Annotated in this window: 45 protein-coding genes (1 of these 45 only partly in view); 23 read left to right on the top strand and 22 right to left on the bottom strand. The window is 72.7% G+C overall.

Annotated elements, in window-relative coordinates; all coding sequences use genetic code 11:
• Both speA and QFW80_RS10265 read right to left on the bottom strand, forming a co-directional pair.
• Window positions 1-470, bottom strand: partial view of an arginine decarboxylase gene (gene speA / locus QFW80_RS10270; protein WP_280601787.1) — the beginning only. 1420 nt of this gene lie to the left of the window's left edge; the window shows 470 of its 1890 coding nt (coding positions 1-470); it begins with the start codon at window positions 468-470; its stop codon lies off the left edge, out of view.
• A gap of 126 nt (window positions 471-596) precedes the next feature.
• Window positions 597-2444, bottom strand: coding sequence for a M48 family metallopeptidase (locus QFW80_RS10265; protein ID WP_280601785.1), 1848 nt, complete (start codon window positions 2442-2444; stop codon window positions 597-599).
• Window positions 2445-2611: 167 nt separating this feature from the next.
• Here QFW80_RS10265 and speE point away from each other — a divergent pair, with 167 nt between their 5' ends.
• Entirely contained in the window at window positions 2612-3460 is an 849-nt protein-coding gene (speE, locus tag QFW80_RS10260) for a polyamine aminopropyltransferase (RefSeq protein ID WP_280601784.1), read from the top strand.
• Between the two features lie 190 nt (window positions 3461-3650).
• Here the strand turns inward: speE and QFW80_RS10255 are convergent, their stop codons facing one another.
• Window positions 3651-3989 (bottom strand): P-II family nitrogen regulator, encoded by a 339-nt coding sequence (locus QFW80_RS10255; RefSeq protein ID WP_280601782.1) that lies wholly within the window; start codon window positions 3987-3989, stop codon window positions 3651-3653.
• Between the two features lie 162 nt (window positions 3990-4151).
• On the opposite strand from QFW80_RS10255, the gene ubiK reads away from it, so the two are divergent.
• The 3 genes from ubiK to QFW80_RS10240 all read left to right on the top strand — a co-directional run bounded on the left by ubiK (window position 4152) and on the right by QFW80_RS10240 (window position 8154).
• Window positions 4152-4448, top strand: a complete 297-nt coding sequence (gene ubiK, locus QFW80_RS10250; protein ID WP_280601781.1) for a ubiquinone biosynthesis accessory factor UbiK — start codon at window positions 4152-4154, stop codon at window positions 4446-4448.
• A 10-nt stretch (window positions 4449-4458) separates the two neighbouring features.
• Window positions 4459-5973, top strand: a complete 1515-nt coding sequence (locus QFW80_RS10245) for a YifB family Mg chelatase-like AAA ATPase (protein ID WP_280601779.1) — start codon at window positions 4459-4461, stop codon at window positions 5971-5973.
• A 90-nt stretch (window positions 5974-6063) separates the two neighbouring features.
• Window positions 6064-8154 (top strand): S9 family peptidase, encoded by a 2091-nt coding sequence (locus tag QFW80_RS10240; RefSeq protein WP_280601778.1) that lies wholly within the window; start codon window positions 6064-6066, stop codon window positions 8152-8154.
• A 229-nt stretch (window positions 8155-8383) separates the two neighbouring features.
• On the opposite strand, the gene QFW80_RS10235 is transcribed toward QFW80_RS10240, so the two are convergent.
• Window positions 8384-10228: a putative bifunctional diguanylate cyclase/phosphodiesterase gene (locus tag QFW80_RS10235; protein ID WP_280601777.1), complete on the bottom strand. Its 1845-nt coding sequence runs from the start codon at window positions 10226-10228 to the stop codon at window positions 8384-8386.
• Window positions 10229-10431: 203 nt separating this feature from the next.
• On the opposite strand from QFW80_RS10235, the gene QFW80_RS10230 reads away from it, so the two are divergent.
• Both QFW80_RS10230 and QFW80_RS10225 read left to right on the top strand, forming a co-directional pair.
• Window positions 10432-14139 carry an indolepyruvate ferredoxin oxidoreductase family protein gene (locus tag QFW80_RS10230; RefSeq protein ID WP_280601776.1) on the top strand — a complete coding sequence of 1236 codons (3708 nt, stop codon included), beginning with the start codon at window positions 10432-10434 and terminating at the stop codon, window positions 14137-14139.
• 60 nt (window positions 14140-14199) lie between these two features.
• On the top strand, window positions 14200-14772 hold the full coding sequence (locus QFW80_RS10225; RefSeq protein WP_280601775.1) for a hypothetical protein: 573 nt from the start codon (window positions 14200-14202) through the stop codon (window positions 14770-14772).
• Window positions 14773-14779: 7 nt separating this feature from the next.
• Here QFW80_RS10225 and QFW80_RS10220 read toward each other — a convergent pair whose 3' ends face one another.
• Both QFW80_RS10220 and QFW80_RS10215 read right to left on the bottom strand, forming a co-directional pair.
• Window positions 14780-16450: a serine hydrolase gene (locus QFW80_RS10220; RefSeq protein ID WP_280601773.1), complete on the bottom strand. Its 1671-nt coding sequence runs from the start codon at window positions 16448-16450 to the stop codon at window positions 14780-14782.
• Window positions 16451-16667: 217 nt separating this feature from the next.
• Entirely contained in the window at window positions 16668-20570 is a 3903-nt protein-coding gene (locus tag QFW80_RS10215) for a hypothetical protein (RefSeq protein WP_280601772.1), read from the bottom strand.
• Window positions 20571-20760: 190 nt separating this feature from the next.
• Between QFW80_RS10215 and QFW80_RS10210 the strand changes: the two genes are divergently transcribed.
• Complete coding sequence (locus QFW80_RS10210; protein ID WP_280601770.1) at window positions 20761-21645, top strand: hypothetical protein; 885 nt, start codon at window positions 20761-20763, stop codon at window positions 21643-21645.
• A 99-nt stretch (window positions 21646-21744) separates the two neighbouring features.
• Window positions 21745-22185, top strand: a complete 441-nt coding sequence (locus tag QFW80_RS10205) for an I78 family peptidase inhibitor (RefSeq protein ID WP_280601769.1) — start codon at window positions 21745-21747, stop codon at window positions 22183-22185.
• Between the two features lie 318 nt (window positions 22186-22503).
• Here the strand turns inward: QFW80_RS10205 and QFW80_RS10200 are convergent, their stop codons facing one another.
• From QFW80_RS10200 to QFW80_RS10145, 12 genes are all read right to left on the bottom strand, one after another.
• Window positions 22504-22728 carry a hypothetical protein gene (locus QFW80_RS10200; protein ID WP_280601767.1) on the bottom strand — a complete coding sequence of 75 codons (225 nt, stop codon included), beginning with the start codon at window positions 22726-22728 and terminating at the stop codon, window positions 22504-22506.
• Window positions 22729-22847: 119 nt separating this feature from the next.
• Window positions 22848-24098 carry a TCR/Tet family MFS transporter gene (locus tag QFW80_RS10195; RefSeq protein ID WP_280601766.1) on the bottom strand — a complete coding sequence of 417 codons (1251 nt, stop codon included), beginning with the start codon at window positions 24096-24098 and terminating at the stop codon, window positions 22848-22850.
• Between the two features lie 306 nt (window positions 24099-24404).
• Window positions 24405-25178, bottom strand: a complete 774-nt coding sequence (locus QFW80_RS10190; RefSeq protein ID WP_280601764.1) for a hypothetical protein — start codon at window positions 25176-25178, stop codon at window positions 24405-24407.
• A 285-nt stretch (window positions 25179-25463) separates the two neighbouring features.
• The gene (locus tag QFW80_RS10185) at window positions 25464-26651 is read right to left on the bottom strand and encodes a lytic murein transglycosylase (RefSeq protein WP_280602209.1); all 1188 of its coding nucleotides are present in this window, start codon (window positions 26649-26651) and stop codon (window positions 25464-25466) included.
• A gap of 732 nt (window positions 26652-27383) precedes the next feature.
• The gene (locus QFW80_RS10180; protein WP_280601763.1) at window positions 27384-27767 is read right to left on the bottom strand and encodes a YchJ family protein; all 384 of its coding nucleotides are present in this window, start codon (window positions 27765-27767) and stop codon (window positions 27384-27386) included.
• Window positions 27768-27780: 13 nt separating this feature from the next.
• Window positions 27781-28386, bottom strand: a complete 606-nt coding sequence (gene folE, locus QFW80_RS10175; protein ID WP_280601762.1) for a GTP cyclohydrolase I FolE — start codon at window positions 28384-28386, stop codon at window positions 27781-27783.
• A gap of 228 nt (window positions 28387-28614) precedes the next feature.
• The gene (locus QFW80_RS10170) at window positions 28615-30093 is read right to left on the bottom strand and encodes an efflux transporter outer membrane subunit (RefSeq protein ID WP_280601761.1); all 1479 of its coding nucleotides are present in this window, start codon (window positions 30091-30093) and stop codon (window positions 28615-28617) included.
• Entirely contained in the window at window positions 30087-30833 is a 747-nt protein-coding gene (locus tag QFW80_RS10165) for an SDR family oxidoreductase (protein WP_280601759.1), read from the bottom strand. Before QFW80_RS10165 ends, QFW80_RS10170 begins: the two co-directional genes overlap by 7 nt.
• A 109-nt stretch (window positions 30834-30942) precedes the next feature.
• Window positions 30943-34119, bottom strand: coding sequence for an efflux RND transporter permease subunit (locus QFW80_RS10160; RefSeq protein WP_280601758.1), 3177 nt, complete (start codon window positions 34117-34119; stop codon window positions 30943-30945).
• A 211-nt stretch (window positions 34120-34330) separates the two neighbouring features.
• A complete protein-coding gene (locus QFW80_RS10155; RefSeq protein WP_280601756.1) occupies window positions 34331-35563 on the bottom strand; it encodes an efflux RND transporter periplasmic adaptor subunit in 1233 nt (410 codons plus the stop codon).
• Window positions 35547-36413 carry an SDR family oxidoreductase gene (locus tag QFW80_RS10150; RefSeq protein ID WP_280601755.1) on the bottom strand — a complete coding sequence of 289 codons (867 nt, stop codon included), beginning with the start codon at window positions 36411-36413 and terminating at the stop codon, window positions 35547-35549. Before QFW80_RS10150 ends, QFW80_RS10155 begins: the two co-directional genes overlap by 17 nt.
• A 23-nt stretch (window positions 36414-36436) precedes the next feature.
• The gene (locus tag QFW80_RS10145) at window positions 36437-36682 is read right to left on the bottom strand and encodes a hypothetical protein (RefSeq protein WP_280601754.1); all 246 of its coding nucleotides are present in this window, start codon (window positions 36680-36682) and stop codon (window positions 36437-36439) included.
• 133 nt (window positions 36683-36815) lie between these two features.
• Here QFW80_RS10145 and QFW80_RS10140 point away from each other — a divergent pair, with 133 nt between their 5' ends.
• Both QFW80_RS10140 and dbpA read left to right on the top strand, forming a co-directional pair.
• Window positions 36816-37862 carry a LysR family transcriptional regulator gene (locus tag QFW80_RS10140; protein WP_280601752.1) on the top strand — a complete coding sequence of 349 codons (1047 nt, stop codon included), beginning with the start codon at window positions 36816-36818 and terminating at the stop codon, window positions 37860-37862.
• A 71-nt stretch (window positions 37863-37933) separates the two neighbouring features.
• Window positions 37934-39316 (top strand): ATP-dependent RNA helicase DbpA, encoded by a 1383-nt coding sequence (gene dbpA, locus QFW80_RS10135; RefSeq protein WP_280601751.1) that lies wholly within the window; start codon window positions 37934-37936, stop codon window positions 39314-39316.
• Between the two features lie 171 nt (window positions 39317-39487).
• On the opposite strand, the gene QFW80_RS10130 is transcribed toward dbpA, so the two are convergent.
• Complete coding sequence (locus tag QFW80_RS10130) at window positions 39488-40465, bottom strand: zinc-binding dehydrogenase (RefSeq protein WP_280601750.1); 978 nt, start codon at window positions 40463-40465, stop codon at window positions 39488-39490.
• Window positions 40466-40649: 184 nt separating this feature from the next.
• Between QFW80_RS10130 and QFW80_RS10125 the strand changes: the two genes are divergently transcribed.
• The 4 genes from QFW80_RS10125 (at window position 40650) to QFW80_RS10110 (ending at window position 45838) form a co-directional block, all read left to right on the top strand.
• Complete coding sequence (locus tag QFW80_RS10125) at window positions 40650-41819, top strand: mechanosensitive ion channel family protein (RefSeq protein ID WP_280601748.1); 1170 nt, start codon at window positions 40650-40652, stop codon at window positions 41817-41819.
• 55 nt (window positions 41820-41874) lie between these two features.
• Window positions 41875-43989 (top strand): SLC13 family permease, encoded by a 2115-nt coding sequence (locus tag QFW80_RS10120; RefSeq protein WP_280601747.1) that lies wholly within the window; start codon window positions 41875-41877, stop codon window positions 43987-43989.
• 18 nt (window positions 43990-44007) lie between these two features.
• Complete coding sequence (locus QFW80_RS10115; RefSeq protein ID WP_280601746.1) at window positions 44008-45207, top strand: glycosyltransferase; 1200 nt, start codon at window positions 44008-44010, stop codon at window positions 45205-45207.
• Window positions 45208-45352: 145 nt separating this feature from the next.
• Complete coding sequence (locus QFW80_RS10110; RefSeq protein ID WP_280601744.1) at window positions 45353-45838, top strand: lipocalin family protein; 486 nt, start codon at window positions 45353-45355, stop codon at window positions 45836-45838.
• 87 nt (window positions 45839-45925) lie between these two features.
• Here QFW80_RS10110 and QFW80_RS10105 read toward each other — a convergent pair whose 3' ends face one another.
• Window positions 45926-46480, bottom strand: coding sequence for a YdeI/OmpD-associated family protein (locus QFW80_RS10105; protein ID WP_280601742.1), 555 nt, complete (start codon window positions 46478-46480; stop codon window positions 45926-45928).
• Window positions 46481-46596: 116 nt separating this feature from the next.
• On the opposite strand from QFW80_RS10105, the gene htpG reads away from it, so the two are divergent.
• From htpG to QFW80_RS10090, 3 genes are all read left to right on the top strand, one after another.
• Window positions 46597-48495 (top strand): molecular chaperone HtpG, encoded by a 1899-nt coding sequence (gene htpG / locus QFW80_RS10100; RefSeq protein ID WP_280601740.1) that lies wholly within the window; start codon window positions 46597-46599, stop codon window positions 48493-48495.
• 637 nt (window positions 48496-49132) lie between these two features.
• Window positions 49133-49552: a hypothetical protein gene (locus tag QFW80_RS10095; RefSeq protein WP_280601739.1), complete on the top strand. Its 420-nt coding sequence runs from the start codon at window positions 49133-49135 to the stop codon at window positions 49550-49552.
• Window positions 49553-49637: 85 nt separating this feature from the next.
• Window positions 49638-50693 carry a LysM peptidoglycan-binding domain-containing protein gene (locus QFW80_RS10090; protein ID WP_280601738.1) on the top strand — a complete coding sequence of 352 codons (1056 nt, stop codon included), beginning with the start codon at window positions 49638-49640 and terminating at the stop codon, window positions 50691-50693.
• A gap of 108 nt (window positions 50694-50801) precedes the next feature.
• Here the strand turns inward: QFW80_RS10090 and QFW80_RS10085 are convergent, their stop codons facing one another.
• On the bottom strand, window positions 50802-51257 hold the full coding sequence (locus QFW80_RS10085) for a PA2169 family four-helix-bundle protein (protein WP_280601736.1): 456 nt from the start codon (window positions 51255-51257) through the stop codon (window positions 50802-50804).
• 253 nt (window positions 51258-51510) lie between these two features.
• Window positions 51511-52428: a MerR family transcriptional regulator gene (locus QFW80_RS10080; protein ID WP_280601735.1), complete on the bottom strand. Its 918-nt coding sequence runs from the start codon at window positions 52426-52428 to the stop codon at window positions 51511-51513.
• Between the two features lie 98 nt (window positions 52429-52526).
• On the opposite strand from QFW80_RS10080, the gene QFW80_RS10075 reads away from it, so the two are divergent.
• From QFW80_RS10075 to QFW80_RS10055, 6 genes are all read left to right on the top strand, one after another.
• The gene (locus QFW80_RS10075; protein ID WP_280601734.1) at window positions 52527-53066 is read left to right on the top strand and encodes a fasciclin domain-containing protein; all 540 of its coding nucleotides are present in this window, start codon (window positions 52527-52529) and stop codon (window positions 53064-53066) included.
• 63 nt (window positions 53067-53129) lie between these two features.
• Window positions 53130-53357, top strand: a complete 228-nt coding sequence (locus tag QFW80_RS10070) for a DUF378 domain-containing protein (protein ID WP_280601732.1) — start codon at window positions 53130-53132, stop codon at window positions 53355-53357.
• Between the two features lie 343 nt (window positions 53358-53700).
• The gene (locus QFW80_RS10065) at window positions 53701-54306 is read left to right on the top strand and encodes a fasciclin domain-containing protein (protein ID WP_425603565.1); all 606 of its coding nucleotides are present in this window, start codon (window positions 53701-53703) and stop codon (window positions 54304-54306) included.
• Window positions 54307-54825: 519 nt separating this feature from the next.
• Window positions 54826-54942, top strand: a complete 117-nt coding sequence (locus tag QFW80_RS17640; protein WP_486624499.1) for a small membrane protein YohP — start codon at window positions 54826-54828, stop codon at window positions 54940-54942.
• Between the two features lie 211 nt (window positions 54943-55153).
• Complete coding sequence (locus tag QFW80_RS10060; RefSeq protein ID WP_280601729.1) at window positions 55154-56359, top strand: vWA domain-containing protein; 1206 nt, start codon at window positions 55154-55156, stop codon at window positions 56357-56359.
• 192 nt (window positions 56360-56551) lie between these two features.
• On the top strand, window positions 56552-57406 hold the full coding sequence (locus QFW80_RS10055) for a type II toxin-antitoxin system RelE/ParE family toxin (protein WP_280601728.1): 855 nt from the start codon (window positions 56552-56554) through the stop codon (window positions 57404-57406).
• Window positions 57407-57671: the final 265 nt, after the last annotated feature.

Here is a 57671-nt window from a genome sequence, read left to right as displayed (position 1 = left end):
AGCGCCAGGCGGATGTATTCGCGGTCCTTGTAGCCGTTGCACACGATCAGCCCGCCCGGGCGCGAGAGCGCCAGCACCGCCATCAGCTCCGGCTTGCTGCCCGCCTCCAGGCCGAAGCCATCGCCGTGGTGCGAGGCCAGGGTGCCCGCAACGCCCGCGTGCTGGTTGACCTTGATCGGATACACCGCGGTGTAGCCGCCGGTGTAGTCCGAGTCGGCCTGGGCCTGCGCGAACGCCGCCTGCAGCCGACGCAGGCGATCGCCGAGGATGTCGGGAAAGCGCAGCAGCAGCGGCAGCTTCGCGCCCCGCTCCATCGCCTTGTCGACGATCTCCGGCAGCGGCACCGCGAGCCCGTCCGCGCCGAGCGGACGCACCACCACGCGGCCGCCGTCGTCGACGTCGTAATAGCCTTCCGACCAGTGCGGGATCGAATAGGTCTTGCGCGCGTGCTCGGTCGACCAGGCGGTCATCGGCGGGCATCCGGGGCGGGGGAACGCACATTCTAGGGCTTGCGGCGGCACGCCCACGGCGCCGCGCGTGCCCGCCGGCCGCCCGTCCGGCCGCTGGCGTCGGCGCGCGCCGGGCGTGGCGCGGTGTCAGCGCGCCTTGCGGTAGACCGGATCGCCGCCCGCGGCGCGCACCTGGCGGGCCAGGCGCCGCTGCCCGGCGCCGGTGAAGATGTCGACGGTACTCCCGGGCGGCGCCAGCGCCTGCTGCAGCGGTGCCAGCCCGGTCGCCTCGCCGGCCACCGGGCCGCGCCAGTCGAGCAGCACCAGGTAGTGCACGGGCGCCTCGCGCAGGGCCGTGCGCCGGCGCGCGATCCACGCGCGCGCGACGCGCGGTTCGCAGGCCAGGCGGCGGGCGATCCGCTGCAGCGCCTCCGGATCGAGGCCGTGCGGCAGCAGTGCCGGCGCTTGCGCTTCGCCGTGGTCGACGTGCGTGCCGGCCAGCGGGGCGAAGGCGGCGCGCAGGCAGTCGATCTCGGCTGCGGTATCCGGGTCGAGGTCGGGATCGAGTTCGATCCCGCGCAGTTCCTCCAGCACCGGGCCTGCGGCGCCGGGATCGAGCTCCACCGCCCGCCGCAGGCGCGCGCTGCCGGCGTCGGCCGCGCCGCGGCGCAACTGCAGCAGGCCGGCGCGGAAGAGCGCCAGCACGCGCGCGGGATCCGCGGCCAGCGCCCGTTCGTAGAGCGGCAGCGGGTCGAGGTCGATGCGCACCTGCTCGACCAGCAGCGCATGTTCGGCGAGCTGCTCCGCCGTCGGCGCGGCGACGGCGTCGAGTTCGGCCAGGCGCACGCGATCGCGGGCCGCGGCCGCATGCAGCGCATTCCAGTGCGCGCGGATGTCCTCGCGCCAGGCGGTGTCCAGGCGCGGGTCGAGCGCGTCCTGCAATCCACCGAGCAGGGTCGCGGACGATTCGGCCGGCGGCAGCAGGCGCGCCGGGACGCGCAGCGCGTCCAGCCGCTGCGCCAGCGTGGGGTGGGTGTCGCGCGGATCCTGCGCGCGCCTGGCCGCGGCGAGCAGGCGGTCGAGCGCCACCGCGCCGCCTTCGATGGCCTGCCGCAGCGGCGCCTGCAGTTGGACCGGCGGGTGCGGCTGGCTGCGCGCCCGGGCCCACAGTCCTGGCCAGAAGCGTGCGTCGAGCCGGCGCGAGGCGATCTCGACCCGCAGCAGCGCGCTCGCGGCCACGGCCTCGCCTGCCACACGGGCCGCCACAGCGTCGGCGGCGTACTCGTGTCGCCGGGCCAGGGCGCGGCTGGCGAGGTCGAAGCGCGGCGCGAGCCAGCCGTAGAACCGGGCCAGCAGCCAGGCAAAGGCGAATCCGTGCCGCGCCATGCCGTCGCGCAGCCGGTACCAGGTGCCGCGCGAGAGGTAGATCCACGCCGCGAAGCGGCCGTCGCGCGCACCGAAGTGGCCGAACTCGTGCGCGATCACCGCGGACAGTTCCTCGCGACCGAGCGCGCGCATCAGCGGCAGCCCGAGCACCAGCACGTGGCGATGGCCGAGCAGCCCCAGCACGCGCGGGATGCTCGCCGCCTTGGCGTTGAAGTCTCCGTCGATGACGATGGCGTCGAGCGGCGGCGCATCGGTGTCCTGTCGCAGGCGCTCGACTTCCGCCTCCAGCAGCGGCGCCTCGCCGGGCGACAGCCGATAGCCCGGCGGCGGCTCGAAGCGCACCCACAGCGCGCGCAGCACCACCGCGGCCACCACCGCCGGCAACAGCAGCACGTAGGCATGCTGCGGTGCCAGCGACGCGCCACGCACGGCCAGGTGCACCGCCACCAGTGCGAACGGCGCCAGCGCCAGCAGCAGCAGGCCGGCCACCACCCCGTGGCCCAGCAGCGCGAGGGCCAGCAGCTGCCAGCGTTCGCGCCGCGCAAGATCGGCGCCGGCCTCGCCCGTCGGGCCTCCCGGCAGGCGCGCGTCTTCGTGGTCTCCGGCCATGCCTGCGCCCCTGCGTGATCGCGTCGCCATCGTAGAGGATCGGTCGCGGAACCGTCGCAGGCGGTCCGCTACAATGCGCGCCACGCCGCCGCACGCACGGCGGCGGCGCCGGTTCGCCGCGTGCGTCGCGGGCCGCGCCGACCCCACGCCACCCCCCAGGACCGCCCATGACCGCCAGCGACTGGCTGCACGAACGCTTCGAACCCGCCGGCTCGGCGATCGGCTTCCGCATCACGCGCAAGCTCGACGAGGTGCAGTCGCCGTTCCAGAAGATCGAGATCTACGAATCGACCGACTGGGGCAACGTGATGCTCATCGATGGCGCGATGATGGTCACCACGCGCGACAATTTCCTCTACCACGAGATGATGTCGCACCCGGCGCTGTTCACCCATCCCGACCCGAAGCAGGTCGTGATCATCGGCGGCGGCGACTGCGGCACCCTGCGCGAGGTGCTCCGGCATCCGGGCGTCGAGCGCGCCGTGCAGTGCGACATCGACGAACAGGTCACGCGCATGGCGGAGAAGTACTTCCCCGAGCTGTGCGAATCCAACGACGATCCGCGCGCCGAGATCCTGTTCGACGACGGCATCGCCTATATGGCCAACTGCGCGCCGGGCAGCCTGGACGTGGTGATCGTGGATTCCACCGACCCGGTCGGCCCGGCCGAGGGCCTGTTCAACAAGGCCTTCTTCGAAAGCTGCTTCCGCGCGCTGAAGGACGACGGCATCCTGGTGCAGCAGTCCGAATCGCCGCTGGTGCTGCTCGACCTGATCAAGGCGATGCGCGCGGAGATGGGCAAAGCCGGTTTCACTTCGTTCCAGACGCTGCCGTTCCCGCAGCCGTGCTATCCCACCGGCTGGTGGAGCTGCACCCTGGCGCGCAAGGGACAGGGCTTCGAATTCCGCGAGGCCGACGCGCGCGCCAGGCCGTTCGAAACGCTTTACTACACCGCCGAGATCCACAAGGGTGCGCAGTCGCTGCCCCCGTTCGTCGCGAAGGCGCTGGGCGACTGAGGGACCCCGCCCACCGCGTACGGCCGGCGTACGCGCGCAGCGGCAGGTGCGTGTACCGCACGGAACCCGGCCCGTACGCGCCACGCAGGTTGGGTATCCGCATCATCCCGTCAGTGGTAGGGCCGTCGTCCCGCGTGGACCGCAATCGGTCCGCCGGGCCGGCGTGCGACCGCTGGCGGCAACCTGTGCGCTACAGCGCGTCGCCGTCCAGTTCACCGGTGCGAATGCGCACCGCGCGCGTGAGGTCGTAGACGAACACCTTGCCGTCGCCGATCTTGCCGGTGCCGGCGGCCTTGACTATGGCCTCGGTCACCGCGTCGACCTGGTCGTCGACCACCACCACCTCCAACTTCACCTTGGGCAGGAAGTCGACCACGTACTCCGCGCCACGGTAGAGCTCGGTGTGGCCCTTCTGCCGGCCGAAGCCCTTCACCTCGCTGACGGTGATGCCGGTCACCCCGACTTCGCCCAGCGCCTCGCGCACGTCGTCGAGTTTGAACGGCTTGATGATCGCCATCACCATCTTCATCGCGCGGCTCCTGTCTGCGGGCGGTCGTGCCGCCCGGCGGCACCGCGCTAGCATACCCGCTGCCGGAGTCGGGCTTTTCCTACCTCCGGCCGCGCCCAGCGCCGACTGCGCCGTCACCCGGCCTGCGCGACGCTGGCGGCCGACCCGGATGGAGCACGCGCCATGATCGACCTCAACCACATCGACGAACTCGCCCGCCGCCTCAGCGGCCTGGTGCCGCCCGGCCTGCGCGAGAGCCGCGAGGAGCTGCAGGAGAACTTCAAATCCGTGCTGCAGTCCGGCCTGGCGCGGCTGGACCTGGTGACGCGCGAGGAGTTCGAGGTGCAGCGCGCGGTGCTGCTGCGCACGCGCGAGAAGCTCGAGCAGCTGCAGGCCGTGGTCGCCGAGCTCGAAGCGCGCCACAGCGCCGTCGGCGCGACCGGCGACGCGCCGGCCGCTTCCTCGCCGCCGACCCACTGAACCCGCCGCCATGGGACTTGCGCTCGTGCATGGACGCGCGAGGGCCGGGGTGCGCGCGCCTGCGGTCAAGGTGGAGGTGCACCTGGGCGGCGGCCTGCCCTCGATGTCGATCGTCGGCCTGCCCGAAGCCGCCGTCCGCGAAGCCAAGGACCGGGTGCGCGCGGCGATCCAGTGCGCGCAGTTCGAATTCCCCGCGCGCCGGATCACCGTCAACCTCGCGCCCGCCGACCTGCCCAAGGGCGGGGGGCGCTTCGACCTGCCGATCGCGCTCGGCATCCTCGCCGCCAGCGGCCAGCTGCCGCAGGACGCGCTGCGCGAATACGAATTCATCGGCGAGCTGGGGCTGACCGGGGAGCTGCGTCCGGTCGACGGCGTGTTGCCGGCCGCGCTGGCCGCGGCGCAGGCCGGCCGCCGGCTGGTGGTGGCCGAAGGCAACGGTGCCGAGGCGGCGCTCGCCGCGGGGCTGGAGGCGTACACCGCGCGCACCCTGCTGGAGGTGTGCGCGCTGCTCACCGGGCGCAAGCCGCTGCCGGCCGCGGTCGCGCCGCCGCACCAGCCGGCGGATGGCCCGGACCTGCGCGACGTGCGCGGCCAGGCCCAGGCGCGGCGCGCGCTGGAAATCGCCGCCGCCGGCGGCCACCACCTGCTGCTGGTCGGGCCACCCGGCTGCGGCAAGACCCTGCTGGCCTCGCGCCTGCCCGGGCTGCTGCCCGAGGCCGACGAAGCCGCGGCGCTGGAGACCGCGGCGATCGCCTCGGTGAGCGGCCGTGGGCTGGACCCGACCCGCTGGCGCACGCGTCCGTTCCGCGCCCCGCACCACACCGCCAGCGCGGTGGCGCTGGCCGGCGGCGGCTCCGAGCCGCGCCCGGGCGAGATCTCGCTGGCGCACAACGGCGTGCTGTTCCTCGACGAACTGCCCGAATGGGACCGGCGCGCGCTGGAAGTGCTGCGCGAACCGCTGGAATCGGGCGTGGTCACGATCTCGCGCGCGGCGCGGCAGAGCGAATTCCCGGCGCGGTTCCAGCTGGTGGCGGCGATGAATCCCTGCCCCTGCGGCTGGGCCGGCGATGCGTCGGGCCGCTGCCGCTGCCACGGCGAGGCCATCGCCCGCTATCGCGCGCGCATCTCCGGTCCGCTGCTCGACCGCATCGACCTGCACGTCGAGGTGCCGCGGCTGCCGCCGGCCGAACTTCGACCCGACGCGCCCGAAGGCGAGTCGAGCGCGGTGGTGCGCACGCGCGTGACCGCGGCGCATGCGCGCCAGCAGGCGCGCGGCGGGCGGCTCAATGCGCACCTGTCGCAGGCGCAGACCATGGCCGACTGCCGGCTTGCGGCGCGCGACCAGGCGCTGCTGGAACGCGCGGTCGAGGCGCTGCGGCTGTCGGCGCGCGCGATGCACCGCATCCTGCGCGTGGCCCGCACCGTCGCCGACCTCGACAGCAGCGACGCCATCGCCACTGCGCACCTGACCGAAGCGCTGGGCTACCGCCAGGCCGATCACGGCGCGGGCCAGCAGGCCGCCTGAGCGACGCGGCCCCGGTTCCCGCCCGCCGCCGGCGCAACCGCGCCGCGTCTGGCCGTATCCTCGGCGGCACATCACCCGGGGAACCCGTCCATGTCGCGTCTCGTACTCGCTTCCGCCATCTCCCTCGCCCTGGCCGCCTGCAGCGGCGGCAAGGCCGCCGATGCCACGCCCGCCGCAGACACCGCGCCGGCCGCCGCCACGTCGCTCGATGCGGTGGAGCTGATCCCGCGCGAGGCCCTGTTCGGCAATCCCGAGCGCGCCAACGTGCAGCTCAGCCCCGACGGCCGCACCCTGAGCTGGGTCGCGCCGCTCGACGGCACGCTCAACGTCTGGGTCGCACCGGCCGACGACCTGTCCGCGGCGAAGGCGGTCACCCGCGACACCGCGCGTGGCATCCGCAGCTACTTCTGGTCCTACCAGCCCGACACCCTGCTGTACCTGCGCGACAGCGGCGGCGACGAGGACTTCCACCTCTACGCCGTCGACCTCAAGACCGGGCAGAGCCGGGACCTGACGCCGTTCGAGAAGACCACCGCGCAGGTGGTCGGCGTGAGCGACCGCCATCCCGGCACGATCCTGGTCGGCATGAACGACCGCGACCCGAAGTGGCACGACCTGTACCGGGTCGACCTCGCCAGCGGCGAGCGCACCCTGGTGGAGAAGAACGACCAGGAGATCTCCGGCTATCTCGCCGATGCCGACTATCGCCTGCGTTTCGCCTCGCGCGCGCGTCCGGACGGTGGCGAGGACCTGCTGCGCCGTAGCGGCGACACCTGGGAGACCTACGACCAGATCCCGTTCGAGGACGGCATGACCACCGGCTTCGCCGGCCTGAGCAAGGACGGCTCGACGCTGTACATGCGCGATTCGCGCGAGCGCAACACCGCCGCGCTGTTCGCGGTGGACGCCGCCGGCGGCGGCAAGCGCCTGCTGCACGAGGATGCGCGCGCCGACATCGGCGGCAATCTGGCCGATCCACGCACCGGCGAGGTGCAGGCGGTGTCGGTGAACTACCTGCGCGAGCAGTGGACGGTGCTGGACGATGCGATCCGCGCCGACCTCGCGCGGCTCGATGCGATCGGCCCGGGCGAGGCCTCGATCAATACCCGCACGCTCGACGATCGCACCTGGATCGTGGCGTATTCGGCCGCCGAGTCGCCGGTGGAGTACTACCGCTACGACCGCGACGGCCAGGGCGGCGGCACGCTGACCCGCCTGTTCTCCGGCCGTCCGGCGCTGGAGGGCAAGCCGCTGGTGCCGATGTGGCCACTGGAGCTGCAGTCGCGCGATGGCAAGACCCTGGTCAGCTATCTCACCCTGCCCCCGCACGCCGACGCGAACCAGGACGGCAAGGCCGACGCCCCGGTGCCGATGGTGCTGCTGGTCCACGGCGGCCCCTGGGCGCGCGACGCCTACGGCTACAGCAGCTACGACCAGTGGCTGGCCAACCGCGGCTACGCGGTGCTGAGCGTGAACTTCCGCGGCTCCACTGGTTTCGGCAAGGCGTTCACCAACGCCGGCGACGGCGAATGGGCCGGCAAGATGCACGACGACCTGATCGACGCGGTGGACTGGGCGGTCGATTCGGGCGTCACCACCGCCGACAAGGTCGCGATCATGGGCGGCAGCTACGGCGGCTATGCGACCCTGGTGGGGCTGACCTTCACCCCCGACACCTTCGCCTGCGGCGTGGACATCGTCGGCCCGGCCAACCTCAACACCCTGCTCTCGACCGTGCCGCCGTACTGGGCCAGCTTCTACAAGCAGCTGGTGCGGCGCATGGGCGATCCGGAAACCGATGAAGGCAAGGCCTGGCTGACCGAACGTTCGCCGCTCTCGCGCGTGGACGCGATCAGCAAGCCGCTGCTGATCGGGCAGGGCGCAAACGACCCGCGGGTGAAGCAGGACGAGAGCGACCAGATCGTCGATGCAATGACGGCCAAGAACATCCCCGTCACCTACGTCCTGTTCCCGGACGAGGGCCACGGCTTCGCGCGGCCCGAGAACAACAAGGCCTTCAACGCGGTGGCCGAAGGGTTCCTGTCGCAGTGCCTGGGCGGTCGCGCGCAGCCGATCGGCGCGGAGTTCGCCGGCTCCAGCATCACCGTGCCCACCGGTGCCGAGGGTGTGCCCGGGCTGGCCGAAGCGGTGGAATCGCACCAGGCCGACGTGCGCAGGTAGCCACACGCCCCACAACGGGTGGACGGGAGGGGCGCCCGCTGCGCCTCCCGTTCGCGCGTTGCGCAGCCTGGCTGCGCGTGCGGAGGTGGGAGGCCGCCAACCTGCCGTGACACGCCCGCTGCGACGCACGGTTGCGGCGTCCCCCGCCCGCAGGCCGGGTCGCGGATGGACGCGACGTGTCGCCACCCGGCGCACGCTCACGGCGTGCGGGCCGCGCAGGTCCGGTCGCTCAGGCGGCGCGCTCGAACCCCTGCACCAGCCCGGCCTGGTCCATCGGCCGCGCGAACAGGTAGCCCTGCGCGCGCTCCACGCCGCATTCGCGCAGCGTGTGCGCCTGGGCCTGCGTCTCCACGCCTTCGGCCACCACCGCCACGCCGGTCCGGCGCGCCAGGCCGGCGATCGCCTGCACGATCGCCAGATCGAACGCATCCTCCGGCAGGCCGGCGATGAAGGCGCGGTCGAGCTTGAGCACGTCGATCGGCAGCCGCTTGAGATAGGCCAGCGACGAATACCCGGTGCCGAAGTCGTCGAGCGCGACCGAAACGCCGACATCGCGCAGCCGCGCCAGCGTCTGCGCCGCGACCTCCACGTCCGGCAGCAGCGCGCTCTCGGTCAGCTCCAGGCACAGCCGCCCGGGCTGCAGGCCGCTGGCGGTGATCGCGGCGGTGACGTCGTCGACCAGGCTGGCCTGGGCGAACTGGCGCGCCGACAGGTTCACCCGCAGCTTCGGCCCCAGGCCGTCACGCAGGGGCCATTGCCGCGCCAGGCGGCAGGCCTCGTGCAGCACCCAGCGCCCGATCGGCAGGATCAGTCCGCAGCCTTCGACGATGTCGATGAACTCGCAGGCCGGCCGGCAGCGGCCGTCCTCGTCGCGCCAGCGCAGCAGCGCCTCGGCCGCGATCCACCGGCCGCTGGCGAGGTCGACCTCGGGCTGGAAGTACACGTGCATGCGCCCGGCGTCGAACGCGTCGCGCAGGGTGCGCTCCAGCCGCAGCCGCGTCACCAGGCCGCGGTGGTGTTCGGCATTGAACACCTCGCAGCGGCCGAGCCGCGCGTTGCGCGCGTTCTGGCTGGCGGTCTCGGCGTTGCGCAGCAGGTTGTCGGCCGAGGGCGCGGCCAGATCGCGCGAGAACGCGATGCCGGCGGTGACGATGGTGGCGGTGCCGCTGGCGTCCAGGTGCGCCTGCACCACGTCGATGCAGCGTTCGGCGAGGTTGAGCGCCTCGGTCTCGTGCAGGTGGCGGTGGGGCAGCACCGCGAACGCGTTGCCGCGCACGCGCGCCAGGGTGGCGCCACCGTCGAGCTCGCGCCGCAGGCGGTCGGCGGCCTCGACCAGCAGTTCGTGGCCGGCGTCGCCTTCGTGCGGCGAGGCGTCGAGGTTGAGGTGGATCGCGACCAGCCCGTCGTCGCCGCCGTGCAGCGGGCGCAGCGCCGAATGCACCACTTCCAGCAGGTGGTCGCGGTTGGGCAGGTTGGTGTGCGGGTCGTGCAGCTCGAGGTAGCGCACCCGGCCTTCGAGCCGGCGCCGGCGGTCGATCTCGTAGGCCATGGCCACGTAGTCGCCGATGCTGCCGGCGAAGGCCTGGTCTTCCGGCGTCCAGTCCCGCGCGGGCCCGACGTGCTCGTGGCAGATCACGCCCAGCAGCTCGCCGGCCGACCGCACCGGCGCGTCCAGCAGCGACCCGATGCGGTGCCGGCGCAGGTAGGCGCCCAGGCCGTTGTCGTCGCCATCCCGCTCGACCGCGTCCAGGTCGATGACCCGCACCTCGCGCAGTGCATCGCTGTAGCCGGCATCCACCCGCAGCGACTCGTCGCAGGTGGACGAATGCAGGTGGCGGCCGCGCTCATACTGGTGCAGGCAGTGCAGCTCCCGCGCCTGCGGGTCGTGCCGCCAGATGTTGACCCGTTCCACCTCCAGGGTCTCGGCCGCCGTCTCGCAGATCAGCGCGAACGCGTTGGCGAGCGTGCAGTCGTCCTGCCACACGCGCCGCGCCAGCGAGACCAGCGCCTGATGGTGGCGCCTGGCCCAGGCTCCGCGATCGCGTTGCGCACCCGCCTGCACGTCGGCTGACATCCGGCCCCCTTGGCCTCGTTGGCATGACGGCCGGCACCGGTTTCGCCCCCGCTGCGCGTGTTGTATACCCAGCGCGGGGGCCGCGCAAACCGGCCGGCGCCGCCGGGGCCACTGTTACACTTGACACGATTTTTCCCCCGGGATCTGCGGCGCCATGCGGCGTCCAGCCAGCGGCGCCCGCGCCGCCCGCCAAGCGAACCGCCATGACCAGCACCGCCGAACTGTCCTCCCCCGCCTCCGCCAACACCGGCCTGACCCACGGCGTCACCGACCCCGACTACACGCTGGACCACAAGTACATCCGCACCGAGGGGCGGATCTACCTGTCGGGCGTGCAGGCGCTGGTGCGGCTGCCGCTGATGCAGCGGCTGCGCGACCAGGCCGCGGGGCTGAACACCGGCGGCTTCATCTCCGGTTACCGCGGCTCGCCGCTGGGCGGCTTCGACCTGGAGCTGTGGCGGGCGAAGAAGTACCTGGCGCAGTCCAATGTGAAGTTCCAGCCGGGCCTCAACGAGGACCTCGGCGCGACCATGGTCTGGGGCACGCAGCAGACCAACCTGTTCCCCGGCGCGACCGTCGATGGCGTGTACGCGATGTGGTACGGCAAGGGCCCGGGCGTGGACCGCTGCGGCGACGTGTTCAAGCACGGCAATGCCGCCGGCACCTCGCGCCACGGCGGCGTGCTGGCGCTGGCCGCCGACGACCACGCCTGCCGCTCCTCTACCCTGCCGCACGGCAGCGAGGGCGAGTTCACCAGCGCGATGATGCCGATCCTCAACCCGGCCGGGGTCCAGGACATCCTCGACATGGGCTTGGTGGGCTGGGCGATGAGCCGCTTCACCGGGCGCTGGGTCGGCTTCAAGACCATCGCCGAGACGGTGGAATCCTCCGCTTCGGTGGACGTCAACCCGCTGGCGCTGCAGATCGTCACCCCGGAGGATTTCGAGCTGCCGCCGGGCGGGCTCAACATCCGCTGGCCCGATCCGCCGCTGGACCAGGAGATGCGCCTGCACCGCTATGCGGTCAAGGCCGCGCAGGCGTTCGCGCGCGCCAACCGCATCGACCGCATGGTGCTCGACGCGCCCGACGCGCGCTTCGGCATCGTCACCACCGGCAAGAGCTACCTCGACGTGCTGCAGGCGCTGGAGTACCTGGGCCTCGACGCCGAGCGCTGCCGCGAACTGGGCATCCGCGTCTACAAGGTCGGCATGACCTGGCCGCTGGAGCCTCTGGGCATTCGCGCCTTCGCGCGCGGCCTCCGCGACATCCTGGTGGTGGAGGAAAAGCACGCCTTCATCGAAAGCCAGATGAAGGAGCTGTTCTACAACTTCGAGGGCGACCGGCCGTCGATCGTCGGCAAATACGACGAGTCCGGCCAGTGGATCCTGCCCAGCACCGGCGAGCTCACCCCCGCCACCATCGCCGGCGTGATCGCGCGCCGGCTGGAGCAGTTCATCCCCGAGGGCAGCCGCGACACTGCGCACATCCGCGACGTGCTGCGCTGGATGGCGCAGAAGGAAGGCGAACTGGCGCTGCCGCGCGCGCAGTTCCCGCGCGTGCCGCACTACTGCTCGGGCTGCCCACACAACACCAGCACCAAGGTGCCCGACGGCTCGCGCGCGCTGGCCGGCATCGGCTGCCACTACATGGTGACGTGGATGGACCGCGACACCGACACCTTCACCCAGATGGGCGGCGAAGGCGTGACCTGGTGCGGGCAGGCGGCGTTCACCGACACGCCGCACGTGTTCCAGAACCTCGGCGACGGCACCTACTTCCATTCCGGCTCGCTGGCGATCCGCCAGTCGGTCGCGGCCGGCGTCAACATCACCTACAAGATCCTCTACAACGACGCGGTGGCGATGACCGGCGGCCAGCCGGTCGACGGCACCCTGAGCGTGCCGCAGATCGCGCACCAGGTGCGCAGCGAGGGCGTGTACACGATCGTCCTGGTCAGCGACGACATCGGCAAATGGCGCGACCGCTCCATCTTCCCGTCCGGCACCGAGTTCGAGGACCGGCGCGAGCTCGACGCGGTGCAACAGCGCCTGCGCGAGGTCAAGGGCGTGAGCGTGCTGATCTTCGATCAGACCTGCGCCACCGAGAAGCGCCGCCGCCGCAAGCGCGGCAAGATCGTCGACCCGGCCAAGCGCGTGTTCGTCAACACGCTGGTGTGCGAGGGCTGCGGCGACTGCGGCAAGAAGTCGTTCTGCGTCTCCGTGCTGCCCAAGGACACCGAATTCGGGCGCAAGCGCGAGATCGACCAGAGCAACTGCAACAAGGACTACTCCTGCGTCGAGGGCTTCTGCCCCAGCTTCGTCACCGTGCACGGCGGCAAGCCGCGCAAGGGCGACAAGGCCGCGACCGCCGGCCGCCTGGCCAGCCTGCCGCCGCCGAGCTTCGCCACCGACCTGGCGCAGCCTTGGAACATCCTGATCACCGGCGTCGGCGGCACGGGCGTCGTGACCATCGGCGCGCTGCTGGGCATGGCCGGTCACCTGGAGGGCCGCGGCTCGACCGTGCTCGACCAGACCGGCCTGGCGCAGAAGGGCGGCGCGGTGACCACCCACATCCGCATCGCCCGCAGCCCAGAGGACATCCACGCCGTGCGCATCGCCGCCGGCGAGGCCGACCTGGTGCTCGGCTGCGACATGGTGGTGGTCAACGACTACTGGGCGCTGTCGAAGCTGCGTGCAGGCCGCTCGCAGGTGGTGCTCAACACCTACGAGGCGATGCCGGGCACGTTCACCACCCAGCCGGACATGCAGTTCCCGGCGGCCGATATCTTCCAGGCCGTGACCCAGGCGCTCGGCGGCCAGGCGCCGCTGCGGATCGACGCCACCGAACTGGCGACCGCGCTGATGGGCGATGCGATCGCGTCGAACCTGTTCATGCTCGGCTACGCCTGGCAGCGCGGCCTGGTGCCGCTGTCGTTCGACTCGCTGATGCGCGCGGTGGAACTCAACGGCGCCGCCGTGGAGATGAACAAGACCGCGTTCGCCTGGGGCCGGCTGGCCGCGATCGACCCGGAGGCGGTCTACGAGGCCGCCGGCGTGGTGCGCAACGCGCCCACCGTGGCCGAGAACACGCCCGCCGCGCTGCAGTCGCTGCCGCCGGGCGAGTGGGAGAGCACCGAATGGGGCGCGACCTCCGCGCCGCGGCCGCTGCGGGCCGAGGACGAACTGCGGCACGTGCCCGCGCACGCCGGCACCGATGCGGTCGCCTTCCTGCCGCTGGACGACCTGCGCCTGTCGCGCTCGCTGGACGAGCTGATCGCGCGCCGGGTCGAGTTCCTCACCGACTACCAGGACGCGGCCTACGCGAAGCGCTACGCGGATTTCGTGGCGCGCGTGCGCGAGGCCGAGCGTGCGAAGGCGCCGGGCTCGACCGACCTGTCCGAGGCGGTGTCGCGCTACTTCTTCAAGCTGATGGCCTACAAGGACGAGTACGAGGTCGCCCGGCTGTACACCAGCGGCGATTTCCTGCGCCGGGTGGAGCAGCAGTTCGACGGCGACTACCGGCTGCACTTCCACCTCGCGCCGCCGCTGCTGGCGAAGAAGAACGCCAAGGGCGAACTGGTCAAGCGCGAGTACGGCCCCTGGGTGTTCAAGGCCTTCGGCCTGCTGGCGAAGCTGAAGTTCCTGCGCGGCGGCGCGCTGGATCCGTTCGGCCGCACCGCCGAGCGGCGCATGGAGCGCCAGCTGATCGACGACTACGAGCGCACCGTGGGCGGCCTGCTGGATGGACTCGACGGCGGCAACGTCGGCCTGGCCGCGGAGATCGCCGGCATCCCGGAGCAGATCCGCGGCTACGGCCACGTCAAGGAGGCGCACCTGCACGCGGCCAAGGCGCGCGAGGCCGAACTGCTGCGCGAGTGGGCCAACCCGCTGCGCATCGTGCAGGCGGCCTGAGGCACGGCAGGGAAGGCCGGGGTGACGACCGCAGCGCCGCCGCCCCCGCGCCGCGCCCCCGTGCGCAGGCGCACCTTCGAATTCGTCGTCGGCGCCTGCGCGATCGTGGTCTCGATCGTCTCGCTGTTCGTGGCGATCAGCGCCAACCGCACCCAGGAGCGGATGCTGGCGGCCAGCGTGTGGCCGTCGATGATCTTCGGCAGCAGCAACGTCTCGCGCGACGACGGCAGCCCGGAGATCGCGCTCGACCTGCTCAACCGCGGCACCGGTCCGGCACGCGTGCGGTGGGCGGAACTGACGTACCGCGGCAAGCCGATGGCCACCTCGGGCCAGTTGCTGGACGCGTGTTGCGGCGGCATGCCGGCCATGCGCGAGGACAGCTATCCGATCATCGGCAGCGGCATCCAGAACCGCGTGTTCGGTGCCGAGGAGTGGGTGTCGTTCCTGCGCATGCCGGCCTCGCGCGTGCCGGCCGATACCTTCGACGCGTTCGACCGCGAGCGGCACCACGTGCGCCTGCGCGCCTGCTACTGCTCGGTGCTCGACGACTGCTGGCTGCTCGACAGCGACCTGGAGGAACCGCGCCCGGTGCGCGTGTGTCCGGCGACGCCACCGTTGCGCTGGCGCGGCTGAGCCGGCGTCAGTCGCCCTGCCGCACGTACTCGATCACCGCGCCACCCTGCCGCAGCGTGACGCTCCGCGCGGGCGCGTTCGCCGGCGCGAATTCCAGCGTCGCTTCGACCACCTTGTAGAAGAACGTCGACGGCGATTCGGCGAAGATCTCGAACGCCGGCTGGCCGGTGAGCTGCGCCTTGGGCACGTCTGCGTCCAGGAACACGCGCAACACCACGCCCGCGTGCACGTACTCGCCCGCGATGCGCTCGAGCGCCTCGCGCGGCAGCTGCACCTCTGGCCGGCCGGCGGGCACGGGTTCTTCGCTGCGCGGCGCCACTTCGCCCGCGCCTTCGCCTTCCGGGAAGAAGCGCATCGCCGCGATGCGCCCTGCCTCATCGCGTTCGAACACGATCCGCGAATGACCCTCCTCGAACGCGAACGTGTCGGCCGCGACCGGGATCAGCGGATAGGGCTGGCCGCCGGTCCGCTGCGAGGTCAGCCGGCCATCCGACATGCGCACAATGCGGGTGTTGCCGGCGTCGATCCGGTACACGCCGGCGTATTCGCGCAGCGTCGCGTCCTCCACCTCGATCGGCGTCTTGTCCGGATACGGGCGGCCGATCGCCTGCGCCGCCAGCAGCTGGGCGATGCGTCCGGTACCGAGCATGCCGTCGCGGCCGGCGTCGGCGTTGTACAGCACCGCCACGGTCAGCTCATCCTCCGGCAGGTACAGCAGGTAGCTGCTGAAGCCGAAGATGCCGCCACCGTGGTCCAGCTTCGGGCGGCCGCGCAGGGTGCCGGTGGAGATGCCGAAACCGTAGTCGTGGTCGGCGGCCTTGCCGGCCGGCGTCACCATCGCGCGATAGCCGGCCTCGCGCAGCAGCCCGCCCGCGTGCAGGGCGCGGTTCCAGCGGTGCAGGTCGTCGAGCGTGGACACCAGTCCGCCGGCGGCATGGGGCTGGGTCATGCTCAGGTACGCCGCGCGCGCCCAGCCCGCGCCCTTGCGGGTGTAGCCGGTGACGTGGCCCGGGATCACGGCCTCGGCCTCGTTGCCATAGCCGGTGTGGTCCATCCCGAGCGGCGCGAAGAACGCCGTGCGCAGGTAGTCGTGCCAGGACTGTCCGCTCACGGCCTCGATCACCGCGCCCACCAGCACGTAGCCGGAATTGTTGTAGCGCCAGTCGGTGCCGGGTGCGAAGTCCGGCGCCTGGTCCCTGAAGCTGTCGATCAGGCGCGCGGTGGACAGGTCCTGCATGATGCCGCCGCTGCTCATGACCGCGGCGATGTCGGTGTAGCTGCGGATGCCGGAGGTGTGGTCGAGCAGCATGCGCACGGTGACCGCCTCGCCACCTGGATAGCCGGGCACGAACTTCGACAGCGGATCGTCGAGCGAGAGCCTGCCGTCCTCGGCCAGCTTCAGCACCGCCGCGGCGGCGAGCTGCTTGGTCACCGAGCCGATCCGGAACACGTGCCCGGGCGACAGCGGCACGCCGAGCTCGAGGCTGGCGCGGCCGCAGGCGCCGCGGTAGAGCACCTCGTCGCCGCGCGCCACCAGCACCGCCATGCCCGGCGCCCCGGAATCGCAGTTCGCCTCCAGGCTGCGTGCGGCGAACGCCGACACCTCGGCGTCCGATGGCAGGGACTGCGCATGCGTGGCGAGCGGGACGAGCAGGCAGAGCAGCAGGATCAGGCGCATCGTGGACTCCTTGTGGATCGGGGGGCGCCCCACCGCGGCCGGCGCGGTTCGGCTGCGGGAGCGGGGCTGGCCACGCCACGACGCACGAGCAGGCGCCGGCGTGACGCGACCCGCGCGATCGCGCCACGCCGGGCGCGGCACGCAGGCCAGGGCCGCCGCGGGACGCAGCTCAACGGCATTGGCGGCGCGATGGCGCTCACGGCGCCTGCCTGCCCCCTCACGCCGGATCCGCCGGCAGCGGCCCCCTGCGCCGCGCCCGTCGTGCTTCGCGGCGAGCGCGCGCGGCATCGTTGCGCGCGCGCTGGCGCTTTCGCGCCACGGCCAGCGCCTGCTCGAGCCAGGCCTGCACCTGCGCGGCGCGCCGGTTGCGGCACACGCCGCCCAGCCCGTAATACCCGGGGCGGATGTCGACTGCTTCCAGCACCTCGCGGTTGATCAGCAGGCGCAGGAACTCGGTCGCCAGGCCCAGGCGGCGCACGTGGTCCTGCACCCGCATCAGCCGCAGCGTGCCCTCCGCCATCGCCGCCACGCCGAGCGTGGTGTCGGGCATCGCGGTGGCGGTGCGCGCCAGCACCGCCGACCATTTCAGGCGCAGCACGTACAGGTGCGTGGGGCGCACCGCGTGCTTGGTCAGCGGGTCGGACAGCAGGATCGCGTGCTCGACGTGGTTGATCGTGCCCTGCGCCATCAGCGCGTCGCACAGCCCCTGCCAGTCGCCGCCCGGCGGCACCGGATGGCGCTCCAGCCGCAGCACGCGGCGCCGGTCCTCGCCGTCGTTGTCCAGCCGCGGCAGGTCGAGCCGCTGCTGGCAGAACGCGACGAAGCGCGCACCGAAGGTCGGCGCGCCGACGATCCAGGCGATGCGGAACATCGGCGCCCAGCTCCAGTGGCGGAACGCGTTGACCCAGCCGCGGTTGTCGGGGTGGTCCCACGCGTGCTCGAGGCCGAGGTCGTGGTAGACCGCCTCCATCAGCCGGATCAGCTCCTGGCAGAAGTAGAAGCAGGCGCGGAAATCCTCCGGCGCGGGCAACCGCGTGCGCCGCTCCAGCGGCGAGGGCGGGGCAGCGCCCGGCGCGTCGGGCGCGCCCTCCACCAGGTCGGTCCAGGCCGGATGGAACTGCGCGTCGAGCACCGCCAGCGCGGGCGTGTCGCGCAGCTTGCCCAGCAGGCGCGTGAGCGCCTTGCCGTGCAGCGCGAAGCGGTCGTCCAGACGCGGCAGCGGCGCCACCCAGCGCTGGCGCAGGGCGATCAGCAGCTTGTCCTTGAGCGCCGAGTCGTACAGCCCCAGTTCGTCGTGCGCGGGCGAGCCGGGCGCGGCGTCGATGCGTTCGAGCGCCGGCTCCAGCGCGCGCCGCGCGATGTCCTCGCCCAGCCGGCGGTAGCTCTCGAACTGCGCTTCGTCGAAGAACTGGTCGGAGGTGGGCTCGTGCGGGAAGCAGGCGTGGCTGCGCGCGTAGTGCGCGATGTCGGCCGGCTCCTCGCCGGTCAGCGTCGGCTTGAGGTACAGCAGGGTGCCGACGCTGCCGTCGGCGTAGGCAATGTGCCCCACTGCGCAGCTGCGCTCGGCCAGGCCGCCGTCGCCCGCGGCCAGCGCGGCGACGTCGATGTCGATGTTGGCGCCGAAATCGACCCGGCACTTGTGCACCGCGTTGCCCAGGTCGGCGAAGGCGCGCGCGCCGTCGGCCGCGGCATCCACGCACAGGATGAAGCGGCAGCGCCGGCGCACCAGCTCGTACAGCGCCAGGTTCTCGAAGTGGCCGCCGTCGGACAGGTGCACGAACTTGCCGCCGGCATGGGTGCGGCCCAGCAGTTCGGCCAGCAGCCAGCGGCCGAAGAACGGCGCGTCGTCGGCGCGCGGGCGTTCGGGATGGCGCGGGTTGGGCAGCCACCAGCCCAGGCGCGCGTCGAACAGCGTGAGCAGGAAGGTGACCGCCGGCGAGCTGTGGTAGCCCATGTTCGGGTTGACCGCGGCACCGGAGATCGCGATCGCGCTGCCGAGGGTGAGCGAGCCTGCCAGCGAATCGCCGTGGTCCACGTCGCCACGCGCGGGCGGAGGCACGGTGCGGCAGGCGGTGCCCGCGGTCGCCGCCATGCGGTCGCCGATCGGCGCATCGCCGGCACGCGAATCCGGCGGCAGCGATCCGCACCAGCCCGGCGTCAGACAGAACGAGGCCGCCTTGCGGTCCTGCCAGTCGAGCTGCTTGGCCGCGACCAGGTTCAGCGCGGTGCCGATCAGCGGATACAGCGGGCGCGCCCCGTCGTGGCGTTGCACCTCGACCAGGTCGGCCAGCACCAGGTCGTCCTGGACGTCGAAGTTGGTGGTCGGCTCGGGATTGCGGTGCAGGTTGCTGGCGCCGAGATAGCAGCGCACCAGCCGGTTGCGGTAGAAGGCATTGAGGCTGAATTCGTTGACGTCCACCGCCCAGCCGAACAGCAGCCACAGCGCGAGCGCGCCGACGAGCAGCAGCAGCAGCGCGCGCGGATGGCCGCTGACCGCCGCGTGCAGTTGCACCAGATAGTCGCCCAGCGACTCGCTGGCGAACGGCGGCAGCGCAGCCGGGGCGCCGCCGGCCACGCGCTCCAGCCACGGCCCGGCCGCCTGCAGCAGCACGTGCCCGGCCAGGCTGAGTGCGATCAGCAGCCCGAGCAGGAACACCCAGGGCGCCACGCGCGCGACGAGGTCGAGCAGGCGCGAGCGCTTCGAACCGCCGCTGCCGTCGCGCTTGCCGTGCGCCACCAGCAGGCCGACGCCGGTGGTCGACAGCCACGCCAGCGCACCCGCCCAGCCCAGGCCCGACAGCGCGCGCACGCCCTGCCCGGCGCCGTAGCGCATCGCCCACGGGCCGTAGATCGTCAGCGCCAGGGTCAGGGTCATGCCGAAGGCCACCAGCGCGCTGGTCTTGCCGCCCACGCGCGCCCAGATTTCCCGCTGCAGGTCGCTCATCGCCGGGCCGGCCAGGCCCAGGTGCACGATCGCGGTCAGCACCACCGCGGCCACCACCAGCGGCGGCCCGAATGCGAGCACGTGCCACAGGCTGCCCACCGCCTGCCATGCCGACAGCCAGTCGCGCAGCGCCACGATCGCCACGCCGGCGAACGCGCCCGCGCCCACCGTGGCCAGCACGAACCGCCAAGGGTGGCGCTGCAGCGCCGGCGGCGGGGCATCGCCGCGCGCCACCATGCGCGAGTACCACGGGTCGAGCAGCAGCCACGCATGCCAGACCAGCAGGTACAGCGCCGCGGTGACGAGGCCGAGGTCGAACCCGCTGGCCGCCCACGGCTCGGGCAGCCAGCCCACCGCCGCGGCGAACAACCCCGGCAGGCGCTCGTAGCGCCCCAGCCCGAGCGCACCGAGCATCGACGCCAGCGCCAGCGCGAGGATGGTCGCCAGCGCCGCCAGCACCACGCGGCGCGGCGGCGGCGCGACCTCGCCCTCCTGGTGCGGACGCCGGTTGGCGTAGGTGCTCACGTAGGCCAGCAGCACGATCGCCAGCATTCCGGTCAGCCCGGCCAGCGACAGCAGCAGGGTCGGGTTGCGCACGGTGACTTCCACCGCGCCGGCGTACAGCAGCAGCGGCAGCAGGCACAGCGCGAGGATCAGCGCGCACAGCTGCACCTGCACCAGCAGCACGTTGCGCACGTAGGTGCCGACCATGCCCAGGGTGTCGCCGGAAAACGGCGATTTCCGCGGCGCCAGGTAGTTGCTGTATTCGCGCAGGTGGCGGATCGGACGCTGGCCCGGGCCGTCGTCGTCGGCCGGACGGTCGCCGCGCGGGGCCAGGGTGGCGAAGGCGCGGGCGAAGCCGTGGCGCCGGATCAGCCCCTGCAGGAATGCGCCGGCGTAGCCGCCGCCCGACACGGTCGACTGGTAGTGGAAGCAGCCCAGCAACCCGAGCCGCGCCAGCGCCTGCAGCACGCCCAGGCCGAACGTCGCGCTGCGGATGCCGCCGCCCGACAGCGCCAGCCCCCAGGCTTCGACCGCGGCCGGATCGCCACGCGCGCCGGCCTCGCCGAGGATGGTGCGCAGCTCGGCCGCCTTGACCGCATCGATGTCGGGCGTGTCGCGGGTGGTCCTGCCCCAGCGCGCCCTGAGCGCGGGCAGCATGTCCTGCAGGCGCACGGCATCCTCCGTGTGCGTTGGCAGATCCCCCGGCCGCCACTGTAGTGCAAGCCGGGCACGCGCGGCGCGCGCATGCTGGCCGCCCGCATCGCCGCAACGCGTTGGCCTCCGGGAACCAGGCGCCGACACCGGCGGGGGGACTGGCGGGGCCGCATGCGCGGCCGCAGACTCGTGGCCGGGAGGCCTGGCGATGGCGATCAAGCGCATCTACGACAACTGGAGCCAGCTGCGCGCCGCCAGCGGCACGCCGCGCTCGCGCCAGCGGCGGGACTGGCAGGCCTACCTCGAGCGGCGCCCGCTGATCGCGTACTGGGGCGATTCCTGGTTCAGTACTCCGCTGTACAAGAACCTGTGCTGGAACAGCTTCGCCCGCATCGACGGCATGTCGATCCGGCTCGGCGGCCCCGGCCTGACCGCGGCCCAGATGCTCACACCGGCCGCCTGCCGCAACAACGCCGAACGCTTCGCCGCGCGCGGCTTCGACCTGCTGTGCCTGAGCATCGGCGGCAACGACTGTCTCGGCGAACGCCTGGCGCAGGTGTTCGCCGGGCGCGGGCGGATGTCGGCCGATGCCGCCTTCGACGCGGTGGTCGCGCACGGCATGTTCGACCGGCTGCGCGGGCGCTACGACACCCTCCTCTCGGCCATGGCCGGGATGGGCGGTGGCATCCGGGTGGTCGGCCATGGCTACGCGCCGATCTCGCGCCACGCCATCGGCAAGCAGGGCGCGCTGACCGTGCAGAACCTCGGCCTGGCGGCACTGGTGATGGGCACGGTCGGCCCGTGGCTGTGGCCGGTGATGCAGCCGGTGCTGGGCAGCAAGGCGGAGGCCGAACGCTTCGCCTGGCGGCTGCTGGTGGACGGCTTCCGCGACCAGGTGCTGGCGCCCACGCGCGCGGCCTGGCCGGGCCTGTTCTCCTACGCCGATTTCTCCGGCATCGGCTCGGTCGACGACCGCGCGTTCTGGTACGACGAGATCCATCCCACCGAGGCCGGCTTCGGACTGCTCGCGACCGGCTTCAACGCGGTCCTGCGGCAGGCCCTGCCTGCCGCCAAGCGCGCCGCGGTGGGCTGAACGCCGGCCGATCATGGCCGGTCCCGCCCCACGCGCCCTTCAGGAACCGGACGCTATGTTCACCCCCACCCGCGATCCCACCGACTCCGGAGGTCCGCCATGATCCACCTGCCACGCCGCACCCGATTTCCCGCCGCCAGCGCACTCGCGATTTCGCTGGCGCTGCTGCTGGGCGCCTGCGCACCGCGCGAGGATGCGCCTGCACCCGATGCCGACACCACGCCGCCCGCGGCCACCGCCCCGGCACCCGCGGCCGCGCCCCCCGATGCCCGCGTTCCACCCGATACCGTGGACGCGATCGATGCCGGCAGCGAGCCCGACGCGAGCACCGCGCAGCGCGTGTGCAACGCCGATGCGGTGCAGGCGCTGGTCGGCCAGGAAGCGACCGAGGCCGTGGTCACCAAGGCCACCGCCGACAGCCAGTCGGCCAGCGTGCGCGTGCTGCGTCCGGGCGACGCGGCGACCATGGACTTCCGCCAGGATCGCCTGAACATCAACGTCGACGACGCCGGCGTGATCGAGAAGGTCGGCTGCGGCTGATGCAGCCCTCGCCGGATCGCGGTCCAGGTCGCGATCCGGCGGCAATGCGCCGTGTTCCTGCGAGCGCCCGGCCGTGGCCAGGTGGTCGCATGCATTCGGCACGCCTCAGTCGCGGCAACCGTCTGCCCGGGTCGCGGCACAGACTGTCCGGTTCGCCATCGGCGGAACCGCTCCCCATGCGTGCGCAGCGTCCTGCAGTGCGGGCGCAATGGCAGCAGCGGCCGGCGATATGCTCGTGGAAGCATCTGCGGACCCCGGCGCGGTTGAAACGCGCCACTGTCCGCGATGCGCCCCGCGCGCAGTGCGAGGCTGGCGCGCTCAGTCGTCCTTCGGCTTTCCGCTGAAATCCACCGGCGCGCGCTCGCCGCGCTCGCTGCTCCAGGTCGTCTCGGTCTTGCGCTCGCAGGCCGGCGACACCGGTTCCCCCGGCCGGTCCGGGCGACTGGTGCAGGCCGGGTCGCGGTCGACCGTGGCGTGGGTATCGCGTACGTCGTAGCTGCCGCAGCCCGCCAGCAGCACGGCTGCCGCCAGCCAGAGTCCCATCTTCCGCATCGTGCGCGTGCTCCATCTCCTCAACGAACCGCATCCTGGCATCCCGGCGTGCATCGCGTCATCTCCCGTCCGTGGCTGCCGGGCCGCCTGCGTCCGTGGCGAACGCGCCGTCATCCGGCATCGGCGATCGGATCGCGCACCGGCGCGCGCGGCGCGTAGCGCCAGGCGATGCCCGCCGCGGCCGCGAGCAGTGCGGCCGCGAGCATCCACGGCGCGCCCGGGAACTCGACCGGCGCGCGTTCCCCGATGAACAGACCGAACACGCTGGCGAACGCGATCGGCGCGATGATTCCCGCCACCGACACCAGGCTCATCAGCGCGCCCTGGATGCGGCCCTGCATGTCCTTGTCCACCTGGCGCGTGATCAGCGCCTGGCTCGCGGGCGCGGCGATCGCCCACAGCGCGCTCACCGGCAGCCCGAGCAGGAAGATCCAGCCGACCGGCGCGAACGCGTACACCAGGAAGCCGGCCACGCCGCACGACAGGCCGAGGATCAGCGCGCGGCGCTCGCCGAACGCACGCACCACGCGCCCCACCACCGCCACGTTCACCAGCACGCTGCACACCCCGACCAGGAACAGCACCCAGCCCACCTGCCACGGCCCCCAGCCGAAGCGCACGTCGGCGAACAGCACGAACACGCTCGGATACACGTAGTGGGCGAGGTTGGCGATGAACACCACCGCGGCCAGGCCGATGATCGCCGGATAGCGCGCGATCAGCACGATCGCCGCCCACGGACGGGTGGCGCGCCAGTCGAAGCGGCGCGAGCGCGCCTCCGGCGGCAGCGACTCGGGCAGCACGAACAGCCCGTAGCAGAAATTGAGCAGCGCCAGCCCGGCGGCGAACCAGAACGGCAGCCGCAGGTCGACCTCGCCCAGCCAGCCCCCCAGCACCGGGCCGATGGTGAAGCCCACGCCGAACGCGGCGCCGATCAGCCCGAAGCTTTTCGCGCGCTGTTCGGGCGAGATGATGTCGGCCACGTAGGCGTTGGCGGTCGTGAAGCTGGCGGAGAACACGCCCGAGAACACGCGCGCCAGCAGCAGCCACCACAGCGTCGGCGCCAGCGCCATGATCGCGAAGTCCAGGCCCAGGCCCAGGCACGACAGCAGGATCACCGGGCGCCTGCCGTAGCGGTCCGACAGCGCGCCCTGGATCGGCGAGGACAGGAACTGGATCGCCGCGAACACGGTGCCGAACACGCCGATCCACAGCGCGGCCTGGGCCGTGCTGCCGGTGAATTCCTCCACCAGGTGCGGCAGCACCGGAATCACCAGCCCGAAAGCCAGCACGTCGATCAGCACCACCAGGAAGATGAAGACCAGCGCGGCCTTGCGCCGGGACGGGACGGGTTCGCTCACGCGCGGGCGCCGGGTCGGGGAAGGCGCGCATTATCGGGCAAACCGGCACGCGCGCCCGTGCGCCATCGGCGACGCACCGGTTCAGTGCGTCGCTACAACGCGCGCACAGGCATGCGTGGCCGGTCGAACGCGGAACAGCGCGTCGCCCGGGTAAGCGAAGCGCACCCGGGGAGCCATCGCCGCGACCCACAAGGGCCGTACGAAGAGCCGCACGAAGGTGCACGACGGGCTTCCCGGTCCAGCGCACCATGAGGCGGCCCCGCCCTACGCGGAAATCCGGAGCGATGTTCGACCACGGGTTCCGGATCAGCGGCCGGCGAACATCCGCGCCACGTCCACCGCGAGCGACTCGACCGCGTTGCCGAACCTGTCGTGCCCGCCGTCAGCATAGGCCACGCCGTCGCGCGCGAAGCGGTCGGCGACGCCGGCCGCGATATCGCGGGCGCCTGCGAACTGGGTGCCGAGCGCGCGTTCCAGGCTGGTCGCCGCGGCCTGCGGACTGGACACGTCGAGCCCGGAGAGCACGCCCGTGGCCAGCGACTGCACGTCGGTGAGCGAGCGCGCCACGGCGCCGAGGTCGCCGATCGACGGCGTGTGCCCGGTGATCGCGCCGGTGGCGAAGCTCGACAGCGCGCTTTCGACCGAGGTGTTGGCACCCGGCACGCGGCCGGCGAACGCGTCGATGGCCAGGTTCGCCAGCGGCTGCATGGCCGCCGGCATCTGGCTGGCGACCGTGTCGCGCGCGGCTTCGGTGAGGCTGCCGCCGACCAGGCCGTTGACCACGCCCATCACCGCGCCCGGCAGGCCGCCGGTGAGCGCACCCACCAGGGCCGCGCCGACGATGTCCTGCAGGTCCTGCGCATCCAGGCCCAGCGCACCGGCCAGGCCCGACATCGCATCCGCGAATCCGCCGGCGTCCAGTCCGAGGGCGTCGCTGACCGCGCTGGCCAGACCGCTCACCGCATCGGAGACGGCATCGCCGAGTCCGTCGAGGCCGCTGGTCGCACCGGTGTCGTTGCCGGCGGCATTGCCGCCCCCACTGCTGCCGACGCCGCCGGCGCCGTCGCTGCCATCGCTCATGGCTGCATCCCTGGCTGCAAATGTCACCCCGAGCATAGGCGGCCCTCGCCGCACTGCCAGCTGGGGCTGACCCCAGCCGGCGGTGCGAGGTGCTTCCGGGTGCGGGTGCGATCGGTGGGCGGGCGGGTCCCGGATGCGGCCTGCGGCCTTGTCCGGGCGACGGCCTTGCGGAGCCACCCGGCGGTATGGCTTCGCGTAGCCCGGGTAAGCGAAGCGCACCCGGGGCCCCGCCGCGCCGAGGGAGGCCAAGGCAGAGCAGTGCGCGGCACAGGACCGCGACCGACCTCAGCGCGCGGCGCGCAGCGCCTCGAGGATCCGGGTACCGGCGCGTCCGTCGGCGGGCGCGATGCCCAGGCGCTGCTGCTCTTCCACGATCGCGCGCCGGGTGAGCGTGCCGATCATGCCGTCGGCCTCGCCGATGGCGTGGCCGCGGGCGAGCAGCAGGGTCTGCAGCTCCTTCCGCTGCGCACGGGACAGGCCGGGATCGTCGGTCGGCCAGGGCGTGGCCAGGCCGGCGCCGCCACGCAGGCGGTCGGCGAGCGTGGCGATCGCCAGCGCGTAGCTTTCGGCGGCGTTGTAGGAATAGATCGCGTCGTAGTTGCGGAACACCACGAACGCCGGACCGCTGTGCCCCGCGGGCAGCAGCAGCGCGCTGCGCACGTCGGACGGCGCGATCGCGCTGCCGTCGGCGCGGGTCACGCCGCGCGCCACCCAGTCCGACAGTGGCCGCCGGCTGGTGCGTCCCGCCAGCGAGGCGTCGAAACCCGCCGGCACCTTCGCCTCGAACCCCCACGGCCGCCCGGTCTGCCAGCCGGCCTGCTTGAGGTAGTTCGCGGTCGAGGCCAGCGCGTCGGGAATGCTGGTGACCAGGTCGCGGCGGCCGTCACCGTCGCCGTCGACCGCAATCCGCGCATAGGTGGTGGGCATGAACTGGGTGTGGCCGAAGGCGCCCGCCCACGAACCGGTAATCGCCGGGTCGCGCAGGTCGCCGTCGTGCAGCAGCTTCAGGGTGGCGAGGAATTCGCCGCGGAAGAATTCCTGGCGGCGGCCGAAGCACGAGAGCACCGACAGCGACTGCAGCAGCGGCCGCTTGCCGTGGACGCGGCCGTAGTCGCTCTCCACGCCCCAGACCGCGACGATGGTCTCCGGATCGACGCCGTAGCGCGACGACACCGTCGCCAGCAGGTCGCGATGCGTCTCCAGCATCGCGCGGCCGTCGGCCACGCGCTGCTCGTCGACCAGGCCGGCGAGGTAGTCCCAGATCGGCGTGGTGAACTCGGGCTGCGCGTCGAGCAGGTCGAGCACGCTGCGGTCGGGCGTGACACCGACCATGTAGCGGTCGAAGGCTTCGCCCGGAATGCCGCGCGCGACCGCCTGCGGACGCAGGCGGTTGGCGACGCAGGTGTCGTAGGCCGGGTCGGGCGCGCCTGCAGGTGCAGATGCAGGCGTCTGCGTCTGCGTCTGCGTCTGCATCTGCGGCTGCGGCTGTGCCTGCGCCGCAGGAGACACCTGCGCCGCAGCCGTCAGGGCCGGCACGGCGCAGGCCAGGGCGAGGACGAGGGGTCGGATCATGGAAGGGCTCCTGCACGCGGATCAGCGCGCAGCATAGCCGCGCGTCCCGGACCGTCCGCCGCGCTGTGGTGACCGGTTCGCGACGCATTCACGCGTGGCGACCGCGCTGGAGGCGTTCGTCACCTCTGCGCCATTCGTTCGCCGGCACGTCGCCCGGCTCGGTGCAGCGCACGCGGGAACGTCCTGTCCCTCCATCGCGTGCAAGCCCCCACCCCGGCGGCGGCCTGCGGCCTTGGCCGGGCTACGCTGCACCGACCGTTCCGGCCGCGTCGCCTTCCACGTGGCTCGGGCAAGCGAAGCGCACCGGGACAAATGGGCGCGCATCCCGCGCGCCGCCCCGACCCGACTCCCGGCGGCGGCCTGCGGCCCTGGCCGGGCTACGCTGCGCCGACCGTTCCGGCCGCGCTGCCTTCCACGTGGCTCGGGTAAGCGAAGCGCACCCCGGGCATGCGGGCGCGCAGCCCGCGCGACGCCGAAACCCGACTCCCGGCGGCGGCCTGCGGCCTTGGCCGGGCTACGCCGCGCCGACCGTTCCGGCCGCGTGGCCTTCCACGTAGCCCGGGTAAGCGAAGCGCACCCGGGGCGCCCGGGCGCGGCGCGGTACGCACTCATGCGCGGCGGGCGACGACCCGTTCACCCCTGCAGCGCGTCCAGGTAGAACCAGTGCCCGTCCTCGCGCACGAAGCGGCTGTGCTCGCGCATGCGCACCACCGAGCCGCCGCCGATGCGGTAGCGGGCGACGAACTCGACCTCGGCACTGTCGGCCCCTGTCGCCGCATGGCGCAGCACGTCGAGCTTGAGCCAGGTCGGCCGCTGCGCCCTCGGCGCATCGAACGACAGTTCGCCCGGCCGCGTGGACGCATGCCAGCTGCGCAGCAGGTAGTCCGCATCCTCGCGCACGTAGGCGCTGTAGCGCGAGCGCATCAGCGCCTCGGCATCGGGCGCCGGCGCACCGGCGTGCAGCGGCCCGCAGCAGTCCTCGTACGCGCCGCCGCGGCCGCAGGGACAGGCCGCCATGCGCGGGCCGCCGTCAGCGCCGGCCGTTGCCGGATTCGATGAAGCGCAGGAACTCGGCGCGGGTGCGCGCGTCCTCGCGGAAGCTGCCAAGCATGGTCGAGGTCACCATGCTCACGCCGCGCTTGTGCACCCCGCGCGTGGTCATGCATTCGTGGCTGCCGTCGACCACCACGCCCACGCCCAGCGGCGCCAGCACGCGCTGGATGCAGCCGGCGATCTGCGCGGTCATCTTCTCCTGCACCTGGAAGCGCTTGGCGTACGCCTCCACCACGCGGGCCAGCTTGCTGATGCCCACCACCTTGCCGGCGGGCAGGTAGCCCACGTGCACGCGGCCGATGATCGGCGCCATGTGGTGCTCGCAGTGGCTCTCGAATTCGATGTCGCGCAGCACGATCATCTCGTCGTAGCCGGCGACTTCCTCGAACGTGCGCCGCAGGTACTCGTCCGGATCCAGCGCGTATCCGCTGAACCACTCCGCATAGGCCTTGGCCACGCGCTTGGGCGTGTCGATCAGGCCTTCGCGCGACGGGTCCTCGCCGGCCCAGCGCAGCAGGGTGCGCACCGCCTCCTCGGCCTGCGCGCGCGGCACGCCGTTGCGGGCGTCGTCGGAGTCGGTCACGGGCGGGTCCTGGGCGCGGAATCGGGAGCGCACATGGTAGCGCGCGACGCCCCGGTCGCGATGGCATGGCGGCGTGCAACGCGCGGACGCGCAGTGCGGGGATCCGGTGCGGCCAGGCGCACGACGCGTGGTCCCGCGACGCCGGCAACGGGCGCGGAACCGCGTCCGCCCGCCCGCGGGGAGAGCGGACGCCAGCGGAACCCCGCATCGACGCCCGCTCGGCGCGGCTCAGCGCCGCCCGGCGATGCGTTCGCGTTCGGGGATGGTCTGCGGCCAGCCGCCGGCGAGCGACTTGTACAGCGCCACCGCGCTGGACACGCTGCGGGTGCGGCCGTCGGCGAAGGCGTCCTGCGCCTGCAGCTGCACGCGTTCGGCATCGAGCACGTCGAGCAGGGCGGAGGCGCCGGCCTCGAACCGCGCCCGCGCCAGCTGCGCCGCCTGCTCGGCGTCGATCGCGGCGCGCTCCAGGTGCGCGTCCTCGGTGCGCGCGCGGGCGTGGCGCACCAGCGCGTTCTCGGCGTCCTCGAGCGCCAGCAGCACCGTCTGCTGGTAGCTCGCCAGTTCGCCCTCGGCCTCCGCGTTCGCCGCGGCGATGCGCGCGCGCACCCGGCCGATGTCGAGGAACGACCAGTCGATGCCGAGCGCGACGATGCGGGTCTCGCTGTCGCGTTCGAACAGCGCGTCGACGTCGACCGCCTGGCTGCCGATCAGTCCGCCCAGGGTGAAGCGCGGGAACAGGTCGGCGGTGGCCACGCCGATGCGCGCGGTGGCCGCGTGCAGCCGGGCCTCGGCGGCGGCGACGTCCGGACGTGCGCGCAGCAGGTCGCCCGGGGCGCCGGCGTCGATCCGCGGCGGCAGCGCCGGCAGCGCGCGCTGCGCGGCCAGCTCCGCGACCAGCGCGCCGGGATCGCGCCCGGTCAGCACCGCCAGCCGGTGCATGGCCACGCGCTCCAGCGCCTCCAGCGCGGGGATGCGCGCGGCGGTGGTTTCCAGCTGCGCCCGGGCGCGCGCGGTGTCGAACTCGGTGCCTGCGCCCGCGTCCAGCCGCGCCTGCACCAGGTCGAAGGTGCGCTGCTGGTTGTCGCGGTTGGCGCGCGCCACCCGCAGCCGCTCCTGGGTCCCGCGCAGTTCGACGTAGGTAAGCGCGACCTCGCCGGCCACCGCCACCTGCACCGCGCGCAGGTCCGCCGCGCTGGCGCCGGCACCGGCGCGCCCGGCCTCGATCGAGCGGCGCACGCGGCCGAACAGGTCCAGCTCCCACGCGGCGGAGATCCCGCCGTTCCATTGCTCGCCATCGCGCTGTTCGCGGGGCACGCCCGGCGCCTGGTCGGCGCTGCTGCGCACGTCCGCGACCTCGCCCTGCGCGGTGACCGTGGGCAGCACGTCCAGCCGCGCGTTGCGCAGCAGTGCGTTGGCGCGGTCGACGCGCGAGAGCGCGATGCGCAGGTCGTGATTGGCGTGCAGGGCGTCGTCCACCAGCTGCGCCAGCTGCGGATCGCCGAGGCCGTCTAGGAAGGCATCGTCGAACGGTGCGGCGGCGACGCCGGCGGGAGCGGTATCCGGGGTGGCGGTCGCGTCCGCGGCCGACACGTCGCCGGATCCGAAGCGCTCGGGCACGGCCATGTGCGGCCGCACGTGGTCGGGGCCCACCGCACAGGCGCTGAGCAGCGCCGCGGCCAGCGCGGTGATCGTCAGGCGACTCACCATGGCAGCGAGTCCTCGCCGTAGAAGAAGCCGCCGCTCGGACCGTCGTCGTCGATCAGCGCCAAGCGCACGCTGGTGCGCGCGCCATCGGCGACCTCGAGCTCGCCGTTCTGCTCGTCGCCCCTGCGGTTCATGTCGGTGCGCACGTAGCCGGGGTGGATGGTGTTGACCTTGATCTTCGACCCCTTCAGTTCGTGCGCCAGGTGCACCGTCCACGCGTTCACCGCGGTCTTGGACACGTCGTAGGCCGGGATCTTGAAGTCATAGATGAAGGAGTCGGGGTTGAGGTGCTCCTGGATCGAACCGAGCAGGCTGGAGACGTTGACGATGCGCGCGGACGGCGACTGGTGCAGCAGCGGCAGGAAGGCATTGGTCACCGCCACCAGCCCGAACACGTTGGTGTCGAAGGTGGTGCGCCAGGTTTCCATCGTCTGCTGCGACGGCTTCAGCGCCATGTCGTCGATCGCGATGCCGGCATTGTTGACCAGGATGTCGAGCCGACCGTGGCGGCGCCCGACCTCGGCCACGGCCGCGTCGATGCTGGCCGCGTCGGTGACGTCGAGCGCGATCGCCTCGACCGGCAGGCCTCTGGCCTGCAGCGTCAGCGCGGCTTCGACCGCGCGCTCGCGGTTGCGGCCCGCGAGCAGGGTGTGCACGCCGGCCTCGGCCAGCTGGCGCACGGTTTCCAGGCCGATGCCGCGGGTGGCGCCGGTGACCAGGGCGATGCGGGGGGATGCGTTCATTGCGATGGGGATCCTGTACGGCGGAGGGAGGAAGCGCGGCGACGGTCGCCGCGCGGAATCAGCGCGGGAACCGGCCGGCGCGACGGCTGGCCGGTTCCGGACGTGTCAGTCAGGCATCGAGCTGCGCGTGCGCGGCGGTGGGCGCGGGTCCATGCGACACCAGCGGCTTGTTGGCGAACTTGCGCAGCGCGACGTAGAAAACCGGGGTGAGGAACAGGCCGAAGGCGGTCACGCCGATCATGCCGGCGAACACGGTGATGCCGGTCACCGAGCGCACCTCGGCGCCGGCGCCGCTGGAGAGCACCAGCGGCACGGTGCCGGCGATGAACGCCACCGAGGTCATGATGATCGGGCGCAGCCGCAGGCGGCAGGCTTCCAGCGCCGCGTCGACGATGCCCTTGCCCTGCAGCTCCAGTTCGCGCGCGAACTCGACGATCAGGATCGCGTTCTTGCACGCCAGCCCCATCAGCACCACCAGGCCCACCTGCACGAACACGTTGTTGTCGCCACCGGCCAGCCACACGCCGAACAGTGCGGCGAGCATCGTCATCGGCACGATCAGGATCACCGCCAACGGCAGGGTCCAGCTCTCGTACAGCGCCGCCAGCACCAGGAACGCTAGCAGCACCGCCAGCGGGAACACCACCAGCGCGGCGCCGCCCTGGGTGGCCTGCTGGTAGCTCAGGTCGCTCCAGTCGATGCCCATGCCGGTCGGCAGCACCTGCCCGGCGAGTTCGGTCACCTTCGCCATCGCCTCGCCCGAGGACAGCACGCGCGGGTCGGCCTCGCCCAGCAGGTCGGCGGCCGGGTAGCCGTTGAAGCGGATCACCGGATCCGGGCCGTAGGTCTGGCGCACGTCGACCATCGATCCGATCGGCACCATGGCGCCGGCTTCATTGCGGGTGCGCAGGTTGGCGATGTCGGTGACTTCGTCGCGGAAGCCGCCGTCGGCCTGGGCGATCACCTGCCAGGTACGGCCGAACATGTTGAAGTCGTTGACGTAGGCCGAGCCCAGGTACACCTGCAGGGTCTCGAACAGTTCGGTCAGCGGCACGCCCTGGGCCTTGGCCTTGACCCGGTCCACGTCGGCATCGAGCTGGGGCACGTTGGCCTGGTAGCTGGTGATCGGGAACCCCAGCCCCGGCGCCTGCGAGGCCGCGCCCTGGAACGCCTGCACCGCGTCCTGCAGCGCGCCGTAGCCCAGCCGGGTGCGGTCCTCGACGAACAACGACCAGCCCGAGCCGTTGCCCAGCCCCTGGATCGGCGGCGGCATGAAGGCGAACGTGAAGCCTTCCTGGATCGAGGCGAACTTCTGGTTGAGTTCGGCGGTGATCTCTTCGGCGGTGCGCGAGCGCTCCGAGAACGGGTCGAGGGTGAAGAACACCACGCCGTTGTTGGGCGTGTTGGTGAACTGCAGCGGGTTCAGGCCCGGGAACGCGACCTCGCTGGCGACGCCGTCGACCTCCTTCGCGATCGCGGCCATCTGCTTGAGCACCGCGTCGGTGCGCTCGATCGACGCGCCCTCGGGCATCTTCACGCCCGCGATCAGGTACAGCTTGTCCTGCACCGGGATGAAGCCCGCCGGCACCGCCTTGAACATCAGGCCCGCGCCCGCCAGCAGCACCAGGTAGACCACGAACACCGCGCCGCGACGTCCGAGCGTGCGCGACACCGCGCCCTCGTAGCGACCGGAACTGCGCTTGAAGAAGCGGTTGAACGGGCGGAACACCCAGCCGAACAGGCGCTCGATCAGGCGCCCGAGCGCATCGGGCGGGGCGCCGTGCGGCTTGAGCAGCTTGGCCGCCAGCGCCGGCGACAGGGTCAGCGAATTCAGGCCCGAGATCGCCGTGGCGACCGCGATCGTGACCGCGAACTGCTTGTAGAACTGGCCGGTCACGCCGTCCAGGAACGCCATCGGCACGAACACCGCGCACAGCACCAGGGTGATGGCGATGATCGGCCCGGACACCTCGCGCATGGCCAGGTGCGCCGCTTCGAGCGGCTGCGCGCCTTCCTCGATGTGGCGCTCGACGTTCTCGACCACCACGATCGCGTCGTCGACCACGATGCCGATCGCCAGCACCAGGCCGAACAGGGTCAGGGTGTTGATCGAGAAGCCCAGCAGGTTGAGCACCGCGAAGGTGCCCACGATCGACACCGGCACCGCCAGCAGCGGAATGATCGACGCGCGCCAGGTCTGCAGGAACAGGATCACCACCAGCACCACCAGCAGCACCGCCTCGAGCAGGGTGGTGATCACCGACTTGATCGAGTCGCGCACGAAGATGGTGGTGTCGTAGATCGACTGGATCTCCACCCCCGGCGGCAGCGACGGGCGCAGCTCGTCCATCTTCGCCACCACCGCGTCGCGGATCTCCAGCGCGTTGGCGCCCGGCGCCTGGAAGATGCCGATGGCGGCGGCGTTCTTGCCGTCCAGCCGTGCGCGCAGGGTGTAGTCGCCCGCGGCCAGCTCGATCCGGGCCACGTCGCGCAGGCGCACGATCTCGCCGCCGGCGCCGGCCTCGAGCACGATGTCGCCGAACTCCTCGACGCTCTCCAGGCGGCCGCGCGCGTTGATCGGCAGCAGGAAGTCGCTGCCGTTGGCGATCGGCTCGGCGCCGAGCTGGCCGGCCGAGACCTGCACGTTCTGCTCGCGCACCGCGCGCAGCACGTCGCCGGCGGTCAGCCCGCGGGCGGCGATCTTGTCCGGATCCAGCCAAAGCCGCATCGCGTAGTCGCCGCCGCCGAACAGCTGCGCGTCGCCCACGCCGCTGATGCGCGAGAGTTCGTCGCGTACGTGCAGGCGCATGTAGTTGCGCAGGTACAGCGAGTCGTAGCGGCCGTCCTCGGAGGTCAGGTGCACCACCATCAGGAACACCGGCGACTGCTTCTGCGTGGTCACGCCCTGGCGGCGCACGTCCTCGGGCAGGCGCGCCAGCGCCTGCGCCACCCGGTTCTGCACCTTGACGGTGGCATCGTCCGGATCGGTGCCGGGCTTGAAGGTCACGGTCAGCTGCAGCACGCCATCGGAGCCGGCGACCGACTTGACGTACATCATGTCCTCGACGCCGGTGATCGCCTCCTCCAGCGGCGTGGCCACCGTCTCGGAGATCACCTTGGGGTTGGCGCCCGGGTACACGGTGCGCACCACCACCGACGGCGGCACGACCTCGGGGTATTCGCCGATCGGCAGCAGCGGGATCGAGATCAGCCCGGCGGCGAAGATCACGATCGACAGCACCGCGGCGAAGATCGGCCGGTCGATGAAGAAGCGGGAGAAGTCCATGGGGCGGTGTCCTGTGCGGCGAAGCCGCGTGGCCCGCGCGGGGCGCGGGGAAACGGAGGAAAAATCCGGCCCGGCGGCCTTCCCGTCGTCGGGGAGGGACCGGGAAGGCCGTCGGCCGGACGGGCCGGAGGGAACGGCCCGGGGGAACGGATTGCCGGGGTCCGGCGGGGCGGCGGCGGTCGGGCCGGCGCGCCCGCGCGGATCGCGGCGACTACTGCGTGCGGTCGGGCGTCGCCGGGGCCGCGGTCATCGCGACCTGCGGCGCGCCGGCGGCAGGCGCTTCCATCGCCACCTCCTTCGGCGCCACCGGCATGCCCGGCATGAACACCTTCTGCACGCCGTTGACGATCACGCGGTCGCCGGGTTCCAGGCCCGACTGCACCACCCGCAGGCCGTCGACCACGCGCCCGAGCTGCACGTCGCGCCGCTGCGCGGTGTTGCCCTCGCCCAGCACGTAGACGTACTTGCGGTCCTGGTCGGTGAGCACCGCCTTGTCGTCCACCAGCAGGGCGTCGAACTTGCCGCTGCCTTCCAGCTGCACGCGCGCGAACAGGCCCGGGGTGAACAGCCGCTCCGGGTTGCGCAGCACGGCGCGGGCGCGGATGGTGCCGGTGGCCGGATCGACCTGGTTGTCGATGAAATCGACGCTGCCCGCGTGCGGGTAGCCGTCCTCGCCGGCGAGGCCCACGCGCACCGGGTTCTCGGTGGTGGCGCGTTCGCCCTGCTGCGCGAGCCGGCTGTAGCGCAGCCAGGTCTGTTCGTCGGCCTCGAAGTGCACGTGCACCGGATCCTGCGAGACCACGGTGGTGAGCAGGGTGCCGTCGGCCTGGGCGAGGTTGCCGGTGGTCACCAGCGCACGCCCGGCGCGGCCGTCGATCGGCGAGCGCACCTGGGTGAACTGCAGGTCCAGGCGCGCGGCGGCGACCGCGGCCTCGGCCGCGCGCACCGCGGCGTCGCCCTGGGCGGTGGCGGCGTTGCGGGTCTCGAACTCCTCGCGCGAGATCGCGCGCGCCTCCACCAGCGCCTTGGCGCGGGTGTTCTGCGCGGCGGCCAGGCGCGCCTCGCTGCGCGCGCGCTCGAGCTCGGCCTGGGCGCGGTCCAGCGCGGCGCGGTAGGGGCGCGGGTCGATCTCGAACAGCAGGTCGCCCTTGCGCACCTCTTCGCCCTCGTCGTAGGCCACGCGCAGCACGTAGCCGCTCACGCGCGGCCGCAGCTCGACCGTCTCCACCGCGCTGATGCGCCCGGTGAAGTCGTCCCACTGGGTCACCGGCCGGGCGACCACCTCGGCCACGCTCACCTCGGGCGGCGGCGGGGCGCCGTCGCCAGGGGCGGCTTCGCTGCTGCAGGCGACCGCGAGCGCGGCGGCGAGCAGCACGGGAATCAGGCGTACGGTGCGCAGGGCGCGGGCCGCGCGGCGCGGCGTGGAATCAGCAATGTTCGTCATGGAGGTTTCCTGGGGAGGTGGGAAAGGCGATGGCGTCGAGCAGTGCGCGCGCTGCGCGCAGGTCGCGCGCGGGCAGCAGGGAGTCCGGGGTGGCGCCGCGCCGCGGCGCGGTGTGCGCGGAGGACGATCGCTCACGCACGGGCGCGGCGGCGATGACCTCCGGGGTCATGGCGGCGGCGTAGTCGACGATCGGCGGCGGGCGGCCGCGGCGCGCCGCGTCCAGCATCGACAGCGCGCGGCGGCCGATCGCGAGCGCCTTGTCGGCGTCGGCCTGCGCATCGGCATTGGCGCGCACCGTGCCCACCGGCGCATCCAGGGACAGCAGTTGCACCCGCTGGCCGTGGCGGGCGGCCTCGTCGTGCAGCACGCGCGCCATCATCCGCAGCGCGGCGGCGGCGATCGAGCAGTGGCCGTAGCCGGCCCAGGGATAGGTGCCGCCCGGGCCGCCGACCAGCACGTAGCCGGCCGCGTCGTGGCCCAGCAGCGGCAGCAGGTGGCGCGCGGCGAACAGGTGCGGCAGCAGGTCCTGGTCCAGCGCGCGCTGCAGCACCTCGGCCGGCTCGTCCATCAGCCGCCCGCAGGGATGGCTGCCGGCGAGGCTGGCGACCACACCCTCGAACGGGCGGCCCAGGCCGCGCAGCTGCTGCGCGAGCGTGGCCGCGTCGGCGTCGCTGGCGATGGTCGCCGGCAGCGCGAGCAGGTCGGCCCGGGGATGCCGTCCGGAGATCGCGCTGCGCGCCGCCTCGTCCAGACCCACCGCGACCACCGCGCGCCCGGCGGCGACCGCGGCCTCGGCCACGCCGCGGCCGACCGCGCCGCTGGCGCCCAGGACGACGAGGGCGGCGGGCATTGTTCCGGAATCGATTATCCCGTTCACGGGAAAGTCCCTCCCGAAAACGTCACCTCAGCGGCCCGACGGGCCGCCACGAACACCCGGTCGACCAGCCACAGCAGGCCCGGCAGTGCGGCGGCGGTGAGGCCGGCGGCAAGCAGCCAGGCCCAGCCCTGGCCGACCGCAAGCCACTGATTCAGAACGAGCGCAGCCAGCGCCAGCAGGTCGGCGGCCAGCAGCAGCACGAGGCTCGCGTAGGAGAGATGGCGGCGGGGGGCGGTGCGCATGGCGGCGCTCCATCGGTGGGAACGGCGCCTAGGTTGCGCCTGCAATCAGGACTTGATTAGTCCCCAATCAAGGGAATAATTGTCCAGCAGGTGGGCCAATCGCCATTTCCCCCAATTTCACCCGGAGGCACGCATGTCTCACGATCTCAACGACACCCTGATCTTCGTCAAGGTGGTCGAACACGGCAGCTTCGTCGGCGCGGCCAAGTCGCTGCGGCTGCCCAAGACCACGGTCAGCCGCAAGGTGCAGGAACTCGAATCGCGCCTGGGCGCGCAGCTGCTGCACCGCACGACGCGCAAGCTCGGACTGACCGAGGCCGGCAACGTCTACTACGAACATTCGCAGCGCATCGCCCGCGACCTCAGCGAGGCCGAGAGCGCGGTCAGCCAGCTGCAGGCCGGCCCGCGCGGCTGGCTGCGCTTCACCGCGCCCTATTCGATCGGCATCGACAAGATCGCGCCACTGCTGGGCGAGTTCCACATGCGCCACCCCGAGGTGCGGGTGGAGATGATGCTGTCGAACGAGCCAGTGGACCTGATCGCCGGCGAGATCGACGTCGCCCTGCGCATCGGTCCGCTGCCCGATTCGAGCCTGGTCGCGCGCCGGCTCGGCACGCTGCGCACCCAGGTCTTCGCCGGCGCCGCCTACATCGAACGCTACGGCGAGCCGCTGCATCCGGACGAGCTGCCCTACCACCGCACCCTGGCCATGCCCAAGCACCGCCACGGCAACGGCTACGCGTGGACGCTCGACGACGGCACCGGCGCGCAGCAGTTCCCGGTCAACCCGATCCTGGTCGCCAACGACCCGGCCGCGCTCAAGGGCGCGCTGCTTTGCGGCGAAGGGCTGGTGATCGGCGCCGACGTGATGGTCAAGCCGATGGTGGAGCACGGCGTGGTCAAGCGCGTGCTGGCCGGCTGGACCGGCGGCGACTACGAGTTCAACGCGGTGTTCCCGCGCGGCCACGGGCAGTCGCCGAAGGTGCGCGCGTTCGTCGACTTCTTGCTCGAACGCCTGAACCTGGAGATCGACTACATGGCGGCGCAGTGCCCGCTGATGGCCGCGCGCTGCGGCGAGGCCGCGCGCGAGGCGCAGGCCGACGCCCTGCAGGCCGACGCCCTGCAGGCCGAGGACATCGCCACCGGCAAGCGGATCCTGGAGACCGTTACCGCGGGCTGAGCGCGGTCCCGGGCAACGCGCGGTTCGCCGCGCGCCCGCGGGCGTTGCCCGCGACCTGCGATCATGCGCGCATGACCACGCCGCACGCCTTCGCGCAACTTCCGCTGTCGCCCGCGCTGTTGCAGGGGGTCGACGCACTCGGCTACACGGCGATGACGCCGGTCCAGGCGCAGGCGCTGCCCGCGATCCTCGCCGGTCGCGACCTCGTCGCCCAGGCGCCGACCGGCAGCGGCAAGACCGCCGCGTTCGGCCTCGGACTGTTGCAGCGGCTCGACGCTTCGCGCCCGGGCACCCAGGCGCTGGTGCTGTGCCCCACGCGCGAACTTGCCGACCAGGTCGGCAAGCAGCTGCGCAGGCTGGCCGTGGGCATTCCCAACCTCAAGATATCGATCCTGTGCGGCGGCATCCCGCTCGGCCCGCAGCTGGCCTCGCTGGTGCATCCGCCGCAGGTCGTGGTCGGCACCCCCGGGCGGATTCAGGAACTGGCGCGGAAACGGGCGCTGCACCTGGGCGGCGTTCGCACGCTGGTGCTCGACGAGGCCGACCGGATGCTCGACATGGGATTCGAGGACGCGATCCGCGACATCGTCGCGCGCACGCCGGGCGATCGCCAGGGCCTGCTGTTCTCGGCCACCTATCCCGACGCGATCCGCGCGCTGGGCAACGCGATGCTGCGCGATGCGCTGGAATTGAGCATCGACGGCGGCGCGCAGCCGGCCTCGATCGAGCAGCTGTTCTTCGAGGTCGATCCCGCACGCCGCGCGCCGCTGCTGGCCGCGCTGCTGTTGCGTTACCGACCGGAATCGACGGTGGTATTCTGCAATACCCGCGCCGATACCGCCGAGGTGGCCGGTTCGCTCGACCACTACGGCTTCTCCGCGCTGGCCCTGCATGGCGACATGGAGCAGCGGGATCGCGACGAGGTGCTGGTGCGCTTCGCCAACCGCAGCTGCAGCGTGCTGGTCGCCAGCGACGTCGCCGCGCGCGGGCTCGACGTCGAGGACCTTGCCGCAGTCGTCAACTATGAGCTGCCCACCGACGCCGATACCTACCTGCACCGCATCGGCCGCACCGGCCGCGCGGGGCGCACCGGCCTGGCGCTGAGCCTGTGCACCCCGCGCGAGTTGCCGCGCGCCGCCGCCATCGAGGAACGCCAGGGCCAGCCGCTGCGCTGGGAAAGCCAGCAGCCGCTGTCGGGCAAGGCCTCGCGCGTGCCGGCCGCCGCGATGTCCACGCTGCGCATCGATGCCGGCCGCAGCGACAAGCTGCGCCCCGGCGACATCGTCGGGGCGCTGACCGGTGCGGCCGGCCTGCACAAGGACGCGATCGGACGGATCGACGTGTTCGCGACGCGCAGCTACGTCGCCGTCGCGCATGCGCGGGCGACAGAGGCGCTGGCGGGATTGCGCGAAGGCAGGATCAAGGGACGCAGGTTCCGCGTGGCTCGGCTGTAGCGCCAGCCACGCGCAGCGGATCAGTCGCGCCGCGCGCGGATTCGAAGACTGCCGGGGTGGGTTCGCGCCGGCGATCCCGGGCGGCATCGGACGCAAGGGGAACATCGCGGCGCAGTTCCCGGCCGGTTCGACAGTCACATGGTGGCCGTGCTGGAGCCCGCTCGCGGCACGTCAGGGCCGCAGCAGCACCTTGCCGCCGCGGCCGGGGCGCTGGCTCGCCGCCACCGCGTCACGCGCCTGCGCCAGCGGGAACACCGCGTCCACCGGCAGCCGCAGTTCGCCGCTGGCCGCGCGCTGCAGCAGTTCGCCCACCAGGCGCCGGCGCACGTCCGCGGGCAGGGCGCGGCCGGTGCGGCTGCCCCAGAATCCGCGCACCACCAGGTCGCGGAAGATCACCTCGCCCGAAGGCACGTGCATCGGTTCCCCGCCCATCGCGCCGAAGCTCACCAGGGTGCCGCCATCGCCGAGCAGCGCGACCAGGTCGGCGGTCGCCGCGCCGCCGACCGAATCGATCGCGACGCGCGCACGCGCCTGCCCGACCAGCGCGCGTGCGCGCTCGCGCCAGTCGGCGCCGGTGCAGGCGATCGCGTCCCCGACGCCGACCGCCGCGAGCTCGTCCACCCCTGCCTCGCGCCGGACCAGGCTGAGCACGCGCACGCGGCGTGCGGCGGCGAGCATCGCCAGCGCCTTGCCGACCGCGCCGTTGGCCGCGTTCTGCACGATCCACTGCCCCGGTTCGAGTTCGAGCGAGTCGAGCAGCATCAGCGCGCTCAGCGGCATCGCCACCAGCTGCGCGCCGACCGCGTCGTCGACGGCGTCGGGCAGCGGCACCGCCAGCACGGCCGGCGCGACGAAATACTCGGCCCAGGTGCCGTGCGCGGACGCGATGTTGACGCGCTGGCCCACGGCCAGGCCCTCCACGCCTTCGCCGAGCGCGTCGATCGTGCCGCAGGCCTCGCTGCCCCCGATCGCCGGCAGCGTCGGCTTCCAGCCGTACTGGCCGCGGACGGTCCACAGGTCGTGGTTGTGGATCGGCGCGAGCGCCATGCGCAAGCGGATCTCGCCGGGGCCGGGCTCGGGCAGCGGCGACTCTGCGGCTTCGATGACGTCGGCCGGATCGCCGAAGCGGTCATGGCGGGCGCTGCGCATGGGGAAACTCCTGACGTGGCGGTGGCGACACGCTAGCGCATGCGCGCGGTCGACGGCGTCGAGATCCGGCCAGGCGACGCGCGGCGGTGGCAGGCGCGCAGCGGCGCAGCGATCGCAGCGCGATCGACGCGACATGCACGACGCCACAGGCACACTGCGCGCTGACCCGCGAGGAGATGGATCGATGCCGACGCCGGACTGGCCGCAGCTGGCCGCGATCGCCTGGCCGCTGGCGGTCGCGCTGGGACTCGGGCTGCTGGTGCGCCAGGGGCTGCTGGCGGTGGCGCGCCGCGCACGCGCGCGATCGCGCGATTCGCTGCCCGCGCGCGTGGTGCAGGTGATCGCGGTACCCGCCGCGCTGGCGCTGCCGCTGCTGTTCCTGATGCTGGCGGTGGAGGCCACGCCGCTGTCCGAGGCGACCACCGCTCAGGCCAAGCACTGGCTCGGCATCGGCGTGCTGCTGTGCGTGACCTGGCTGGCGGTGCGCGCGGTGGGCGCGGTCGAGGCGCGCATCCTGCGCGAGCATCCGGTGGACGTGGAGGACAACCTCGCCGCGCGCCGGGTGCAGACCCAGACCCGCGTGATCGCCGGCGTGATCCAGGGCGCGATCGCGCTGGTCGGCCTGGCGCTTGCGCTGATGACGTTCCCCGCGATCCGCCAGGTGGGCGCCACCCTGCTCGCGTCGGCCGGCATCATCGGCCTGGTCGCGGGCATCGCCGCCAAGCCGGTGTTCGGCAACCTGATCGCCGGGCTGCAGATCGCGCTGGCGCAGCCGATCCGGCTCGACGACGTGGTGATCGTGGAAGGCGAATGGGGCCGCATCGAGGAGATCACCGCGACCTACGTGGTGGTGCGGGTGTGGGACGAGCGGCGCATGGTGGTGCCGCTGCAGTGGTTCATCGAGAACCCGTTCCAGAACTGGACCCGCACCAGCGCCGAGCTGCTCGGCACCGCCTTCCTGTGGCTGGACTACCGCACGCCGATGGCCGAAGTGCGGGCGCAGCTGCAGGCGATCTGCGAAGAGGACCCGCGCTGGGACGGGCGCGTATGCGTGGCCCAGGTGACCGAGGCCTCCGAGCAGACGGTGCAGGTGCGGCTGCTGGTGAGCGCGCGCAACTCCGGCGACCTGTTCGACCTGCGCTGCGTGGTGCGCGAGCGCATGATCGACTACCTGTCCCAGCACCATCCGCAGTCGCTGCCGCGGCTGCGCGCCGAGCTCTCGCGCGAAGCGCCCGCCGACGCCTCCGCCGCGGGTGGCACGCCGACCCAGGCGCCGGACCACGCCGAGACCAGGTCGCCGGGCGCCGAGGACACCGCCGACACGCCGCAGGCGCCCGGGCGGCCAGCGGCGTGACGACGCGTTCGCGCCGGATCGCTACCCTGTCGCGTCACGACGCCGCGGCCGCCGCATGCAGACCGATCAGATCCTGATCCTCGCCATCCTCGCGGCCACCGTGGCCGCTTTCCTGTGGGGCCGCTGGCGCCACGACCTGGTGGCGGGCGGCGCGCTGATGGCCTGCGTCCTGGCCGGCGTGGTGGCGCCGGAACAGGCGTTCGCCGGCTTCGGCCATCCGGCGGTGATCACCGTGGCCTGCGTGCTGGTGCTCAGCCACGGACTGCAGACCTCCGGCGCGGTGGACGCGCTGGCGCGGGTGGCGCTGCCGGCCAAGGCCGGGCCGATGCTGTCGATCGCGGCGCTCACCACGCTGGCCGCGGCGCTGTCGGGCTTCATGAACAACGTCGGGGCACTGGCGCTGCTGATGCCGGTGGCGCTGCAGATTGCGCGCAAGCGCAAGCTGGCGCCGGGACAGGTGCTGATGCCGCTGGCGTTCGGCTCGATCCTCGGCGGCATGACCACGCTGATCGGCACGCCGCCGAACCTGATCGTCTCGGGCTATCGCGCCTCCACCGGCGAGGCGCCGTTCGCGATGTTCGACTTCAGCCCGGTGGGCGTGGCGGTGGCGGCCGCGGGCGTGCTGCTGATCGTGCTGGGCGGCTGGAAGCTGGTGCCGGTGCGGCGCGAGGCGGCGGCCGAGGGCTTCGACCCGGGCGCCTATACGACCGAGGTGCGGGTGCCCGAAGGCGCGCGCGCGGTGGGCAGGACGCTGGCGGAGATCGAGCGTTCGCTCGACCAGCACGACGCGCAGGTGCTGGGCATCGTGCAGGCCGAGTTCCGCGTGCACGCGCCGCATCCCTCGCGCGTGGTGCGGGCCGGCGACGTGCTGGTGATCGAGGCCGATGCCGAGGCGCTGTCGAACCTGCTGTCGGACCTGGGCCTGAAGCTGGAGGAAGACGTGCCGCCGCCGGAGGGCGCGGGCAAGGCAGACGACACCGATGGCGACGCAGCGGACCCGGCAGGTGACGACAGCGGCACCGAAGCCGAAGCCGATGCCCGCACCCGCGAGGGCATTGGCGATGCCGGCCGCCCGCCCGGCGGCGGCGACGGCGCGCCGGTCACGGTCACCGATGCGGCCGCGCGCCTGCGCGACCGCCGGGCGTCCGCGACGGCTGTGGCCGGCACGCGCGACGGTCGCGGCGGCGACGCGGCCGTGGCGTGGGCGCCGGCCGACGATGCGGCCTCCGCCGCGCGCGCGGCGGAGGCGGGCGACCAGGACGACGCGGACGACGACGCCCCGGCCCCGCGCGACCCCGCGCGCACCCCGCACGAGGAGATCGTGCTGCAGGAGATCGTGGTGCTGCCCGGCTCCGGGCTCTCGGGCCGCTCGGCGACCGAGCTGGACCTGCGCACCCACCACGGCATCAACGTGCTCGCGATCTCGCGCGCGGGCATCCGTTCGCGGCGGCGGCTGCGTTCGCAGCGGTTCCAGGAAGGCGACCTGCTGCTGGTGCAGGGCACCCAGGCGGCGATCTCCGGCTTCGCCGCGCAGTTCGGCGCGGTGCCGCTGGCCGAGCGCGCACTGCGCATGCCCGACCGGCGCAAGGCGATCACCGCGAGCCTGGTGCTCGCGGGCGCGATCGCCGCCACCGCATTCGGCCTGCTGCCGGCGGCGGCGGCGTTCGCGCTCGGCGTGGTGGCGTCGATGGCGCTGCGCACGGTGCCGCCGCGCGAGGTGTACACCGCGATCGACTGGCCGGTGATCGTGCTGCTCGCAGCGCTGATCCCGGTGGCCGGGGCGATGGAATCCACCGGCACCGCCGACCTGCTGGCACGCGGGCTGTTCGACTCGATCGCGCAGGGCCACCCGGTGCTCGGCCTGGTGCTGGTGATGGTGGTGACGATGACCCTGTCGGACCTGATGAACAACGCCGCCACCGCGGCGGTGATGTGCCCGATCGCGGTGGGGGCGGCGACCACGCTCGGGGTCGATCCCGACCCCTATCTGATGGCGGTGGCGATCGGCGCCTCGTGCGCGTTCCTCACCCCCATCGGGCACCAGAACAACACCCTGATCCTCGGCCCGGGCGGCTTCCGCTTCGGCGACTACTGGCGGCTGGGCCTGCCGGTGCAGCTGGTGGTGCTGGTGGTGTCGATCCCGCTGCTGCTGCGGATCTGGCCGCTGTAGCGCGCGGGCCGGCGCACGATGCGGATCCTGCTGCTCACCTACGGCACCGAGGGCGATACCCGCCCGCTGGCCGCGCTCGGCCATGCGCTGCAGCAGGCCGGGCACCAGGCGCGGCTGCTGGGCGATGCGTCCACGCTCGGCAGCGCGCGCGCCCTGGGGCTGCCGTGCGAGGCGCTGGCCGGCGACATCCGCGGCGCGATCGCCGCCGAAGGCGCGATGCGCGCGATCACCCGCAACCTGGCCGCGCTCACCCGCCGCCACACCGGCGACTGGCTGGCGCAGGCGGTGGAGGCGGGACGCGGCTGCGATGCGGTGGTGGTGTCCGGGCTGGCCGCGTTCGCGGGACTGTCGGCGGCCGAGGCACTCGGCGTGCCGGCGATCGGCGCGATGCTGATCCCGATCTCGCCCACGGCCGCGTTTCCCTCACCGTTCCTGCCGCTGGCGCCGCCGCGCGCGCTCAATGCCGCCAGCCACCACCTGTTCGGCCAGCTCAGCTGGCAGCTGTTCCGCGGCGCGACGAATCGCGCCCGCCGCGCCACCGGCCTGCCGCCGCGGCGGCGCCTGTGGACCGGCCATCCGATCCTCTACGGCGTCTCGCCGGCGCTGCTGCCGCCACCGGCCGACTGGCCCGGCAACGCGCACGTGTGCGGACAGTGGATCCCGCCGCTGGCGCAGGCGTACACGCCGGACCCGGCGCTGGCCGCGTTCCTGGACGCGGGCGAACCGCCGGTCTATGTCGGCTTCGGCAGCATGGCCGGGTTCAACGAGGCGCGCCTGATGGCGGCGGTGGTCGGTGCGATCGGCGGGCGCCGCACGCTGTTCCATGCCGGCTGGAGCGGCATCGACCCCGCGCGTCTGCCGTCCAACTTCCATCCGGTCGGCCACGTGCCGCACGACTGGCTGCTGCCGCGCACCGCGCTGGCGATCCACCACGGCGGGTCCGGCACCACGCACTCGGCCTGCCGCGCCGGCGCGCCGTCGGTGATCGTGCCCTTCGCCGGCGACCAGTTCTTCTGGAACGCGCGCCTGCGACAGGCCGGCGTGATGCGCGACGCGCTCCGGGGCAGCGCCATCACCGCATCGCGCCTGGCGGCCGCGATCGCGTTCGCGGACAGCGGGCAGGCGCGCGCCCGCGCAGCCGCGCTCGGCGTGCGGATGCGCCACGAGGACGGCTGCGCCACGGCCGTCGGGCTGGTGGAGCGATACGCCCGGCGATAGCGCCCGGGGTGGCGTCGACAGCGCGACCCCGGTCCGCGGCGCCGGCTGTCCCGCAGGCGCTCGCCGCGACGCGGATCCGGAACGACGGCGACTTCACCGCGCGCCGCCTATACGTGTGCCCCGCCCACGCGCCCGCAGGCCCCGCATGTCCGACCACCCCGCCACCGTCGCCCACGTCGACCTCGCCCGCTACATGGGCGCCTGGTACGAGATCGCGCGCCTGCCGATGCGCTTCGAACCGGAGGACGCCACCGACATCTCGGCGCACTACGCGCTGCAGGACGACGGCAAGGTCGAGGTGCGCAACCGCATGCGGCGCGGCGGCGAGGTCGAGGAGGCGACCGGCGAAGCCGGCGCCGTGGACGAGTCCGGCAGCCGGCTGGAGGTGAGCTTCCTGCCGCAGGGGCTGCGCTGGATTCCCTTCACCAGGGGCGACTACTGGATCCTCGCGCTGGCGCCGGACTACAGCGTGTCGCTGGTCGGCAGCCCGGACCGCAAGTACCTGTGGCTGCTGTCGCGCACGCCCGAGCTCGATGCCACCACGCGCGAGCACTACCTCGCGATCGCCCGCCAGCGTGGCTTCGACCTCGCGCCCCTGATCCACACGCCGCACACCGGCCAGCCGACCTAGGCCGCGTGCCGGCATCGGCCAGCGGGGAGCGAGTGGCGACGCGACGGGCCATGCGCGACGCCGCGCGGGCGCCGCGCGCGGCGCAGCCTACTCCGCCGCCTCCGGCGCGCCCATTGCGCCTTTGCTGTACATGCCTGAGCGGTCGAAACAGCAGGCCCGGCGCTTGCCCGAGGCCAGCATGTCGATCGCGGTGGCGAGGCGCTTGCCGCTGGTCTCGGCCTTCTTGCCCGAGGTGATCCAGTGGATCCAGTCGCGCCGGGCCACGGGCGTGATGTCGGCCCAGGTGGCCTGCGCCTCCGGATGCGCGACCAGCGCCGCGCGCACGTCCGCGGGCACCGTCGGCTCGGGTTCGCGCGCCACCGGCGCGATCGCCAGCGCGACCGTGTCGCCGGCCTCGACGCCGGCCGCCTCGTACAGCGCGCGCTCCACCTTCAGCCAGTGGCTGCCTTCGCCATCGGGTTCCAGCGTGGCCTGGAACGGCGCCCCGGCGAGCGTGCCCTCGACCGTGACCATACTGCGCGTGGGCAGCTTCGCGCTGGCCGCCGCGGGCAGCACCAGGAAGCGCCAGGCGGCCGCGCGCGGCTGCGCGGGGCGGCGCAGGGTGGCCTTGAAGCGGACGGGGGCGGTGGCCTTGGATGCCATGCGCGGACGATAGCACCGACGCCGGCCGCCGAAACCGGCGGCCGCGCATCCGGCGTGCTTGAAAACGCGGCACGCGCACGCATATCCGCCGCCTGCCCGGCCATGCAGAGGGAGCCATGACCACGACCACCGAAACCCGCAAGTTCGAAGCCGAAGTCGCCCAGGTGCTGCACCTGGTGACCCACTCGCTGTACTCGCACAAGGAGATCTTCCTGCGCGAGCTGATCTCCAACGCCTCCGACGCCTGCGACAAGCTGCGCTTCGAGGCCATCGCCGATCCTTCGCTGCTCTCGGGCGAGGGCGAGCTGCGCATCGATGTCAGCTGGGACAAGGAGGCGCGCACGATCACCATCGCCGACACCGGCATCGGCATGGGCCGCGACGAGGTGGTGGCCAACATCGGCAGCATCGCCAGTTCCGGCACCCGCCGCTTCCTGGAGTCGCTGGGCAGCGAGCAGAGGGCCGACGCGCGCCTGATCGGCCAGTTCGGCGTCGGCTTCTACTCCGCCTTCGTGGTCGCCGACCGCGTCACCGTGCTCACCCGCCGCGCCGGCGAGCCGGCCGGGGCCGGGGTGAAGTGGGAGAGCGACGGCCGCGGCGAGTACACCCTGGAGCCGGCCACGCTCGACCAGCGCGGCACCACCGTGTCGCTGCACCTGAAGGACGGCGAGGACGAGTTCCTCGACGGCTGGAAGCTGCGCGCGCTGGTGCGCAAGTATTCCGACCATGTCGCGTTCCCGATCCGGATGCCGAAGGAGGCGGGGTCCGCGCAGGAGGACGGCGACGAGGCGAAGGCCGACGACGCGCCGGAGTGGGAGACCGCCAACGACGCCTCCGCACTGTGGACCCGCCCCAAGAGCGAGATCAGCGACGAGGAGTACCAGAACTTCTACAAGTCGCTCGGCCACGATTTCAACGACGCCGCGACCTGGTCGCACAACCGCGTCGAGGGCAGCCAGAGCTTCACCACCCTGCTGTACCTGCCCTCGCAGCCGCCGTTCGACCTGATGATGGGCGGGCGCGACGAGCGCAAGGGGCTCAAGCTCTACATCAGGCGCGTCTTCATCATGGACGCGGCCGAGGAACTGCTGCCGCACTACCTGCGCTTCGTGCGCGGCGTGGTCGACGCCGACGACCTGCCGCTCAACGTCAGCCGCGAGATCCTGCAGCACAACCGCCAGCTCGAGCGCATCCGCGGCGCGTGCGTCAAGCGCGTGCTGGACCTGGTCGAGAAGCTCTCGCGCGACGAGCCTGAAAAATTCGCCGCCTTCATCAGGGCCTTCGGCAACACGCTCAAGGAAGGCATCGTCGAGGACCATGCCAACCGCGAGCGGATCGCGAAGCTGCTGCGCTTCGCGTCGACGAAGGGCGAGGGCGAGGCGCAGACGGTGTCGCTGGACGACTACGTCGGGCGCATGGCCGAGGGCCAGGACGCGATCTGGTACGTCACCGCCGACGGCTACCGCGCCGCGGCCGGCAGCCCGCAGCTGGAGGCCTTCCGCGCGCGCGGCATCGAGGTGCTGCTGATGTCCGACCGCATCGACGAGTGGATGCTCGGCCCCCTGCGCGAGTACGCCGGCAAGCCGCTGCGCCACGTCGCCAAGGGCGAACTGCCGCTGGACGAGGCGGAGAAGGCGAAGCAGGCCGAGGCCGCGCAGGCGGCGGCGCCGCTGCTCGAACGCATCAAGGGCCTGCTCGGCGAACGGGTCGAGGACGTGCGCGTGTCCGCGCGCCTGACCGACTCGCCCGCCTGCCTGGCCCTGGCCGAGTACGAGATGGCGCCGCACCTGGCACGACTGCTGCGCGAGGCCGGCCAGGACGTGCCCGGCACCCGACCGGTGCTCGAGGTGAATCCGCGCCACGCGCTGCTGCAGAAGCTGCTCGGCGAACACGACGACGCCCGCGCCGCCGACCTCGCCCACCTGCTGCTGGAACAGGCCGAACTGGCCGCCGGTGCGCCGCTGCCGGACCCGGCCGCGTTCGTGCAGCGCATGAACCGACTGCTGGCGGGGTGAGGAACGGCCGCTCGCACGGCACTGCCGTGCGGGCGTTCAGAACGCCCGGCGCGCTGCTCCGGGCCCGACGCTCGACAGCCGCCTGCACTGCCCCATCTTCTGCCCGTCGCGTCGAAGCCCCGCGCCTGGGTAGCCCGGATAAGGCCGCAGGCCGCATCCGGGGCCCCTCGATGCCCGACGTGCACGCCTGACGCGCACGCCCCATCCGCCGTCGGGACCATCCTCCCGTGAAGGGCGCAATGCCCCGCGTGCGTGGCAAGGAATGGGACCGTATCGGGCGGTCCAGAAGCCACGTTCGCGCGGCGGGAAGACGGGACGCGGGTCCACCGCGTGCGGGGCCGCGACACGTCCGCGCGACAGCCGCCGCGTCGTACCGCTCACGACCGGGGCGGACGCGTCGCGCTATCGTGGCCTGCACCACGCCCCGGAGACACGCATGGCCTCGACCGGTTCCCGTCCCCGCACCGCATTCGCTGCCCGCGTCCTCGGGACATCGGGCGTGCTCGTCCTGCTGCTGGCCGCCTGCGAAGCGCCGACGCGGGCGATTGCGCCGGCGGCGTCCGGAGACGCGCTGGATCCGCCCGGGTCCGCACGGGCATCCGCCCCCGCGCAGGCGCCTTCGCCTGAACCTGCGCCCGTGCCTTCGCCCGAGGGCGTCTACGCCATGGCGCCGCCGCTGGGCTCGGAGTTGCGCGTGGTCGCGCTGACCGGGCGCCCAGACGAGTACCGGATCGAGGTCCATGGCGGCGGCGATCCGGACGACGGCGCCGCGGTCGGTGCCGACTGCCAGGCGGTGGCCGAAGGCCGTCTGGAAGGCGCCCGCATCGAGGCCGCGCTGCGGCCGTTCGAGAGCGACCTCGGCGGCCTGGACGCCAGCGACCTGGCGGATGCGCCGCGCGTCGAACTCCAGTTGCACGGCGACACCGTCGAACTCCAAGGCGCGTTCGCGCACTGCGCGATGGCGACGGTCATGGCCGGCACCTACCGCCGCACCGCGGCACCGTCGGTGTTCGAGGACTGTCCGCCGCTGCCCGCGGCCTGCTGGAACCGTGACTGAGCACACGCGGACTCGGGTCTTCCCCAGGGTGTGGGATGCCGCGCATCGCGCTATTGCTGTGTGCTCATTCCTGCGGACATGAGCCATGGACAGCAGCAACGGCGTCGGCGGTGCCAACGGACACGACCGGTCGCATGACGTCCAGGGCAACGCCCAGGCCAACTCGACCGGCACCGCGCGGGGCTTCGACGCCCTCGATGCGACCACCTTCGACAACCCCGCCGCGCAGCGCGCGGTCGCCGACGCAGTCGCGACCGGCACGCCGATCGGGCTGTCCGGGCCGGTCTGCTACTCGATGCAGCCCGGCCAGACGCTGCAGGACGTCGCGACCGCGTTCGGCACCACCGTGCGCGAACTGGCGATCGCCAACGACATCGCCAACCCCGACACGGTGCAGCCGGGGCAGACGATCAGCATCGCGCCACCGGCCGACAAGCCGGAGATCGGATCGCTGTCGGCGCAGTACGAGACCGGCAATCGTGGCCCGGGCACCGTGTCGACCGGCCGCGGCGACATCGGCGGCGTGTCCTACGGCAGCTACCAGCTCTCGACCGCGGCCGGGCGGCCGCAGGAATTCCTGGCCGCGGAGGGCGCGCAGTGGGCGGCCGACTTCGCCGGCCTGCGCGCGGGCACGCCCGCGTTCAGCCAGGCCTGGCGCGATGTCGCCGCGCGGGACCCGGCGGCCTTCCAGCAGGCGCAGCACGACTACATCGAGCGCACCCACTACGACCCGCAGGCCGCGCGCGTGGAACAGCGCACCACGGTGGCCGGCGTCGACGGCGGCATCGCCACCGCGGGCGTCGACCTTGCGCAGCATTCGCGCGCGCTGCAGAACGTCGCCTGGTCCACCGCCGTGCAGCACGGCCCGCGCAGCAACATCGTCGCCGACGCGGTGCGCGAGGTGCGCGCCGCGGGCATCCAGGACTGGGATGCCGGTTTCGACCGCGCGGTGATCGACGCCGTGTACGACGAGCGTGGCCGGGTCGACGCCAATGGCGAGCTGGCGCATTTCAGCCGCAACTCCGAAGCCGTCCAGCGCGGGGTCGCCGAGCGCTTCGTCGACGAACGCGCGGACGCGGTCGCGGCCCTGGACGCCGAAGACCGCGCGCTCGAGGTCGCCCTGGGCCGCGCCGATCCCTGACCGGAGCATGTCCGGCGCCTCGAGCGGCGCAGTGTTCCGCGCAAACGAAAGCCCCGGCGCGAGCCGGGGCTTTCTTCATTGCTGATTACAGCTGCGCGAACGGATGGCTCAGCTGGCCGCCTTCATCGCGTGCTTGCGATTGCGCATGATGTCGTGGCACTGGACCACGCGCGGCAGCAGGCGCTCGGCGGAGATGCGGGCCTCGGCGGGCGTGTCCTCGTCGGAGACGGTTTCCTTGAACGCCTTGAGCAGGCGATCCTCGGATTCCTCGAGCTCGGCGACGTAGCCGTACTCGGTGTCGCCCAGCGCGGCACGCAGCTTGCCGTACATCTGCTGCATCGAGCCAACTATGGTGCCGTGGTCGGCCGGCTTGCCGCCGGTGGCCGCGACGTCCGCGCTCAGGGCGGCGACGATCTCGCGCTTGTGGCCGGCCATCTGGCTGAACAGCGATGCCAGCTCGGGATCCTTCACCTTGCCGGCGGCTTCGGTGTAGAACTCGCCGCCGTCACGCGCGATCTCGATCAGGTCGTTGAGGGTGTGCTGGATCTTCTTTTCGGTGTTCATCGGTGGCTCCTCGAAATGTGGAGGCCACTATCGACCATGCGCAATCAAAGCCGCGTGCAGCATGCATGGCGGAATGAATGCATCGTCAGCTTTGCCGTGCCGGCGTGAACGCGAATCGGAACGCATGAACGCGGCGCGAACGCGACGACGCTGCTGACGTGCGTACGCGCAGTTCACGTACGAGCCGCGGCGCGCTTCGCTTGCTCCCGCCCGGCACGCCGCACCGACGGGGACCGCGGCCCGGCCCGCGTCCTCAGGATTCGAACCGTGGCACCGCACGACCGCGGATCGACGCGAACCGCCGCTGCACCATCCGCGCCAGCGCCGCCGGATCGGTGATCGCCTGCACGCGCTCGATTCCCAGCGCCTCGGCGAGATAGCGCGCGTTGCCGCCGCCGAGCCAGACCGGCACGCCAGGGGAGAGCGCCGCATCGAGCGCCCGCAGCTGCGCGAGCGCATCGGGCGCGTGGCCGGGATCGATCGAACTCAGCGCCACCGCCGCCGCGCCCAGGCGACCGGAGACGCGCGCCAGTTCCTCCGCCGGCAGTTGCGCGCCCAGGTACAGCACCGGCGCGCCGGCATCGTGCGCATACAGCGCGGCACCGAGCAACCCGAGCTCGTGCGGCTCACCGGGCAGGGTGGCGAACAGCACGCGCGGGCGCTGCTCGCGCGGATGCTGGTTGAGCACCGACAGCAATCTGGTGCGCAGCAGGCTGCTCACCAGGCGCTCCTGCGCGATGGCCAGGCGGCCGTCCGCCCAGCGCACGCCCACCTCGCGCAGCAGCGGCATCACCACGCGCGCCAGCAGCACAGCGGTCGGCAGGGTGGCGATCGCCACCGACAGTTCGCGATCGAACACGTCCACCTGGTAATCCGCGATCGCGTCCAGCATGCGCTCGGGCAGCAGGTCCACGCCGCCGTAGCCGGCCTGGCGGCTTTCTTCCAGCAGCCCGTCGAGCGCCGCGTCGTCGAGCGCGGCGAGGTCGCGGATCGGATGGCCGCGGTTGGTCAGCCGGTGCAGGCGCGTCAGGCGGTCGACCATCGCCGCGTCGTACAGGCGGCGTCCCTGCTCGTCGCGATGCGGCACCACGGCGCCATGGCGGCGCTCCCAGGCGCGCAGGGTCTCGGGGGTGAGCCCGCTGAGTTCGGCGGCGGCCTTGACCGGGAACATGTCGGGGACTGTACAACCTACGTACAAGTACAGATTGGACGACAGCATAACAGCGTCGCGGCGACAGTGGCCCCGCACCCCAATACCAGGAGTCACCCATGTTCAAGCCGTTCCGCACCACCCCAGCCGTTCGTGGCCTGGTGGCCGCACTGGCCCTCGGCCTCGCGGCCCCGCTGGCGTTCGCCGCCCAGCCCGCCACGCCCGCTGCGTCGGCCCCCCAGGCCCAGGGCGACATCGTCGACACCGCCGTGGCCGCCGGACAGTTCACCACCCTCGCCGCCGCGCTCGATGCCGCGGGTCTGGTAAGCACCCTGAAGGGCCCGGGTCCGTTCACCGTGTTCGCGCCGACCGACGACGCCTTCGCGGCGCTGCCGGCCGGGACGGTCGAAGACCTGCTCAAGCCCGAGAACAAGGACAAGCTGGTCGCCATCCTCACCTACCACGTGGTGCCGGGCCGCTACCCCGCGTCCAGTGTCGTCACGCTGGATGAAGCCACCACGGTCCAGGGCGGCAGCGTCGACATCGCCACCGCCGATGGCGGCGTGACGGTCGACGGCGCGAAGGTCGTCACCGCGGATGTCGCGGCCAGCAACGGCGTGATCCACGTGATCGACAAGGTCCTGATGCCGGACGGCTGATCGCCTCCCGCAAGCAGGCACCCGCACCCGCACATCACCACTCCCGCACCAAGGAGTCATCCCATGAAAGCGCTCAACATCATCACCCTCGCCCTCGTCATCGTCGGCGGCATCAACTGGGGCCTGGTCGGTGCGTTCCAGTTCGACCTCGTCGCCACGATCTTCGGTGGCCAGGACGCGCCGCTCGCCCGTGTCGTGTACGTGCTGGTCGGCCTGTCCGCCCTGTGGCAGATCGTGCCGCTGACGCGCGCCGGCAGCGCCGGCGAAGTCCACGCCCAGGCCCACCGCTGATCCCGCGGCACACCTGACGCCTGCGTTCACGGGCCGGTCCGCGCACGCGCGGCCCCCTCCCCGGCCCGGGACCTTCGCACGCGGTTGGTGCACCGGGGTCGGAGTGGTCCTGTCCCTCGCGGGGCATGGCGCTTCGACCCCGGTTTTCTCCCCCGCCGCCGCGCGTCGATCGACACGTTCGCATCGCGCGATGGCCGACCCACTGTCGTGTCGTGCCGGCACCGGAGCCATCGCGCTCCGACCGGTCCGGTATCGATCCACCCCCAGGCGAGGACCACGTCCCCGCCATCGACTTCCCGAGAGGATCCATCCGATGAAGCTCCATGTACTCACTGTTGCCCTGATGGGCGCCGTCGCGCTCAGCGCGTGCCAGAACGACGCCACCACCGACACCGCCGCGACCGACGCGCAGACCGCGCCGATGGCCGATGACGCGCCCGCCACCGATGCCGCCACCCCGACGGGCGACTACGCCGCCGAAGCGCCGGCGATGGACACCGCCGCCAGCGGCACCCTCGTCGAGGTCGCGTCCGGATCGCCCGACCACACCACCGTGGTGACCGCCGTGCAGGCTGCGGGCCTGGTCGACACGCTCAATGGTGCAGGCCCGTTCACCGTGTTCGCGCCGACCAACGCCGCATTCGACAAGCTGCCCGCGGGCACGGTCGACGGCCTGCTCAAGCCCGAAGCGAAGGACGACCTGAGCGGCGTGCTGACCTATCACGTGGTGTCGGGCAACGTCGACGCCGCCACACTCACCCAGCAGATCACCGACGGCGGCGGCAGCGCCACGCTGACCACCGTGCAGGGCGGCACGCTGACCGCGCGCGCCGACGGCGGCAACGTGACCCTGACCGACGCCAAGGGCAACACCGCCACCGTGACCACGGCCGACCTCAAGGGCAGCAACGGGGTGATCCACGTGATCGATACGGTGCTGATGCCGTAAGCGGGATACCACCACGCCTTGCCGGCGCATCGATGGCCGGCGCCAGGCAGTACCACGCGGACTCCTCGTCTGGTCCGCGTGCCCAGGGAGGCGGCTTCGGCCGCCTCCTTTCTTTCTGGCGAAACCTGTGCCGCCGAAGCGCACGCGAGGCGACGCCACCGCAGGGACAGCGTCGCGGCGAGCCTTGCGAAGTTGCCACGAACCGGTTGCAGGTTTGAGTGCAGGCACGCACTTCGAGTCGCGCAAATGTGCGAAGCGCAACGTCTTCGATGAGGCGTCCCCCGCGACCACCCGCGGGCCTCGACCCGGATGCGGCCGCAGGCCTTGTCCGGACTACGAAGGCTGGTGCGCTACGCGGGGGCTTGGTCCATTGCGCGCGTGCCTGGACGTGGCGGTATCGGATGACCGCGTTGCACAGGCCGGAGATCGATCTTGTGGCGACACCATCGTGCGAGACGAACTCTCCGCATTGGCGTCATTTCGCTGACTTCACCGTGTGTGCGCGCGCTCGCGCGTATCGTGGAGGCGTACCCACAGAAGGAGTCCGCGATGATCAAGTTCCTCGGCAAGACCGCCGGCATCATTTTCCTGATCGGCCTGGCGGTCGTGATCGGATTGTTGATGCTGATCTTCTGAACCCTGCCTCGCCAGATCGCGACGCAGCTCTCTGGCGCCCACGGCGCACGCGCACGATCCGACGCGCCCGCGCCGATTCCGGGATGCATTGATTTCCTCCGGTGCGAGGGCAGCCACACGAATACCCCGATCCGCCTGCATCGCGTTGCACCTTGACGCGCCCTGCACCCGCGCAGCCCACACTGCGGCGTCTGTCTCGAAGGGCGCCCCGATGCCTCTCCACCCGCGCACGCACCTTGTCGCCGCCTGCCTCGCACTGGGGCTGGCGGCCTGTGCGGGCGAACGGGAGGACGGCCGCGTCGCGCGCGCCGGCGCGCAGATCGCGCGCGATGCGGATTCGCCCGCCGGACGCGAGGGCGCGCTGCAGGCCTACTACGCCGCACTGGTCGCCGAACATGGCGAAGACATCGGCCTGTGCCCGCAGGCCGACGCACCGCAGGCCGCCGCGTGTCCGGACGCCGGCCTGCCCGGCGTCGCGGTCGCACCGCGGCGCATCCTGCTGATGCTCGATGCCTCCGGCTCCATGGCCGGGCGGCTCGACGGTCGCCGCAAGCTCGATGTCGCGCAGGACGCGCTGCTGGCCTTCGCCTCGCGCCTGGAGGGCGATGCGCAGGTGGCGCTGCGCGTGTACGGCCATCGCGGCGGCAACCGCGAACAGGACAAGCCCGAATCCTGCCGCGCCAGCGAACTGGCGCTGCCGTTCGGCCCGCGCGATCCGGCGGGGTTCGAGGCGGCGGTGCGCGCATTCCAGCCGAGCGGCTTCACGCCGATCGCCGCGTCGCTGCAGGCCGCCGCACGCGACTTCGACGCAGGCGGCGCGACGGCGGACGGCAACGTGGTGTACGTGGTATCCGACGGTATCGAGACCTGCGACGGCGATCCGGCGGCGGCAGCGCGCGCGCTGCGCGAATCGGACATCGGCGTGGTCGTCAACGTGATCGGTTTCGACGTCGACGCCGCCGCGGAGCGGCAGTTGCGCGAGGTGGCCGAGGCCGGCGGCGGCGACTACCTCGCCGCGCGCGACCGCGACGCGCTGCTGCGCGTGTTCCAGCAGCGCCTGGCCGCCTTGAACGCGCGCTTCAACTGCCGCATCGGCACCGCGTCGACCGCATTCAACCGCACCGTGGACACCCATTCGGCGCGCTTCAACTGCCTGGTCGACAAGGCGTCGCGCGAATTCAATGCCATCGTCGACGCCGCCTCGGACGATGCCAATGCCGGTCGCGCGACGCCCGAGCAGCGGCGCTACGCGATCGACCAGGCGCGCGCACGGCGCGCGCGCATCATCGAGCCGGCACGTGCCGAACGCGATGCCGCGTTCGCCCGCGGTCGCCAGGCGCGCGACACGAACGTCGACGACGCGCGTCGCGATCGCGCCGATGCCCGCCGCGATGCCGAGGCGGTGCGCCCGCACTAGCGCCGGGCGCATGCGTTCCACCCGGAGGTCTGCGGCCTGCCTTCTGCATGCACGCGCGCGCGATCGGGCGGTGGATGAATCCGGGCGTCCCCATCGGCCGCGCCCGCACGCCGCGACGCGTTACGATGCGGCACCCCACGCCGTCCCCTTCGCCCCCATGACGTCCCGCCCGCCCGCCGGCCCTCCGGCGGCATGAGCCCGGCGCCGCCCCACGCGGGGGCCGATGCCGATCGCCGGATCGAACGCCTGCAGCCCTGGCTCGCCGCGCTGGGCAGCGCGCTGCTGCACGTGCTGTGCCTGCTGGTCGCGCTGTTCGCGCCGCCGATCACCATGACCAATCCCGCAGGCGACGCCGCCGGCGGCAGCCCGGTGCAGGTCGAGTACATCGGCGTCGGCACGCCGATCCCCAGCCCCGCGCCCAGTGACACGCCGCCCTCGAGCGCGCCCTCCGCCGCCGCGCCCGCGGCGTCGCGGGTCCAGACCACGCCGGTGCCGGTCGCCGAGGATCCGGTGCCGCCCACCGCGGACACGCGTTCCGATGCCCCCGTGCCGCCACGCGTCCCACCGACCGCACAGCGCCCGAGCGCACCCAGCCCCGCCGCCGCGCCGCCGCCCGCCAGCCGCCGCCGTGGCCACACCTGGGGCCAGCCGCCGGGGATGGCGGTGCAGGAGTCCGCGCCGGTCAATGCCGGCCCGGCGCGCACCTCGGCAATCGACAGCGGCCGCAGCCAGGGCACCGCCTCCACGTCCGAACCGAGCCTGGAGGTCGCCGGCTACCAGGTGGTGTACGACACCCGCAGCGAGCGTCGCCTGCGCGAATGGCAGGCGCAGGGGATGACCGAGCTGTTCATCCCGCTGCCCGGCACCCGCAACCTGATGGTCTGCCCGCTGGAAACCGCGCTCAAGCGCGAATCCGGCCCGTGCCGCCAGCTGCCGCCCGACTCGCCCGAACTCGACGCGATCGGCGACGCGCGCGAAGTCATCAGCGTGCAGCAGGTGTATCGCCAGGGCGAGGTCGTCTGGCGCGGGCCGGGGGCGTACCGCTAGGCGCGTGCGCGCGCGCTGTCGCCGCGGCCGCGGGCCGCATCAGACGAGCGTGATCGCGTCGCGCCGTTCGACCAGGAAGTCGATCAGAAGCGCACCCGGGGAACCGTCGCCGCTCGTCGACCCCGCCCCCCGATCCCGGATGCGGCCTGCGGCCTTATCCGGGCTACGCCTGCCGCGCCATGAAGCGATGCCCGATCAACCCGTCGCCCGTCGCCCGTCGCCCGTAGCCCGTAGCCCGTAGCCCGTAGCCCGTAGCCCGGCGGTT

The organism is Luteimonas rhizosphaericola (assembly GCF_029888045.1).
Classification (GTDB): Bacteria; Pseudomonadota; Gammaproteobacteria; order Xanthomonadales; family Xanthomonadaceae; genus Luteimonas; species Luteimonas rhizosphaericola.
This window is presented reverse-complemented; position numbering and strand designations above follow the sequence as displayed.

Bases quoted from the DNA above. Each gene is read 5' to 3' on its own strand.
- QFW80_RS10185 (WP_280602209.1), bottom strand. From the start codon at position 26,651: ATGCAGACGCAGACGCAGACGCAGACGCCTGCATCTGCACCTGCAGGC.
- QFW80_RS10125 (WP_280601748.1), top strand. From the start codon at position 40,650: ATGCCGACGCCGGACTGGCCGCAGCTGGCCGCGATCGCCTGGCCGCTG.
- QFW80_RS10090 (WP_280601738.1), top strand. From the start codon at position 49,638: ATGGACAGCAGCAACGGCGTCGGCGGTGCCAACGGACACGACCGGTCG.
- QFW80_RS10230 (WP_280601776.1), top strand. From the start codon at position 10,432: ATGACCAGCACCGCCGAACTGTCCTCCCCCGCCTCCGCCAACACCGGC.
- ubiK (WP_280601781.1), top strand. From the start codon at position 4,152: ATGATCGACCTCAACCACATCGACGAACTCGCCCGCCGCCTCAGCGGC.
- QFW80_RS10170 (WP_280601761.1), bottom strand. From the start codon at position 30,093: ATGGTGAGTCGCCTGACGATCACCGCGCTGGCCGCGGCGCTGCTCAGC.
- QFW80_RS10110 (WP_280601744.1), top strand. From the start codon at position 45,353: ATGTCCGACCACCCCGCCACCGTCGCCCACGTCGACCTCGCCCGCTAC.
- QFW80_RS10080 (WP_280601735.1), bottom strand. From the start codon at position 52,428: ATGTTCCCGGTCAAGGCCGCCGCCGAACTCAGCGGGCTCACCCCCGAG.
- QFW80_RS10220 (WP_280601773.1), bottom strand. From the start codon at position 16,450: ATGCGCCTGATCCTGCTGCTCTGCCTGCTCGTCCCGCTCGCCACGCAT.
- QFW80_RS10160 (WP_280601758.1), bottom strand. From the start codon at position 34,119: ATGGACTTCTCCCGCTTCTTCATCGACCGGCCGATCTTCGCCGCGGTG.
- QFW80_RS10255 (WP_280601782.1), bottom strand. From the start codon at position 3,989: ATGAAGATGGTGATGGCGATCATCAAGCCGTTCAAACTCGACGACGTG.
- QFW80_RS10105 (WP_280601742.1), bottom strand. From the start codon at position 46,480: ATGGCATCCAAGGCCACCGCCCCCGTCCGCTTCAAGGCCACCCTGCGC.
- QFW80_RS10210 (WP_280601770.1), top strand. From the start codon at position 20,761: ATGGCGATCAAGCGCATCTACGACAACTGGAGCCAGCTGCGCGCCGCC.
- QFW80_RS10190 (WP_280601764.1), bottom strand. From the start codon at position 25,178: ATGAGCGATGGCAGCGACGGCGCCGGCGGCGTCGGCAGCAGTGGGGGC.
- QFW80_RS10240 (WP_280601778.1), top strand. From the start codon at position 6,064: ATGTCGCGTCTCGTACTCGCTTCCGCCATCTCCCTCGCCCTGGCCGCC.
- QFW80_RS10070 (WP_280601732.1), top strand. From the start codon at position 53,130: ATGAAAGCGCTCAACATCATCACCCTCGCCCTCGTCATCGTCGGCGGC.
- htpG (WP_280601740.1), top strand. From the start codon at position 46,597: ATGACCACGACCACCGAAACCCGCAAGTTCGAAGCCGAAGTCGCCCAG.
- QFW80_RS10140 (WP_280601752.1), top strand. From the start codon at position 36,816: ATGTCTCACGATCTCAACGACACCCTGATCTTCGTCAAGGTGGTCGAA.
- QFW80_RS10075 (WP_280601734.1), top strand. From the start codon at position 52,527: ATGTTCAAGCCGTTCCGCACCACCCCAGCCGTTCGTGGCCTGGTGGCC.
- QFW80_RS10145 (WP_280601754.1), bottom strand. From the start codon at position 36,682: ATGCGCACCGCCCCCCGCCGCCATCTCTCCTACGCGAGCCTCGTGCTG.
- speE (WP_280601784.1), top strand. From the start codon at position 2,612: ATGACCGCCAGCGACTGGCTGCACGAACGCTTCGAACCCGCCGGCTCG.
- QFW80_RS10235 (WP_280601777.1), bottom strand. From the start codon at position 10,228: ATGTCAGCCGACGTGCAGGCGGGTGCGCAACGCGATCGCGGAGCCTGG.
- QFW80_RS10065 (WP_425603565.1), top strand. From the start codon at position 53,701: ATGGGCGCCGTCGCGCTCAGCGCGTGCCAGAACGACGCCACCACCGAC.
- QFW80_RS10165 (WP_280601759.1), bottom strand. From the start codon at position 30,833: ATGAACGCATCCCCCCGCATCGCCCTGGTCACCGGCGCCACCCGCGGC.
- QFW80_RS10120 (WP_280601747.1), top strand. From the start codon at position 41,875: ATGCAGACCGATCAGATCCTGATCCTCGCCATCCTCGCGGCCACCGTG.
- QFW80_RS10055 (WP_280601728.1), top strand. From the start codon at position 56,552: ATGAGCCCGGCGCCGCCCCACGCGGGGGCCGATGCCGATCGCCGGATC.
- QFW80_RS10130 (WP_280601750.1), bottom strand. From the start codon at position 40,465: ATGCGCAGCGCCCGCCATGACCGCTTCGGCGATCCGGCCGACGTCATC.
- QFW80_RS10245 (WP_280601779.1), top strand. From the start codon at position 4,459: ATGGGACTTGCGCTCGTGCATGGACGCGCGAGGGCCGGGGTGCGCGCG.
- dbpA (WP_280601751.1), top strand. From the start codon at position 37,934: ATGACCACGCCGCACGCCTTCGCGCAACTTCCGCTGTCGCCCGCGCTG.
- QFW80_RS10085 (WP_280601736.1), bottom strand. From the start codon at position 51,257: ATGAACACCGAAAAGAAGATCCAGCACACCCTCAACGACCTGATCGAG.
- QFW80_RS10180 (WP_280601763.1), bottom strand. From the start codon at position 27,767: ATGGCGGCCTGTCCCTGCGGCCGCGGCGGCGCGTACGAGGACTGCTGC.
- QFW80_RS10115 (WP_280601746.1), top strand. From the start codon at position 44,008: ATGCGGATCCTGCTGCTCACCTACGGCACCGAGGGCGATACCCGCCCG.
- QFW80_RS10205 (WP_280601769.1), top strand. From the start codon at position 21,745: ATGATCCACCTGCCACGCCGCACCCGATTTCCCGCCGCCAGCGCACTC.
- QFW80_RS10150 (WP_280601755.1), bottom strand. From the start codon at position 36,413: ATGCCCGCCGCCCTCGTCGTCCTGGGCGCCAGCGGCGCGGTCGGCCGC.
- QFW80_RS10155 (WP_280601756.1), bottom strand. From the start codon at position 35,563: ATGACGAACATTGCTGATTCCACGCCGCGCCGCGCGGCCCGCGCCCTG.
- QFW80_RS10060 (WP_280601729.1), top strand. From the start codon at position 55,154: ATGCCTCTCCACCCGCGCACGCACCTTGTCGCCGCCTGCCTCGCACTG.
- QFW80_RS10200 (WP_280601767.1), bottom strand. From the start codon at position 22,728: ATGGGACTCTGGCTGGCGGCAGCCGTGCTGCTGGCGGGCTGCGGCAGC.
- QFW80_RS10265 (WP_280601785.1), bottom strand. From the start codon at position 2,444: ATGGCCGGAGACCACGAAGACGCGCGCCTGCCGGGAGGCCCGACGGGC.